49 protein-coding genes are annotated in these 48498 nt (G+C 33.5%); 10 read left to right on the top strand and 39 right to left on the bottom strand.

Translation table 11 applies throughout. The annotated features are described in order from the left end of the window. Positions 1 to 466: 466 nt before the first annotated feature. From OEW74_RS12360 to OEW74_RS12210, 31 genes are all read right to left on the bottom strand, one after another. Positions 467 to 1633, bottom strand: coding sequence for a proline dehydrogenase family protein (locus OEW74_RS12360; RefSeq protein WP_265428784.1), 1167 nt, complete (start codon positions 1631 to 1633; stop codon positions 467 to 469). A gap of 63 nt (positions 1634 to 1696) precedes the next feature. Next, positions 1697 to 2626: a UbiA family prenyltransferase gene (locus OEW74_RS12355; protein ID WP_265428783.1), complete on the bottom strand. Its 930-nt coding sequence runs from the start codon at positions 2624 to 2626 to the stop codon at positions 1697 to 1699. A 10-nt stretch (positions 2627 to 2636) separates the two neighbouring features. After that, positions 2637 to 3569 (bottom strand): mevalonate kinase, encoded by a 933-nt coding sequence (locus tag OEW74_RS12350; RefSeq protein WP_265428782.1) that lies wholly within the window; start codon positions 3567 to 3569, stop codon positions 2637 to 2639. A 74-nt stretch (positions 3570 to 3643) separates the two neighbouring features. Beyond that, the gene (locus OEW74_RS12345; RefSeq protein ID WP_265428781.1) at positions 3644 to 5122 is read right to left on the bottom strand and encodes an MFS transporter; all 1479 of its coding nucleotides are present in this window, start codon (positions 5120 to 5122) and stop codon (positions 3644 to 3646) included. A 303-nt stretch (positions 5123 to 5425) separates the two neighbouring features. Next, positions 5426 to 6604: an acetyl-CoA C-acyltransferase gene (locus OEW74_RS12340; RefSeq protein ID WP_265428780.1), complete on the bottom strand. Its 1179-nt coding sequence runs from the start codon at positions 6602 to 6604 to the stop codon at positions 5426 to 5428. A gap of 24 nt (positions 6605 to 6628) precedes the next feature. Next, a complete protein-coding gene (locus OEW74_RS12335) occupies positions 6629 to 7015 on the bottom strand; it encodes a hypothetical protein (protein WP_175622993.1) in 387 nt (128 codons plus the stop codon). Between the two features lie 269 nt (positions 7016 to 7284). Continuing rightward, on the bottom strand, positions 7285 to 8379 hold the full coding sequence (locus OEW74_RS12330) for a hypothetical protein (RefSeq protein ID WP_265428779.1): 1095 nt from the start codon (positions 8377 to 8379) through the stop codon (positions 7285 to 7287). 10 nt (positions 8380 to 8389) lie between these two features. Continuing rightward, complete coding sequence (locus OEW74_RS12325; protein WP_265428778.1) at positions 8390 to 9106, bottom strand: hypothetical protein; 717 nt, start codon at positions 9104 to 9106, stop codon at positions 8390 to 8392. Further along, positions 9072 to 9626: an RNA polymerase sigma factor gene (locus OEW74_RS12320; protein WP_265428777.1), complete on the bottom strand. Its 555-nt coding sequence runs from the start codon at positions 9624 to 9626 to the stop codon at positions 9072 to 9074. The genes OEW74_RS12325 and OEW74_RS12320 overlap by 35 nt, the downstream gene beginning before the upstream one ends. Positions 9627 to 9735: 109 nt before the next feature. Then, a complete protein-coding gene (locus OEW74_RS12315; protein ID WP_265428776.1) occupies positions 9736 to 11118 on the bottom strand; it encodes a nucleoside permease in 1383 nt (460 codons plus the stop codon). A 21-nt stretch (positions 11119 to 11139) separates the two neighbouring features. Next, entirely contained in the window at positions 11140 to 11739 is a 600-nt protein-coding gene (locus OEW74_RS12310; protein WP_265428775.1) for a bifunctional nuclease family protein, read from the bottom strand. Between the two features lie 182 nt (positions 11740 to 11921). Continuing rightward, complete coding sequence (locus OEW74_RS12305) at positions 11922 to 12869, bottom strand: electron transfer flavoprotein subunit alpha/FixB family protein (protein ID WP_265428774.1); 948 nt, start codon at positions 12867 to 12869, stop codon at positions 11922 to 11924. Between the two features lie 73 nt (positions 12870 to 12942). After that, positions 12943 to 13689, bottom strand: a complete 747-nt coding sequence (locus tag OEW74_RS12300) for an electron transfer flavoprotein subunit beta/FixA family protein (RefSeq protein WP_265428773.1) — start codon at positions 13687 to 13689, stop codon at positions 12943 to 12945. A 280-nt stretch (positions 13690 to 13969) separates the two neighbouring features. Then, positions 13970 to 14677, bottom strand: coding sequence for an SDR family oxidoreductase (locus tag OEW74_RS12295; protein WP_265428772.1), 708 nt, complete (start codon positions 14675 to 14677; stop codon positions 13970 to 13972). Positions 14678 to 14758: 81 nt separating this feature from the next. Continuing rightward, on the bottom strand, positions 14759 to 15775 hold the full coding sequence (locus tag OEW74_RS12290) for a T9SS type A sorting domain-containing protein (protein ID WP_265428771.1): 1017 nt from the start codon (positions 15773 to 15775) through the stop codon (positions 14759 to 14761). Between the two features lie 130 nt (positions 15776 to 15905). Beyond that, positions 15906 to 17288 (bottom strand): dipeptidase, encoded by a 1383-nt coding sequence (locus OEW74_RS12285; protein ID WP_265428770.1) that lies wholly within the window; start codon positions 17286 to 17288, stop codon positions 15906 to 15908. Between the two features lie 145 nt (positions 17289 to 17433). Continuing rightward, entirely contained in the window at positions 17434 to 17703 is a 270-nt protein-coding gene (locus OEW74_RS12280; protein ID WP_265428769.1) for a hypothetical protein, read from the bottom strand. A 134-nt stretch (positions 17704 to 17837) separates the two neighbouring features. Next, positions 17838 to 18986 carry a class I SAM-dependent methyltransferase gene (locus tag OEW74_RS12275; protein ID WP_265428768.1) on the bottom strand — a complete coding sequence of 383 codons (1149 nt, stop codon included), beginning with the start codon at positions 18984 to 18986 and terminating at the stop codon, positions 17838 to 17840. 124 nt (positions 18987 to 19110) lie between these two features. Further along, on the bottom strand, positions 19111 to 19494 hold the full coding sequence (locus OEW74_RS12270) for a GxxExxY protein (RefSeq protein ID WP_265428767.1): 384 nt from the start codon (positions 19492 to 19494) through the stop codon (positions 19111 to 19113). A 75-nt stretch (positions 19495 to 19569) separates the two neighbouring features. After that, entirely contained in the window at positions 19570 to 20733 is a 1164-nt protein-coding gene (locus OEW74_RS12265; protein WP_265428766.1) for a methylmalonyl-CoA mutase family protein, read from the bottom strand. A 106-nt stretch (positions 20734 to 20839) separates the two neighbouring features. Then, positions 20840 to 21196 (bottom strand): FtsB family cell division protein, encoded by a 357-nt coding sequence (locus OEW74_RS12260; RefSeq protein ID WP_265428765.1) that lies wholly within the window; start codon positions 21194 to 21196, stop codon positions 20840 to 20842. 4 nt (positions 21197 to 21200) lie between these two features. Then, positions 21201 to 21815, bottom strand: coding sequence for a uridine kinase (udk, locus tag OEW74_RS12255; RefSeq protein ID WP_265428764.1), 615 nt, complete (start codon positions 21813 to 21815; stop codon positions 21201 to 21203). A gap of 156 nt (positions 21816 to 21971) precedes the next feature. Further along, the gene (locus OEW74_RS12250; RefSeq protein ID WP_265428763.1) at positions 21972 to 22277 is read right to left on the bottom strand and encodes an ATP-dependent Clp protease adaptor ClpS; all 306 of its coding nucleotides are present in this window, start codon (positions 22275 to 22277) and stop codon (positions 21972 to 21974) included. A gap of 3 nt (positions 22278 to 22280) precedes the next feature. Further along, on the bottom strand, positions 22281 to 23636 hold the full coding sequence (locus OEW74_RS12245) for a hemolysin family protein (RefSeq protein WP_265428762.1): 1356 nt from the start codon (positions 23634 to 23636) through the stop codon (positions 22281 to 22283). 96 nt (positions 23637 to 23732) lie between these two features. Continuing rightward, a complete protein-coding gene (gene atpG / locus OEW74_RS12240) occupies positions 23733 to 24602 on the bottom strand; it encodes an ATP synthase F1 subunit gamma (protein WP_265428761.1) in 870 nt (289 codons plus the stop codon). A gap of 85 nt (positions 24603 to 24687) precedes the next feature. Then, positions 24688 to 26265, bottom strand: a complete 1578-nt coding sequence (gene atpA, locus OEW74_RS12235) for a F0F1 ATP synthase subunit alpha (protein ID WP_265428760.1) — start codon at positions 26263 to 26265, stop codon at positions 24688 to 24690. A 16-nt stretch (positions 26266 to 26281) separates the two neighbouring features. Further along, on the bottom strand, positions 26282 to 26821 hold the full coding sequence (gene atpH, locus OEW74_RS12230; protein WP_265428759.1) for an ATP synthase F1 subunit delta: 540 nt from the start codon (positions 26819 to 26821) through the stop codon (positions 26282 to 26284). A gap of 2 nt (positions 26822 to 26823) precedes the next feature. After that, a complete protein-coding gene (locus OEW74_RS12225; RefSeq protein ID WP_265428758.1) occupies positions 26824 to 27318 on the bottom strand; it encodes a F0F1 ATP synthase subunit B in 495 nt (164 codons plus the stop codon). An 84-nt stretch (positions 27319 to 27402) separates the two neighbouring features. Then, entirely contained in the window at positions 27403 to 27612 is a 210-nt protein-coding gene (gene atpE, locus OEW74_RS12220; protein ID WP_034675836.1) for an ATP synthase F0 subunit C, read from the bottom strand. Between the two features lie 42 nt (positions 27613 to 27654). Next, complete coding sequence (atpB, locus tag OEW74_RS12215) at positions 27655 to 28731, bottom strand: F0F1 ATP synthase subunit A (protein ID WP_265428757.1); 1077 nt, start codon at positions 28729 to 28731, stop codon at positions 27655 to 27657. 86 nt (positions 28732 to 28817) lie between these two features. Further along, positions 28818 to 29186, bottom strand: coding sequence for a hypothetical protein (locus OEW74_RS12210; protein WP_265428756.1), 369 nt, complete (start codon positions 29184 to 29186; stop codon positions 28818 to 28820). A gap of 243 nt (positions 29187 to 29429) precedes the next feature. On the opposite strand from OEW74_RS12210, the gene OEW74_RS12205 reads away from it, so the two are divergent. Continuing rightward, positions 29430 to 31256 carry a hypothetical protein gene (locus OEW74_RS12205; protein WP_265428755.1) on the top strand — a complete coding sequence of 609 codons (1827 nt, stop codon included), beginning with the start codon at positions 29430 to 29432 and terminating at the stop codon, positions 31254 to 31256. Between the two features lie 145 nt (positions 31257 to 31401). Then, a complete protein-coding gene (ffh, locus tag OEW74_RS12200; RefSeq protein ID WP_265428754.1) occupies positions 31402 to 32763 on the top strand; it encodes a signal recognition particle protein in 1362 nt (453 codons plus the stop codon). 123 nt (positions 32764 to 32886) lie between these two features. Here ffh and OEW74_RS12195 read toward each other — a convergent pair whose 3' ends face one another. The 8 genes from OEW74_RS12195 to OEW74_RS12160 form a co-directional block, all read right to left on the bottom strand. After that, a complete protein-coding gene (locus OEW74_RS12195) occupies positions 32887 to 33522 on the bottom strand; it encodes an OmpW family outer membrane protein (protein WP_265428753.1) in 636 nt (211 codons plus the stop codon). A 135-nt stretch (positions 33523 to 33657) separates the two neighbouring features. Further along, positions 33658 to 35607 (bottom strand): KUP/HAK/KT family potassium transporter, encoded by a 1950-nt coding sequence (locus OEW74_RS12190; protein WP_265428752.1) that lies wholly within the window; start codon positions 35605 to 35607, stop codon positions 33658 to 33660. A 146-nt stretch (positions 35608 to 35753) separates the two neighbouring features. Continuing rightward, the gene (locus OEW74_RS12185; RefSeq protein ID WP_265428751.1) at positions 35754 to 36434 is read right to left on the bottom strand and encodes a response regulator transcription factor; all 681 of its coding nucleotides are present in this window, start codon (positions 36432 to 36434) and stop codon (positions 35754 to 35756) included. Next, positions 36427 to 37464 carry an ATP-binding protein gene (locus tag OEW74_RS12180; protein ID WP_265428750.1) on the bottom strand — a complete coding sequence of 346 codons (1038 nt, stop codon included), beginning with the start codon at positions 37462 to 37464 and terminating at the stop codon, positions 36427 to 36429. The genes OEW74_RS12185 and OEW74_RS12180 overlap by 8 nt, the downstream gene beginning before the upstream one ends. 161 nt (positions 37465 to 37625) lie before the next feature. After that, positions 37626 to 38282, bottom strand: a complete 657-nt coding sequence (locus tag OEW74_RS12175) for an outer membrane protein (protein WP_265428749.1) — start codon at positions 38280 to 38282, stop codon at positions 37626 to 37628. Between the two features lie 205 nt (positions 38283 to 38487). Beyond that, positions 38488 to 38997 (bottom strand): hypothetical protein, encoded by a 510-nt coding sequence (locus tag OEW74_RS12170; protein WP_265428748.1) that lies wholly within the window; start codon positions 38995 to 38997, stop codon positions 38488 to 38490. 127 nt (positions 38998 to 39124) lie between these two features. Continuing rightward, a complete protein-coding gene (locus OEW74_RS12165) occupies positions 39125 to 39790 on the bottom strand; it encodes a porin family protein (RefSeq protein WP_265428747.1) in 666 nt (221 codons plus the stop codon). A 100-nt stretch (positions 39791 to 39890) separates the two neighbouring features. Then, positions 39891 to 40847, bottom strand: coding sequence for a PhoH family protein (locus tag OEW74_RS12160; RefSeq protein WP_265428746.1), 957 nt, complete (start codon positions 40845 to 40847; stop codon positions 39891 to 39893). 126 nt (positions 40848 to 40973) lie between these two features. Here OEW74_RS12160 and OEW74_RS12155 point away from each other — a divergent pair, with 126 nt between their 5' ends. From OEW74_RS12155 to rplI, 8 genes are all read left to right on the top strand, one after another. Then, entirely contained in the window at positions 40974 to 41801 is an 828-nt protein-coding gene (locus tag OEW74_RS12155; RefSeq protein WP_265428745.1) for an SAM hydrolase/SAM-dependent halogenase family protein, read from the top strand. A 63-nt stretch (positions 41802 to 41864) separates the two neighbouring features. Beyond that, a complete protein-coding gene (locus OEW74_RS12150; protein WP_265428744.1) occupies positions 41865 to 43175 on the top strand; it encodes a dihydrolipoamide acetyltransferase family protein in 1311 nt (436 codons plus the stop codon). 124 nt (positions 43176 to 43299) lie between these two features. Next, positions 43300 to 43929: a hypothetical protein gene (locus OEW74_RS12145; protein WP_265428743.1), complete on the top strand. Its 630-nt coding sequence runs from the start codon at positions 43300 to 43302 to the stop codon at positions 43927 to 43929. 41 nt (positions 43930 to 43970) lie between these two features. After that, positions 43971 to 45320, top strand: coding sequence for a chloride channel protein (locus OEW74_RS12140; RefSeq protein ID WP_265428742.1), 1350 nt, complete (start codon positions 43971 to 43973; stop codon positions 45318 to 45320). A 91-nt stretch (positions 45321 to 45411) separates the two neighbouring features. Beyond that, entirely contained in the window at positions 45412 to 46740 is a 1329-nt protein-coding gene (locus tag OEW74_RS12135) for a T9SS-dependent choice-of-anchor J family protein (RefSeq protein WP_265428741.1), read from the top strand. A gap of 141 nt (positions 46741 to 46881) precedes the next feature. Further along, the gene (gene rpsF / locus OEW74_RS12130) at positions 46882 to 47223 is read left to right on the top strand and encodes a 30S ribosomal protein S6 (protein WP_265428740.1); all 342 of its coding nucleotides are present in this window, start codon (positions 46882 to 46884) and stop codon (positions 47221 to 47223) included. Between the two features lie 35 nt (positions 47224 to 47258). Then, positions 47259 to 47561 (top strand): 30S ribosomal protein S18, encoded by a 303-nt coding sequence (gene rpsR, locus OEW74_RS12125; protein ID WP_074229140.1) that lies wholly within the window; start codon positions 47259 to 47261, stop codon positions 47559 to 47561. Between the two features lie 164 nt (positions 47562 to 47725). Further along, positions 47726 to 48244, top strand: coding sequence for a 50S ribosomal protein L9 (rplI, locus tag OEW74_RS12120; RefSeq protein ID WP_102980226.1), 519 nt, complete (start codon positions 47726 to 47728; stop codon positions 48242 to 48244). The last annotated feature ends 254 nt before the right edge of the window (positions 48245 to 48498 follow it).

Below are 48498 nucleotides of genomic sequence, written 5' to 3'. Positions count from 1 at the left end.
AACTGCCACTATTTTCGCAGTTCTTAAATCTCAAAAACATTTTTCGTCTGCAGTTTTAAAGCAATTTTTTCATCTCATTTTTTAAAAAATTCATAATTTCTCACGCAAAAAATTTGGTAATTTGTTCAGCTTTTTGGATAATTTTCTTGAAAAAAATTGAGAAAAAATCAAGATAATTTTGCCTCAATTTTTTATTTTTTTACGCCCAAAAACAACTTTTATTTTGATAATTTTCAACCCTAAAAATACATTTTTGCTCCGCAGATTTGATGCAATTTTCTTATCTGAAACTTTGAAAAATTCTTATAACTTCTTTCATTAAATTCATAATCTTGATAGAATTTATTTAACTTTTAAGGGTTATTTCATACACATGAAAATTATTTAAATGTGTTATTATTGAAATTTTAAAAACGAAAAAACTCGATCAAAATGACCGAGCTTTTATATTATTCTAAAGAGAAAATTACTTTCTTCTTCTGTCTAATTCTTTTTTAATTAAACCTAATTCTCTTCCGGTTTGCCCGGCAACAGAAGTGTTTTCTCTGGCTCTCCTGGTAAGATAAGGAACTACGTCTTTTACAGGTCCGTAAGGAAGATATTTTGTTGCATTATAGCCTTTATCAGACAAATAGAATGTAATGTTATCACTCATCCCGTAAAGTTGCCCAAAATAGATGTGAGGATTGTTATTTTCCAGTCCTTTCGCCTTCATTTTATCCATCACCAATTCAGATGAAATCTCGTTGTGAGTTCCAAAGAACGCAGAAACTTTATCTAAATGATTCATCACAAAATCGATTCCGGCATTGTAATTTTTATCGGATGCATCTTTGGTTGGCTGAATAGGATCTGCATACCCTTTTTCTGCAGCTCTCGCTCTTTCTTTTTCCATGTAAGCGCCACGAACGATCTTATAACCAATAAAATAATTCTTTTCTCTAGCTCTCTGAAGATGCGCTTCCATATACTCAAGACGACCCGTTCTGTACATTTGAATGGTGTTCCAGACAATCGGTTTTTCCTGATTATATTTTTCCATCATCTCTTCACAAAGCTGGTCTGCAGCATCCTGCATCCAGGTTTCTTCAGCATCAACCATCACTTTTTTATCATGCTCATGACAAAGTTTGCATACCTCATCAAATCTTTTTACCACTCTCGTCCATTCTTCTTTTTGGCTTGAAGTCAGTTCTGCATTTTTCCCGACAGCTTTGTACAAATCAATTCTTCCGAATGCGGTAGGTTTAAAAACAATAAAAGGAATTGCAGGATTTCCTACAGAAAATTTAATGATATCTTTAATTTCCTGGCAAACTGCATTAAAGGTTTCTTCGTCTTCTTTCCCTTCAATCGAATAGTCGAAAATACTCCCAACTCCTCTTTTGAAAAGCTGTTTTACCACTTTCATACTCTCTTCACGAGTCTCTCCACCTACAAATTGCTCAAACAAAGTGTTCTTCACAATTCCGGTAACGAATGGAAAATTATTATGAACGGTAAAATTCAGGACAGAAGTTCCAAGACTTGTTAAAGCAGGCTGTTCAATCATTTTAAACATCCAATAGGCTTTTCTTAATTGTGCATCCGTTTTATCGGCAAATGCAACTTTGGTATCGTTGAAAATGGGCATTCCTTTTTGTTAATTTAATTGTGCAAATGTAAGAATAACCTGAGCTTTTTTAAAGCTTTTTTTCTACAATTTACCTTCAATTCCGTTAAGAAGCATTGCAAGAATTCCAATGAAAACCCAGAGACGTAAAATATTGAGCGTAAGAAACTTAGTTCGTCTTGAGGAGTTTAAAAGCAGATAAACACAGATAACCATGACAAACAGACCTCCGGTAAAATAGTAAGACATAAAACCCGAAATTCCTGTTTTGAGAATAAGTTTCATCGAAACTGCCATCGTTACAATCAGCAAAGAGACAAGAATGATCTTGGTATTTTTACTTTTAAAATAATTTGGAATTGTAGTATAACCAAAAGCTTTATCAACACTTTTCGTCAATGTATCTTTCACAATATCAATACATAAAAGAATCAAAAACAGAAAAATAGCCATTAAAAAAACTTTCTTTGAAAAAGTCTGGTAATAAACCATCATCCCAAAAAAAGGGTATAATGTTAAACTTACAAAAGTGAGATTATTTAAAATTAAAATCCGGCTCAGTTTATGGCTATAAAACCACATAAAGAACTGATAAACAACAAAGAAAATTAAAACCCGATAAGAAATAAAACTTGCTACACCGAGTGAAATTACTGTTAAAGCTAAATACACATACAGAAAATATTTCTGTTGAATAAAGCTCTGAATTCTTGTACGGAATGGTTTTACAATATGATCTTTTTCAAAATCGTAGAACTGATTGATAATTCCACCTGCAAGAATACTTAAAACAGTACAGAAAATAATGCCATGAACTTTGAAATCAAATACAAACTTCCTGAAACTTTCCTCCTGATTAAACAGAAAAAAAGTAGAAACATATAGTGCGAAAGTTAGCAAAACAGCCACAAAAAAACGTGCGCCTAAAAGAAAGCCCACGAATTGTGATAATCTGTAAAATAAAGATTTTCGGATATAATTTTTCTGTTGGAAACTCTCTTTTTCAGAACTCATTCCCAACTTTTTAGAATCTATAAATCACTTCTTTCTGGAAACCGTCAAGCATTTTTTCTGCTTTTTCGTAGTCTTTTGTGAAACCTAAAATATAGCCACCACCACCACTTCCGCAAAGTTTAAGGTAATAAGCATTAGAATCTAAACCTTTTTTCCAGATATTGAAAATACTTTCAGGGATCATCGGACGGAAATGTTCGTATGCCCAATAAGAAAGCTTTTTAAGGTTTCTAAAAAACGGATTCATATCTTTTTTAAGGAAAGAGTCAATACAAGCGTTGTTGTAACGAATAAACTCTTCTTTCAAAGTTTTACGGAAACCTTCGGTCTTCATTTTTTCAAAGAAAATCTGAATCATCGGTCCTGTTTCGCCTGTAATTCCTGAATCAATCAGGAAAATTGCTCCTTTTCCTTCTTCTCCTTTTGGAATCGCTACTTTGTCTAAATTTTCCTTGTTTTCGATAAGAATAGGAAGATTCATGTAACAAATCAAAGGATCCATTCCTGAACTTTTACCGTGGAAATAACTTTCCATTTCGCCAAAAACGGATTTTATATTTTTAAGATTTTCTTTTGAAATACTTTCAGGATCATGTTTTGTGAAGCTGTATTTCTCGAAAATGGCAGCAACCAAAGCTCCTGAACTTCCGACTCCATATCCTTGAGGAATATTAGAATCGAAGAAAAGTCCGTTTAAAATATCTTCTTTCAGACGGTTTACATCTAATTTGAACTGTTCGGGAAGACTTAAGTTCTCCAGAAAATCAGCATATTTCTGTAAATGAAAATTTGATTTTTTCTCAAATTCTGAATTTGAATCTGAGTCTGAAAACTTTAAAGTGCCTTTATAGAAACTGTAAGGAACTACAAGACCTTGTGAATCTTCTATCATTCCGTACTCTCCGAAGAGGATAATTTTAGCGTAAAATAAAGGGTTCGTCATTTTGTGTTAAAAATCTTTATGCAAAGTTACTATTATTCTGCTGAATATTAACAAATTTTAAGCCATTGTACAACTTATATCTTTGTTTTTAAGAATCTGATAAGAATTGCTCCTGCTGCAAAAAATGCCGACATCGAAATAAATGCATATTGCATATTATGAAACCTTTGAATAAACACGCTGAAAATAAGCATTCCGGTAATAATTGCAATTTTTTCAAGTACATCATAGAAACTGAAATACGTTGTGTTTTCCATAGAATTTTCAGGTAAAAGTTTTGAATAAGTTGATCTAGACATTGCCTGAAGACCACCCATTACCAAACCTATTAAACCAGCCAATCCATAAAACTGAAGCTGAACATTTGGATTTTCTTTGTTTAAAGAATATGCAGATAAACAGCAAGCAATCCAGATAATCACAGCAATGGTAATTACATTTTTATTTCCAATTTTCTTAGATAATCTTGAAAATAAGAACGCTCCGAAAATCGCAATAATCTGAATAACTAAGATTGTAATGATTAACTTGTATTTATCAGCTTCTTTAGGGAAAATCACTGTACTTCCGAAAGGAACTGCCATTAAAAAGATTGTTTGCATTCCTACACTGTAAAAGAAGAAACTCGACAGGAAAAACTTCAAAGCTTTGTCTGAAAAAAGCTTGTTTCCCACACTGAATAATTCTCTAAAACTCTCTTTAGCAATGTCTTTATAGAAACTGATATTATCTTTTAAAACTTCAAAAAAGCCTCCTTGTTCCTGATGTTTTTTAAAGATGTTTTTATAGTTTAAAAGTACTAAATCTTTAGGAAGTTTTTCTTTCACGTCACCAAACTGCGGTAAGTGTTTGAATGTATATTGTGAGAAACCAAACCACCAAGCTCCTGTTAATAAAAAGCTGATTCTGATATAAATCTTGGCCTGATCCGGTCCTTTTGCCACCACCTGAATTAGAACCAAACAGATAATTAATAAAACTACAGAACCAATATATCCGTAAATATATCCTTTTGCAGACAATGCATCCTGTTTATCAGGAGTAGCAATATCCGGTAAAAACGAGTTATAAAATACTAAACTTCCCCAAAAACCAACACTCGCCGTAATACTGAAAAGTAATCCTAAAAACACATTTTCCATGCCTGTAAACATGGCTAATCCCATACAAGAAGTTGCTCCTAAGTAACAGAAAAACTGAAGAAAGGATTTTTTATTACCAATAGTATCTGCCAAAGAAGATAAGAATGGAGACAATAACACCACTAAAAAAAATGAGATCGCATAAGAAAAACTCAAAACCGCTTCCGGCTCATAAGCATCCCCGAAGATCTTGATCATGTTTCTTACAGGAATTTCCTGAATTTCTCCTGCTTCCGGAACAAATTCCTTTTTATTGTAAGCAGTGGTAAGAATCGTATAATAAATCGGGAATATCGCAGAGGTAATTACCAAAGAATACACAGAATTTGCCCAGTCGTAGACCGCCCAAGCTTTCATGATCTTTGGGTTATTTTTTATATTTTGAGTAGGTTGAATTTCAGTTTCAGACATTTTCAAACAAATTAGTTGCACAAAAATAGAAAAACCGCTGAACATTCGGCAGTTTTTATTTTTTTTCATCTAAATTTTATTGATTTCTTAAAATTAAACACGATGAAATACATGATGTTCATTGACAAAAGGTGTCGCTCCTACGGAGCTCCCGATTATTTCTCAATCTTTTTCTACAAAGGTTTTGCTCCTACGGAGCAAGTTCTAGTTTCAAATATTTTAAAGTAGAAAATTTAAAATTCAGACACAAAAAAACCAAAAACACGAATGCTTTTGGTTTCAATATAACAATAAAACTAAATTTTACATGTTTTCGATAACGATTGCAGAAGCACCACCACCACCATTACAGATAGCTGCAGCACCATATTTACCGTTATTTTGCTTTAAAACGTTGATCAAAGTAACGATGATTCTTGAACCAGAACTTCCAAGCGGGTGTCCTAAAGCTACTGCTCCACCGTTTACGTTTACTTTAGCAGCATCTAATCCTAAGATTTTATTATTTGCCAAACCAACTACAGAGAAAGCCTCGTTAAATTCGAAGAAATCGATGTCTGAAATTTCTAAACCTGCTTTTTTAAGAGCAATCGGTAAAGCTTTTGCAGGAGCTGTTGTAAAGTTTTCAGGCTCGTGAGCGGCATCAGCATAAGAAACGATTTTTGCCAAAGGCTTCAATCCTAATTCTTCCATTTTCTCTTTAGAAACAAGAATTAAAGCAGAAGCACCGTCATTTAAAGTAGATGCATTAGCTGCAGTAACAGTTCCTTCTTCTTTTTTGAAAACGGTAGGAAGCGTAGGTAGTCTGTCGAAATTTACCGCTTTATATTCTTCATCTTCAGCGAAAATGATAGGGTCTCCTTTTCTCTGTGGAATTGAAACAGGAACAACTTCTTCAGCGAATTTCCCTTCGCTCCAAGCTTTTGCAGATCTTTTGTAAGATTCTATTGCAAATTGATCCTGATCTTCTCTTGTAATGCTATAATCTGTTGCACATTTTTCTGCACAAACTCCCATGTGAACTTTGTTGTAAACGTCTGTAAGACCGTCTAAAACCATTCCGTCCTGCATTTTTACATCGCCTAATTTTGTAGCGTTTCTTGCATTATAGTAATGAGGAACCATCGACATGTTTTCCATACCTCCTGCAACAATTACGTCTGCATCACCCGCTTTAATCGCTTGTGCAGCCATTGAAACAGCCTTCATTCCTGATGCACAAACTTTATTGATCGTTGTAGATGGAGTTTCGTTTGATAACCCTGCTCCTAAAGCAACCTGTCTTGCCGGAGCCTGACCTTCGCCTGCCTGAAGAACATTTCCCATATAGATTTCCTGAACGTTTTTAGGATCAAGATTAATTTTATCTAATGCTCCTTTTACCGCTGCAGCGCCCAATTTCGTAGCAGGAACTGTAGATAAACTTCCCATAAAACTTCCCATTGGTGTTCTCACTGCGGAAACGATGAATACTTCTTTCATATTTTTTCTCTTTTATACTATAGTTTAATTTTCTCTTTTAGATTTCACGAAAAGCATAATTAATGCTCCCAAAAACTCTGCAAACCACCCATATTGTAGTTTTACTGTTCCGGCTAAAGCTTTCGTCCAAGATTTGAATGGTAAAAAGCTGAAGTAGCTTGAAGCCTGATATTTTATTGCAAATAAGCTAAATACAAATAAAATAAGCAGAAATACAGCAAAAGTATTAACGAGTTTTGCGCGGTTGTTTACAATCCCGAAAAGTGCACATGCACAGAATATCCAGCAGAAAATCGCTAAATAATGATCGAGCTGCCAGTAATTCCAGTTTCCTATAATAGGAACATGAACGAGGGGTAAAAAGCTCCCCACCACAACCAAAAGCAATCCTAAAAGCTGTAAATTTTTCATTACTTTATTTTACAATTTTAAATGAATCTCAGAATGCCAAAATACAAAAAAAAACATACTTTTTATAAGTATGTTTTAAAATCATTTATTTAAGAATGATAATACTATTTAGATAAAATTATCATTTAAAATTTATTAATTATTTAACATTAATTTAATTTTAATATATATTTAAAAATTAATAATTACTATTTGCAAACCAATTTGTAGACAATATTAACTGTTTGCAAACCATTATCATTAAAAGTATTGTGAAATCTTTCTGAAAATTAAAATGTTAATGCCCAAAGATCTATACCGATCTGTACTCCTCTTTTGTTACTAATTAATGCATCATTATTGAAAATAGGTGTAAAATCTTTCATCACATAAATATTAAACCCAAAATATTCTATCGAAATTTTGCCTCCAAATATAAAAGGATTTAATCCTTTTGATACTCCTTCACGGTTATAAACACGGTTTCCAAAATCATTTTTGTATTGAAGATGGATTCTGTCATTTATTTTAGCCCCGCCATAAAGCCCTAATCCGATGCGTAATTGTTTTTTCGTATTATCAATATAATTTACTCCTTTATACTCTTTGTATTTTGGATTTAATACGAAAATTGCTTCTAGCGGAACGTAAATATAGTCGGTTCTTAACCAGGCACTTTTAAAGTTATTGCCCCTAAAATCTGTCAAATAAAGGTTTTTATCATCCTGAACAAAAATTTTGTGGTTGGAAGGAATGATGCTTTCAAGTCTCCAACCTAATCCTACACGATAAAAAACAGGGCTTGTTGTTTTACCTAACTGATTTTCGTAACGCAGAGTAAAATTTGCAGCCATAGAGTTTTTAAGTTCATTTCCTTTAGAGAAATTAAAAAACTTATTATCTGTGTAATTAGTTAAGGAAATTCCTGCAACATACCCGAAACTTTGCAGATAATTTTTAGGATCTTCAGGCTCATCAAACTCAGGTTGCTCGAATGTAAGATCCAATAAAGCGCCTCTTGCTGTTCTGAATAGATTATTATTTTTAGTAAGATTGCTTTTGAAAAGTGCTCTTCTTACCGTTTTCCCTGTTATTTCTTCGTATTCATCTTTTTGTCTATCGATCTCGTCATTTATAATCGCTTCGTATCGAATGGCAACTGTATTTTTCTGTTCGTTCATCTCTTTTTCAGAGATTTCACCGGCTTTCATTTTTTTTTCAAGCAAATCAAATTCAGCATTCATTTTGTTGCGTTCTTCAACAACCACGCTGTCGATTTTGTTGGTATAAGTTTCCATCTGTTTTCTCAAAGTTGCTTTATCTTGGGAAAAACCGATTACGAACAGAAACATAAAAGCTCCTGTTAATAGTATTTTTTGTTTCATATCTGATGAATTATTTTTGTTCGTTTGTATTGTTATTGCTAACGTTAAAAATGGTAATCAATTCCGGACTAACGTTGATTCTATTAATCGTAATAATCCCAAGTCTTTTCCCATTTTCCTGAGTATTTTCTTTCTTTTCGATGCTGTATTTTCGTTGAAAAATAAGATCGTTTGCAGTAACATATTTTACTTTATTAGCTTTCAAAACAGGTTGTGTGGTTGCTAATTGAGGAGATTCAGGGGTTTGCTGTTCTGGTTTGTTATTAATCTCAATTTCAGGCTTTAGACTGACTTCGGGTTCTGTATTGACAATTTTCGGAGCCTCTTTTAAAACTTCAGATTGGTTTTGAACTAATACTTCCGCTTGTTTTTTCTGACTTTTTTCTGATTTAATACTTATTTCAGAAGTATTATTTAGATTCTCAATTTTATTTTCAGCAACAGATTCAGTATTTTCTTTTGGCTTACTGTTATTTTCTACAGGCTTTTTAACTGCAATTGTTTCTTTAGGTTTAAGAAACTGATCAGAATTATAATAAAACAAGGTTCCAAATGATAACAAAAGAACAATTACTGCAGCATATTTCCACCATTGAAACGAGGGTTTTTGCGCCGTTTCAGAGTTATTATCTAATCCAAGTTCAATTTGCTCCCAAAGATTCGCAGAAGGATTTATTTCGAGGTATTCGTAGTCAGTTTTTAACTGTTTCCGTATTTTTTTGTCCATTTTCTTTTGATTTTAAATAATCAGCAATCCATTTTTTGGCTTTGCTGAGCTGGCTTTTACTTGTACCCTCTGAAATATTCAGAATTTCTGCGATTTCCTGATGTTTTTTATCTTCAAAAACGTAGAGATTAAAAATCAATCGGTAACCTGTCGGCATTTGAGAAAAAATTTCTTCGATATTGATTTTATTTAAACTTTCCTCCAGTTCTTCTTCAGGAAATTCATCAGCAACTTCAATATCTGTGTACAAAATATTCTTATTTCTTCTGACAAAAGATATTGAGTCATTTACTACAATTTTTCTCAGCCAAAACGGAAAGCTTTTCCAGTCTTTGCAATCGTTGATTTTATTGAAACATTTCAGAAAAGCATTCAGCAATATATCTTCTGCATCATGAATATTATTAGTATAAGAATTTGCAACCGCCAACATTTTAGCTGAAAACAAATCGTAAAGTGCTTTCTGGGCTCTCCGATCATGTTTTTTGGCAAGTTTAAAATTCTCTTCTAAATGCTTCATGTAGTAGTTTCTATCTATAAGACGGTACAGTTTGAAAATGGTTGTCTAAAAGTAAAAAAAATTGCACTTTTTTTTCAAAAGTGCAATCTATATTTAGTTTATCAGCAAATTAATGACTCATATTTTCGACAGCTTTAGGGTCGTGTTTATGTTTAAATAATACCCAAAAAAGAATAGAAAGAACCAAGGCATAAGCTGCAAAAGAAAGCCAGATATGATGCCAATCTTTCATCATTACTACCGTTGATAGAGTTCCGTCTGCGTTCACCACAGAATTAAAACTATTCTTAAGAATATTTAAAAATGACTGATTATCTGGTGTTGTTTCAAGGTAAGTAGATAGCTCAGCTGCTGTTGTAAATCTATGCGTGAAAAATTTATCAATCGCCCAACCTGCAATATAACTTCCGAAAACCGCCCCAAAACCATTGGTCATCATCATAAATAAACCTTGTGCAGAAGAACGAATCTTTTTATCTGTAGTAGTCTCAACAAAAAGAGAACCTGAAATATTAAAGAAATCGAATGCCATTCCATATACAATACACGACATAATAATCAAAACCAAACCATACCCTTCAGGAACACCATAAGCAAAGAATCCGAATCTTAAAACCCAAGCAAACATCGAGAAAAGCATTACATATTTAATCCCAAATCTTTTTAAGAAAAAAGGAATTGCTAAAATAAATAAGGTCTCTGAAACCTGAGAAATCGACATAATAATCGTTGATCTCTGTACGACGAAAGAATCTGCATACTTTGGAAAGTGTGAAAACTCACTTAAAAATACATCTCCATAAGCGTTTGTCAACTGTAAAGCTGCTCCCAAAAGCATTGAGAATAAGAAGAACAATGCAGTTTTATAGTTTTTGAAAAGCTTAAAAGCATTTAACCCAAGTTGTTCAGATAAAGGCGCATCTTTGTCAATTAGTCTCTGAGGCGGACATTTTGGTAATGTTAAAGCATAAATTCCAAGAATAATTGCTGCAACTCCTCCGATATAAAATTGACCTTCTGTCGCTTTGTTTCCTGTAAGATTGGTAATCCACATTGCAACAATAAATCCTACCGTTCCCCAAACTCTGATGGGTGGAAAATCTTTTACAACATCTAAATTACTGTTCTTTAAAACTGTATAAGAAATAGAGTTTGCCAAAGCAATTGTAGGCATATAAAAGCACATTGCGACCAACATTACTGTAAAGAATGAGTTGGGATCTTCGCTATGTGGTAAAATAAAAAGGGTAATTCCGTAAAGAATCTGTAAGGCAGAAAATATTTTTTCGGCATTTATCCATCGGTCAGCAATAATTCCGGTGATGGTCGGCATAAAAATCGAAGCAATTCCCATGGTTCCAAAAACAGCACCGAACTGCGTTCCGTCCCACTGTTTTGTTCCGAACCAAAAATTTGCCATCGTAATAAGCCAAGCTCCCCAAACAAAAAACTGGAGAAAGCTGAGGATGGTCAATCGTAATTTTAAATTCATTTTTTAATTGTAAATATCTCTTTAATCTATTTTCTTTTTTCGCCTTTTGATTTCTTCCTGAATCTCAAGAGCGGTATCAAAATCTTCTTCTTTTACGGCTTCATCCAGCAATTTCTGCAATTCCTCCATTGAGACAGACTTCAAGCTGTCTTCTGCTTGTACTGTTTCAGAAAAAGGTTCTTCTTCTTTAGCTACTTCTTCCAATTCCAATAAAATTCCGGCTTCGTTTAAAACCTGCTGTGTTGTGTAAATTGGCGCATCAAATCTTACTGCCATTGCAACAGCATCTGAAGTTCTTGCATCAAGAATCAGCTCTTCCTCGGTTTCAGAATTTTTAAAATTAATATTTGAAAAGAAAACGCCGTCTACAATCTGATAAATGATTACAGAAACCAATTTATAATTCGTAGAAATAATAAATTTCGTAAATAAATCGTGTGTAAGCGGGCGTGGCGGATGAATGTCTTTTTCTAGGCCTAAAGAAATGGATTGCGCTTCAAAATTACCGATAACCACGGGCAATTTAATGTTTGTTTCTTCATGTTCCAATAGCAATGCGTAAGCGCCCGATTGGGTCTGGCTGTACGATATTCCGCGTATGATTAGCTGTTTATAATCCATGACTACAAATATAAATTAATTTTTTATTGTAGGTTTTACTTTTTTAGACAAAAATAAAAGCCCGGAAGCCGAGCTTTTATTGTATTTATTGAAATTGTGAATAGTCAAATGTCAATTCACTTCGTTGTCAATTTTAAAAAATTCACTATTGACCTGCGAAGCAGAATTCACTATTGACCTTTCTATCCTTTAAGTGCTTTAATTTTCTCAGTTAATGCAGGGATAATATGGAAAGCATCTCCTACAACACCGTAATCAGCCGATTTGAAGAACGGAGCTTCAGCATCACTGTTGATTACCACGATTGTTTTAGAAGAGTTTACTCCAGCCAAATGCTGAATCGCTCCAGAAATACCAATTGCAATATAAAGATTAGGTGCAATTGCTTTACCTGTTTGGCCTACGTGTTCTGTGTGAGGTCTCCATCCGATGTCTGAAACCGGTTTTGAACAAGCCGTTGCAGCACCTAAAACATTTGCTAAATCTTCTACCATTCCCCAGTTTTCAGGACCTTTCAATCCTCTACCTGCAGAAACTACTATTTCAGCTTCTTTTAAATCTAATTTCCCTGAACTCTGCTCGTGAGAGATAACTTTAGTATCTTCATTAGCAACAGAAAGATTTTTCACTTCTTCTGAACCAGAAACTGCATTTTCTTTAACACCGAAAGCATTTTGAGAAACAGTAAGGATTACTCCTGTTCCTTCAGCTTTTGCATGCATGAAGCCTTTCCCAGAGAAAGCTTTTCTTTTCACCTGAAAAGGAGACTGACTTTCCGGAGCTTCCAAAACATTGGTAATTAAAGAATAATTCTTCATTACAGCCAACATTGGCGCTACAGAAGAAGCATCGGTTGTGTGAGGAAAAACAAGGATATTTCCGTCTGCAACTTCACTTACAGCTTGCGCATAAGCTTTTGCTGAGAAATTTTTAAGACCTTCGTCTTTGATGTTGATTACGTTTGTTGCTCCATATTTATACAATAAATCTGAAGAATCTGTTGGGTTTACAGAAATCGCTGTAACGGTAGTTCCCGCCTGATCAGCCACTGCTTTAGCGTAAGAAACTGCCTCGAAAGCTGCTTTTTTGTAAACTCCGTTTATATTTTCTGCGTATACGAATACTGACATAATTTTGAATTTAAGATTTAAAGTTCAAAATTCAAGGTTATTTTTTGAATTTTGAATATTGAATTTTGAATAATTAAATAACTTTAGCTTCCTCGTGAAGAAGTCTTACCAACTCATCTAAATTATCTGGAGAAACGATTTTTACAGCTGCTCTTGGTGGAACAGAGTCATAAGAAACTCCCTGAACTTTCACTTCAGAAGAAGTAGGCTCTATCACCTGCAAAGGTTTTGTTCTTGCAGACATAATTCCTCTCATGTTTGGAATAATTAAGTCTTTTTCGTCAACTAATCCTTTCTGACCAGCGATTACAGCAGGTAATTTCACAGAAATAGTTTCTTTACCACCTTCAATTTCTCTTACTGCAGTCGCTTCAGCTCCGTTCACATCTAAACCAACAGAAGCGTTTACGAAAGGCTGATTCAATAACTGAGCAACCATTCCAGGAACAGAACCTCCATTGTAATCAATCGATTCTTTACCACAAAGAATTAAATCATATCCTCCATTCTGAGCTACAGAAGCAATTTCTTTCGCTGTAGAATAGCTGTCTTTCGGGTCAAGATTTACTCTTACTCCGTCATTTGCACCAATTGCCAAAGCTTTTCTGATTACCGGCTCAGTTCCAGCATCTCCTACGTTTAAAACCGTAACAGTTGCTCCCTGAGATTCTTGTAATTTGATTGCTTTTGTTAATGCGAATTCGTCTAATGGATTGATTACCCACTGAATTCCGTTTTTGTCGAATGCAGATTTATCTGCTGTAAAATTGATTTTTGAAGTAGTATCCGGAACACTACTGATGCAAACTAATATTTTCATATGTAGATTTTATTGTTTTTTAATTGCCATATGTTATCGCTTGTTTTCATTACTAAAAGCGTTTCCAAATCATGGCGATTTCATATGTTGTTTTAATTATTTTCATTTACCAAATGTCACCTTACGGCTCCATGTGTGTTATAAATTTTTATTTTCAGCTTATTAAAATCCTGAGATTTTCGGAAGCTATTTTTGTTTGTTAAGTTTTGTAAATATAAATAAAAAATATATTATGCATGCATAATACTTATTTAATTATTATTCAGCGCATTATAAGTTTCTAAGACTTTGGTTTTGTTGCTCTAAACTCAATCTTGCTTGGTAAAACTCTTGGGTTCATCTTCAAAATATCCAATACCAAATTCCCCATATCATCCGGCTGAATTTTCCAAGCATCTTTTTCTGAAGGGATATTTCCGTTAAAATTTGTCGCAACCGAGCCCGGCATTATTACAGTAGATTTTATATTATACTTTCTTAAATCAATCATTGCAGCCTGAGTAAAGCCTACTACGCCGAATTTTGAAGCATTGTAACCTGTTCCGTTTTCGAAGAAATTAGCTCCTGCCAAACTTGAAATGGTAATATAATATCCTTCGGTTTTCTTCAATTCTTCAACTGAAGCTTTCAGAGTATGGAAAACTCCTGTTAAATTGGTATCAATCATCTCATTCCATTCTTCAGAACTTAGCTCGTCAACAGGTTTGAAAATTCCCAATCCTGCATTGGCGATCACAAAATCTAATCGTCCGAATTTTTCTATGATGTTTTTAACTGCATTAAATTCGCTATCTAAATTTTTAACATCTGAAATTAAGCCTAGAACATTTTGAGAATATTGTTTTAATTCGTTTTCTACTTTCTCGACATCTCCCCTTTTTCTCCCTGAAAATGCAACCGAAACATTATTTTGAAGCAATATTTTTGCAATTCCGTATCCTACTCCTTTTGTTCCTCCTGTAATATAAGCTACTTTATTTTCTATCATTTTTTTTAATTTTTTAAAACTCTAAAATAACAAAAACGCCCCAATTGGAGCGTTTTTACTATACTGAGATTGATCAGTAATTTATTTTTTGATGAATTTCTCTGTAGTTTTCCCATTCTTAGTCTCTAAATTAATTAAGTAACTTCCGGGATTAAGATTTTTCACATTTATTCTATTACCTTCTAAAACAGAATTCATTTTTTTTCCAGACATATCGAAGATTTCAACTTTATTTATTTTTAATTCTGTCAAAACATTTAAATATTCAGTTGTCGGATTAGGACCTATAGCAATAATTGAAGATACATCTTTCTTTATATCAGATGTTCCTAAAGTTGCATTATTAGAAGCTTCAATCAAATAGTTATCAATACCAAAAGTTGTTGCTCCAGAGTTTGCAGGATCTGTTGTTGATGTTCTTGTAGGGCTACTGTGTACATCAGACTCTGCAGGATCTAAACCAGAAGCAGTAGTAGCACCTGTAACAGCTAAAGTCTGTGAAACTCCATTGATAACGTAAGTTATAGCGCCACTTGTCTTATTATAGCTAAAACCTAATGTCATCCATGTATTAGCTGGATAAGTATTTGTTGTTAAACCTGTTATATTATAAAACCCGTTTTGAGTTGCATCTGCTGTAATATTTAAGTATGCTCTTCCATTTATAGTTTTTGTCTGTGAATTATAACCAATTCCAACTATTCCAGAGGTGGCACTAAAAATTGTAATACCAGATAAATGTTTATTAGTAGAGGTTCCGGTATAAAGATCAAAACTTCCTTTGATTATATTATTCCCAGATGTTCTGTTTGTCCATGCTGTTGCAAGTCCTGTTTTGTAAACATATCTTGACGAAGTAGATGCTCCATCTAATCCGCCTGTTACAGCAAGATAATTAGCATGGGTAACATCTCCAGCTACAATCTGATAGTCTGCAATTGCCCCATTATAAAGATTCAATCCACCTTGCCCTGGAGCAGACATTGAAGAAGATACATTCCCAAGAGTGTAAGAATTAAAATTATCCGACTCTAAAACTTGCGAAAACACATTTGTAGAAATTATCACTGTAGATAAAACTAGTAAAACTTTTTTCATAAAACTTAATTTTTAATAATTCCGTAAATATAAAAAAAGTTCACATATCTATGATAATTTTTTTATTAAAATTAAATAATCCTCAAGAAAAACTTCTCAAGGATTATTATTTAATAAATTAATTCACGTTTTAAGACTTCGAATAATTCTCAAAAAACATTGGGATACTCTCAATTCCTTTATAGAAATTAAACAATCCGTAATGCTCGTTTGGAGAATGTATCGCATCGGAATCTAAACCAAATCCCATCAAGACAGATTTAGCTCCTAAAACCTGCTCAAACATTGATGTAATAGGAATACTTCCCCCTCCTCTGTATGGAAGAACCTCTTTTCCGAAAGCTGTTTGCATTGCATTTTTAGCCGCCAAATATTCTTTAGTATCTGTTGGTAAAACGTAAGGCATGCCCCCGTGATGTGGGGTAACTTTTACTCTTACATTGGCGGGAGCTATTTTTTCGAAATATTTTGTAAACTTTTCTGTAATTTCTTCAGGAGTTTGATAAGGCACCAAACGCATTGAGATTTTAGCTGAAGCTTTAGACGGAATTACCGTTTTTGCACCTTCACCTGTGTAACCGCCCCAAATTCCGTTGCAATCTAATGTTGGACGGATAGAAGTTCTCTCTAAAGTCGTATACTCTTTTTCACCTTCTACATCATTTAAACCAATTGATTTTTTAAATTCTGCAGGGTTATCTTTCAACTTATTCATTTCAGCTCTTTCTTCATCAGAAACAGTTTCTACATTATCATAAAAACCATCAATCGTGATTTGTCCGTCCTCATCAATTAATTTGGCAATCATTCTTGAAAGCACGTGAATAGGATTTGGAACTGCACCACCATAAAGCCCGGAATGTAAATCTCTGTTTGGTCCTTCAATTTCAACTTCTACATAGCTTAAACCTCTTAAACCAGTTGTAACTGTCGGTTGCTCGTTGCTGTAAATATGCGTATCTGAAATCAATATGCAATCACAAGAAAGCTTTTCTTTATTCTCATTTACCCAGTCACCTAAGCTTACAGAACCTACTTCTTCCTCGCCTTCCAAAATAAATTTCACATTACAAGGCAGAGAATTGGTTTTCATCATCGCTTCAAATGCTTTCACCTGCATAAAAAACTGCCCTTTATCATCTGCAGAACCTCTTGCGAAAATCGCTCCTTCAGGGTGAAGATCAGTTTTCTCAATATAAGGCTCAAAAGGTGGCTTTTTCCATAATTCTAAAGGATCGGCAGGCTGTACATCGTAATGACCATACACCAAAACCGTCGGAAGATTTGCATCAATTAATTTTTCACCGAAAACAATAGGATAACCTTTAGTTTTACATATTTCAACATTGTCTGCTCCTGCATTTTTAAGGTGTTCTGCGCAAACTTCAGCACATTTTAAAACGTCGTTGCTGTAAGCCGGATCGGCAGAAATAGAAGGAATTCTAAGTAACTCAAACAATTCATCTACGAAACGTTGTTTGTTTTCGTTGATGTAATTTAATGTTTCTTGCATTGTAAATTAAATTTTGTTAAAATTAAAAAAAATTGTACTGCCACAGCAAACAAATTGACGTTAATTTCTTTTGAAAAAATTTAATCTTCTTTCAACAAAAAAATCCTGCAAAAAAGCAGGATTTATATATTTTATTTTCAAAAAATTAGTGCTCTGCTTTTGCAGGCTCTTCTTTCTTTGCAGCTGTAGAATCAGTTTTTGGAGCTTCAGTTCCGTGAGCTTCTTTAGTTGGTTCTGCATGAGCGGGCGCAACTTCGTGAGCAGTTCCATGACCTTCTGAAACACCTTGAGGATCATCAGAATACCTTTCTGTACCTTCTTCCATTTTGATCATATTCTTATTTCCTCCAGCCTGGATTTTTTTACAGCTTACCGCTACCGTTGCAAGAGCTAAACATATAACTAATTTTTTCATATGCAGATATTTATTTTTAAATCTAATGAAATCACTTTATTGATCAATGTTTGTTGCTCAAACAATCTTTGCGACTTCTTCTATAATTTTTAATTGCCCAAAAGTAAGAAATATTGCATTTTTCGGCAACATTTTTAGACTGATTTTAATATTATTTTACCTTTTTTGGATTGTGTAAAAATAAGATATTGATTTCCGCCATCTTTCAACTGATATTTTTTCTTGATTTCTTCAGGTTTTAACGGATAATTTTTAGAAATCAAATTAAACTGTTCTTTCTTTTTAATTTGTTTTGAATCAACGACTTCCATTTCTAAAATCCTTCCGGGGAAATCATCAATTTTAATATCTGAAGTATACAAATGGGTGTTTGGATGAAGTTTTTTAAGCTTAAAATGTTCTGAAATCAAATTAAAAATTCCTGCTTTGAGAATGGTATTATTCGGAATATAAATAAATTTCTCAGGTTCTGAATATTCTGCTTCTGAATGTTTTTCAGCATTTATTTCAAAACTAAAATCTTTTTCATCGCTTTCAAGATTGATACATTTACAAATTATTTCTCCTGAATAATTTTTAGAAAGAAAAACCACAATCTCTTTTACATCATTTTTAACGGCGATTATTTCAATTTTAGAAATGTTTTTTAAAACCGAAATCAGATATTTTAAATCAATTAAAGGCGACAGTTTTATAATTACTTCTTCCGAAATAGACAGCAATTGATCCTGAATTTCTAAAATATTGGGCGAAAGATCTTCAAGCAGAAAAACTTTATTTTTATTTTGATCTCTCCGAGCCGGATCAAGATAAATTACATCAAAATTTTCTTTGTTTTCAATAAGGAAATCTTCCAGTTTTAAGTTGATGAAGCTTGCTTTCTTATCTAAAACACTCCAATTATGCTTTACAATATCTAAAAGCTCTTTATTTTGTTCAACTAAAGTAATTTCTTCAAAATTTTTAGATAAATAATAAGCATCAATTCCAAAACCGCTCGTTAAATCGATAAATTTCTTTCCTTTTAAAATTTCTGATTTATAATGAGCTGTTTTTTCTGAAGAAGACTGTTCGAGATTGAGTTGTGGCGGGAAAATAATTCCGTCTTGTAAAAGAAATGGAAATTTTTTCTTCGCAACTTGTTTTCCTTTAATCTGCTGAACGATTTCCTGCATCGAAATTTCAGGAAATGGAGATTTTTTTAATAATAAAGAATGCAGATCTGTGGTGAGATTTGCATTGATGTAGTTTTGAATGTCTGGATTTATGATTTTTATTTCCACAAATTTTGTTTTTTACCCCCACAGATTTCACGGATTTTCACAGATGTTTATTTTATAAAAGGCATTTACTGAATAAAAATCATGTAATTATTTATGAAAATTCATATAATCGATGGAAAAAATTCTAGTCTAAACTTCCATTTATTTTTCTGAAAATACTTTTATCAATATAATCAGTATTGAAATTAACTAAAATTCCTAATTTCAAGCCTGTTAGCCTTAAATAAGTTAATAACTGTTTATGATGAACATTGGTTATTTCACTTATAGATTTAATTTCAATGATAACTTTATCTTCAACAATAATATCTGCAATAAAGCTGGAGTCAATAAATATATCTTTAAATTTAATCGATACAGGAACTTGATTTACAACCTTCAAACCATAGCTTTCGAGTTCATACATTAAAACTTTCTCATAAACTTTCTCCAAAAGTCCAGGACCAAGTTCGTTATACACCGAAAATATAGCTTTTCTGATATAAAAACTTATCTCATTTTCTTTCATCGCATTTGTGTTTTATAGTTTAAGCCTACAGAATATCCACAATCATCTGTGAAAATCTGTGTAATCTGTGGGAAATTACTCAAACATTTCAGCCCAACGAACGGCTTTTAATTCATTTTGGTTATATAATTCCTCAATAGATTTTTTTAGTTCTAATTTGGGGTATAAATTAACGCCAATCAGTTTTATTTTACCTTCTTCCACCCACTTTTGTTCTTCAACAGCGTGATCGTAAATGTTTTTCTGGATAATTCCTTCTTTTAAAAGTTCCAGATAACCTCCTTTTTCTTCAATTTCAACAAAGAAAGTCCAGGATTTATCAGCAATCTGGTTGGTAATATCTTCAATATAATAACTTCCGTTGGATGCGTCTTCAAAGACATTAATGATACTTTCGTAAGCCAAAACAATCTGTTGTTTAAACGAAATTTCTTCTGAATTTTCAGTGCTTTTCTCAACAAGATAATTGTTGCTATAAACCGCATCTGCTCCACCAATCATGGCAGAAGCCAATTCTAAAGTCGAGCGAATCAGATTATTTTCATTATCTGAAATTGATTTATTTCTAAGCGAAGTTTCAGCAAAAATGTATGGAATATCATTTAAATCATACTCTTTTGACAATTGATTAAAAACCAATTTAAAAGCACGGATTTTAGCCATTTCAAAGAAATAGTTTCCTCCGACAGCAATCCTGAAAATCAGCTTATTGATGATTTCTGCTCCGTAAATTTCAATTAATTCTTTCGTTTTAGCCAAGGCAATTCCTAATTGCTGATAAATTGCAGCTCCGGCATTTTGATGAAGCGAAATATCTACACAAATATTTCTTTTAAAATCTTTTGCCAGAAGCTCTTTTACCAGCTGATCATTAATTTCTGCGTTTTGCTCATCAAAAACATCAATCAGAGAGAAATATTGATCTTCATCTTGCGGACTGATATGTTCTGCTAAATCTTTATTGTTAACAAAAACAGTTTTCCCAACAAGATTTTCTACATTTTCGTTCAATAAAAATGCAAAAACATCATCTTCAAGACTTTCGTGATATGTTGCTACCAAATGAGTACTTTCTTCTACTTTCGGAAGGTTTACCATTGGTTTTTCTACAGAATTATAAAAAGGTTTTACATCAATTCCTTCTAAATTTTCTTTTTTCAGGATCGTGTAGATATCTTCCGTTTTAAGCTGTTTTTTAACAAGATTTTCCCAGCTTGAGAAAGTTTCAGTATTTGACATAAATGATGAGTAATTGGTAATGGGTAATGAGCAATTTGATTCGCAGATTAATTTAAAAAAAAATTGATAGCGAAGCTAATTGACAATTCACAGTTCACTTTAAAATTTATTTTTTAGCAATATTTGCGCTGTCTACAACGAGGATAAAAATCTCTTCGTTGGGCTTTTTCATAAAATAATTTTCTCTGGCGTATTTTTCTTTCTCAGATTTATTATTCATCAGTTTTTTGTAGAATTTATCGTTCTTTTCATATTCCGATTTGTAATAATCGAGCTGTTCTTCGTACTTATTAATCTCGCCATTAAGCTCATGGATAACCAAAAAAGAAGTTTTATCAAAGAAAATCATCCACACCAGAAACAAAAAAATCGTCAGAACATATTTGTTTAAAACATAATTCTGAAAAAATTTAAAGGTTTCCGATTTTGGTTTGATGTCTTTAATAAGTTCTTTTTCTGCCATTTTCTTAGTGTTTTCTTAATGAATTTTTGATAACTGTCGTTAAAAAATCAATTGCGACAGAATTCTGTCTCATGTTTGGAATAATTAAATCGGCCTCGTTTTTTGAAGGCTCAATAAATTCCTGATGCATTGGCTTCAAAGTAGTCTGATAACGGTGTAAAACCTCGTTCAGATCTCTTCCTCTTTCTTGGGTATCTCTTTTGATCCTCCTGATCAATCTTTCGTCTGAATCTGCGTGAACGAATACTTTTAAATCAAATTCTTTAAGCAATTCTTTATTGGTTAAAACCAGAATTCCTTCAACGACCAAAACATTTTTAGGTTCAACGGTTACATGATCTCCCGTTCTCCCGTGCGTTACAAAACTATAAAGAGGCTGCTCGATTGTTTCGTTGTTTTTCAAAGCTTTTACATGCTGAATCAATAAATCAAAATCGATGGATTTTGGGTGATCGTAATTCAAAGCTTCTCTTTCTGTAAGCGTAAGATTATGATTATCATTATAATAATTATCTTGAGAAAGAATGTTCATTCCCTCAATATCAAGCTGTTGAATAATCTTATCAACAACGGTAGTTTTGCCCGATCCTGTACCTCCGGCAATTCCTATTACAAGCATTCTATTTATTTCTTTAGAGTTTTTACAAAGATAGTATTTATGATGGAAGTTTGAAGTCTGAAGCTGGATGTTTTTTTAGATTGAAAAAAGATTGTAATTTTTGATAATCAAAATTAATTAAACAAAAAACTCCGACATAAATGTCGAAGCCTGTTTTTATACGATTTCGCTTGTTAAGCTTCTTGCAATTAATTTTTCATGCATAGGTTTCAAAATATCCATTGGACCTGTTTTTACGGTGCATTTGCCTTTAAAATGAACCAACATGGTGCATTGCTCTGCCTGTATCGGGTCGTGTTTACAAATCTGAATCAATGCTTCAATTACATCGTCAAAAGTATGAATATCGTCATTATGCAGAATCAGTTTATATACTTCATCAATATCATCCAAAACCAGAACTTCTTCTTCGTACTGTCTTTTCGGATCTTCATAATCTTTTATGCTGTTATAAAAAATCATTGTTTAAACGTCTAATTTATCTAAAATATCGTCTACTATATTGGGTTCAGCATATATTAGCTCAACCATTTCGACGCTCTTATTATTCATTTTCAAGATCTTGAAATGATAATTTTCCAAATCAAATTCCTGGTTTTCTTCCGGAATATCTTCCAAAGCATGCAAAATAAATCCGGCTAATGTATTGTACTCACTTTCTTCAGAAAGAGGTAGTTTTTTAGGTAAAGACTCGTTTATTTCATCTAAAGGCTGTGTTGCTTTTACCCAATACGTATTTTCAGCAATTTTATCAACCAGTTTTTCTTCATCATCTTCCTCATCCTGAATTTCGCCTACCAATTCTTCCAGAATATCTTCTAAGGTAATAATTCCTTCGGTTCCCCCAAATTCATCAATTACAATAGCCAAATGTCGTTTTTTCTGTTGAAAAAGTTTTAATAAATCTGAAATTTTCTTACTTCCAACCACAAAGAAAGCTTCTCCCATAAGATTTTTTAAATCTTCATGATTAAGGTTCCCTTTTCTTTTAACGAATTCTCTGATGATTTCTTTTGTATAAAAAACTCCAATAATATTGTCGATAGAGTTTTCATAAACAGGAATTCTTGAATATCCGCTTTCGATAATTTTATCAATAATTACATTCAGATCATCTGCAAAATCAATAGAAAGAATATTTTGTCTCGGAACCATGATTTGTTTTGCCGAATGATCGGTAAAATCAAATGCGTTTTTAATGATCTCGTAGTTTTCTTCTTCAATTTCACCGCTATCGGCAGATTGTTTTACCAAAAGCTGAAGTTCTTCCGTAGAGTGAATTTCCTGCTCAGAAGCCGGATGAATTTTTATTAATCTTAAAAATCCGTTAGACATCAGGTTCATCAACCAGATAAATGGTTTGAAAACAGTATAAAAAACTCTCAACGGAACTGCAGTTGCCATCGTCGTTGATTCTGCTTTTCTAATGGCAATCGATTTCGGTATTAATTCACCAAAAACAATATGCATTACTGTGATAATCAGAAAGCTTAAAACCAAAGAAACCGTTGTAACAGTAGATTCGGCAAGATTTATATTTAAGGAATGAAATAGATTGTCAATAACGTGGTGCATTGCACTTTCGCCCACCCAACCTAAAGCAAGAGACGCTAAGGTAATACCAAGCTGTGTAGCAGAAAGATATTCATCAAGATGTTTGATAATATGCTCCGCTTGTTTTGCCATAGAATCGCCATCGGCAGCTTTAAGCTGAATTTGAGAGTAACGAACTTTAACAATTGAAAATTCTGCGGCTACGAAAAAGCCATTAAGTAATACAAGAAACAAGGCTAGCAAAAGCCTGACTATGTCCGAGTCCATTTAGAAATTATAATTATTTATGCAAAGATATACAAAATAATAATAACAAAAAAAGCACCGAAGGTATCGGTGCTTTCATATTTTTTGAATATTTTATTACGAATTTTTCAAAGCTTCTGCTCCTGAAACGATTTCTAAGATCTCGTTTGTAATGGCAGCTTGTCTTGCTTTGTTGTAGAAAATAACCAAGTCGTTTTTCAGAGCCTGTGCGTTGTCGGTTGCTTTGTGCATTGCCGTCATTCTCGCACCGTGTTCTGAAGCTACAGAATCTAAAACTGCTTTGAAAACCTGAGTTTTAATAGATTTAGGAATTAAGTTATCCAAAATCTCATTTCTGTTAGGTTCAAAGATATAATCAGTTTCAGCCTGACCTTCTTCTTTTTCAGTTTCAGCCATTGAAATTGGAAGAAGTTGTTCTGTAATTACTTCCTGAGTTGCCGCGTTGATAAATTTATTGTAAATTAAATAAACTTCATCAAATTTACCTTCAAGAAAGCTAGTCATTACACTTTCTGTAATGTTTGCTACTTTATCAAAATTAAGATTATCAAAAATTGCGCTTTCGTTAGAAAACACTGCACGGTTTTTTCTTACAGCATCATAAACTTTTTTACCAATGGTAAGAACTTCAACTTCGTACTGAGCATTGTTCTGAAACTGGTGGTTTAGTTCTTTTACAACAGATGAGTTGAAAGCACCTGCCAAACCTCTGTTTGAAGTTACAGCAATAAATAGTACTTTTTTTACTTCTCTTTTCTGAGCGTAAACAGAAACCTGATCAGGATCTGAACTAGAATTTACATTCTGGATGATCTCCTGAAGTTTTTCAGAATAAGGTCTCAACATTACGATGGCATCTTGTGCTTTTTTTAGTTTCGCAGCGGAAACCATTTTCATAGCACGTGTAATTTGCATCGTAGATGAAATTGAACTGATTCTTCCTCGTATTTCTTTTAAGTTTGCCATATTGGGTTAGTTGTTGGTTGTCGGTTGTTGGTTGCTAGTTTTAGAAAATTCTGTCAACTATCAACCAAAAACCATCAACTAATTTTTAGTTATATTTTGAAGCTAAATCTGTAGCAACTTGCTTAAGAACACCTGTAATATCGTTATCGATTTTTCCAGATTTAAGAGCAGCCATAGTTTCAGGGTGCTTAGATCTTAGGAACTCGATATATTCGTGTTGGAATTCTTTTACTTTCTTGATAGGAACGTTTCTCATTAAATTCTCTGTACCTGCATAGATCATAGCAACTTGGCTATCTACAGGAAGTGGAGAGTTTACTGGCTGCTTCAACAACTCTACGTTTCTTTCTCCTTTAGAGATAACTGCTAAAGTAGAAGCATCAAGATCAGAACCGAATTTAGCAAACGCTTCTAATTCTTTATACTGAGCCTGGTCTAATTTAAGAGTACCAGAAACTTTTTTCATTGATTTAATCTGAGCATTACCTCCAACACGAGATACAGAAATACCTACGTTGATTGCCGGACGAACCCCTGAGTTGAATAAGTCAGATTCCAAGAAAATCTGTCCGTCAGTAATAGAGATTACGTTGGTTGGGATATACGCAGAAACGTCACCCGCCTGAGTTTCAATAATCGGAAGTGCAGTTAATGAACCACCACCTTTTACTAAAGGCTTTAAAGACTCAGGTAGATCATTCATTTGGCTTGCAATAGTATCATCAGCGATTACTTTTGCAGCTCTTTCCAATAATCTTGAGTGAAGATAGAAAACGTCTCCAGGATAAGCCTCACGTCCCGGTGGTCTTCTCAATAGTAGAGAAAGCTCACGGTAAGCTACCGCTTGTTTAGATAAATCATCATAAATGATCAAAGCCGGTCTACCAGTGTCTCTGAAGAATTCACCGATAGAAGCACCTGCCATTGCAGAATAAACCTGCATAGGAACCGGATCTGAAGCATTAGCTGCAACAATTACTGTATAAGCTAAAGCACCTTTATCTGATAAAGTTTTTACAATCTGAGCTACTGTAGAAGCTTTCTGCCCGATTGCAACATATATACAATATACAGGATTTCCTGCATCAAAAAATTCTTTTTGGTTGATGATCGTATCAATCGCAACAGTAGTTTTACCTGTCTGTCTGTCACCAATGATAAGCTCTCTCTGACCTCTTCCTACAGGGATCATAGAGTCGATTGCAACAATACCTGTTTGTAAAGGCTCAGTTACAGGCTGTCTGTAGATAACACCCGGAGCTTTTCTTTCTAATGGCATTTCGTATAAATCTCCAGTAATAGGACCTTTACCATCGATTGGGTTACCCAAAGTATCAACTACTCTACCTAACATACCTTCTCCTACTTTAATAGAAGAGATTCTGTTTGTTCTTTTTACGGTGTCACCTTCTCTTACCAATTTACTTTCTCCTAAAAGAGCAACCCCTACGTTGTCTTCTTCTAAGTTTAGTACGATACCTTCTACATCACTTGAAAATTTCACCAACTCACCGTATTGTACGTGTTCTAACCCGTACACACGAGCGATACCATCACCGATGGTTAAAACTGTACCTACTTCCTCAACGTTTGATTGAGTATCGAAGTTGGCCAATTGCTGTTTTAAGATCGCAGATACTTCTGCCGGATTTATTTCTGCCATTATATGGTTGTTTTTCTTAATTTAACTGAAAGTCTTTTTTAATCTTATTCAATTTTGATTTTACAGATGCATCTACCTGCTGATCTCCCACTCTTAAAATGTAACCTCCTAAAATTTCAGGTTTTACATTTACATTAAGATCAAAAGTTGCTGTTTGGTTAACAAGGTTGGTAGATCTTAAAATCTGCTCAATATTTTCGTTAGAAAGCTGTGTAGCAGTCGTCAAGGTAATTCTTTGGATACCATTGATATCTTCAACTTTATTGATGAATTGCTGTGCTACATTTTTAAGCTGACTTTCTCTTCCGTTTTTGATGATTAATCTAATCAAATTCTGAGAAACTGGTGAAAAGCTTTTGAAAATTTCGTTTGCTACCTCAGTTTTTTTATTTGAATCTATGTAAGGTGTCATGAAAAATTTGTTCAAATCTTTAGATTCAGACATTAGCTTCACCACATCTTTCATTTCAGCAAAAACAGCGTCGGTTTGTCCGGATTCGTTTGTGAAATCCAGTAAACCCTGTGCGTATCTTTTAGCTACTTTAGATGTAAGCATTCTTAGTTAAGATTTGATTTGTTTAAATAATTCTGAACCAACTCATTTTGAGCTTCGCTGTTTTCAAGCTTTTGCTTCAAGATAGATTCTGCGATATTTACAGACAAAATTCCAATTTGAGATTTGATATCTGCCATAGCAGCATTTTTCTCAGCATTGATGGTTTGTTTTGCTGCTTCGATTAATTTATCTCCTTCAGACTTAGCAGCATCTTTAGCTTCAGCTACGATTCTGTCTTTAATTTCTCTGGCTTCTTTTAAGATAGCATCTCTTTCGATTTTAGCCTCACGCATAATTCTTTCATTATCCGCTTTTAGAGTTTCCATTTCTTTTTTAGCCAATTTAGCCTGATTAAGAGCATCCTGAATGTTGTCTTCTCTGGTTTTTACTGCAGAAAGAATTGGTTTCCAAGCAAAAGCTTTAAGAAGAACTACCAATAATAAAAATACTACTGCTGTCCAGAATATGTTACCAATTGAAGGAGTTAATAATTCCATTTTATATCAATTATTTTTTTAATTTGTTTTAACTTTTTTAAAAGAATTCTACAAACCAACCGTTTGTAGAATTCTGTTTGTTTACTATCCGTTTCCTAGTAACGCTACTACGATACCGAATAGACCAGCACCCTCGATAAGAGCTGCTGCGATAATCATTGCAGTTTGGATTTTTCCTGATTGCTCTGGTTGTCTTGCAATACCTTCCATTGCGCTACCACCAATTTTACCAATACCTAATCCTACACCTAGAACTGCTAAACCAGCTCCGATTGCTGCGATACTACCTGTCATAATATTATAATTTAAAAAGTTGTTTTATATTTTAATTTCCAATTAATGATCGTGGTGAGGCTCTTCTACAGCCGACCCGATGAATAATGCTGTCAACATCGTAAAGATATAAGCCTGTAAAGCCGCTACCAATACTTCCAATACATAAATGAATAATGATAAACCTAATGATACCGGAGTAATCATATATGTTTTCATGATGAAGATCAAAGAGATCAAACTCATGATGATGATGTGTCCTGCAGTCATGTTCGCAAAAAGACGAATCATCAATGCAAAAGGTTTAGTAATAATTCCTAATAATTCTACCGGTACTAATATAATGTATACCAAGATTTTTCCAGCGAAAGGCATGTTACTTCCCAATGGATCAAACATGTGCATCCAATATGTTTTTCTACCGCTTAAGTTTACAATTAATAAAGTAAATACTGCAAGAACCATTGTAAATGCAATGTTACCCGTCGTATTTGCGGCTCCAGGAAGTAATCCTAAAATATTAAGAACCCAGATAAATAAGAATAGAGTAACTAAATAAGGTACATATTTTCTATATCTTACAGAACCGATGTTTTGTAAAGCAATATCGTCTCTTACAAAAACCACGATCGGCTCGATGAATTTTGCGATCCCTGAAGGAACCTGAGATTTTTTATAACTTGATGCCGCAGCAAAACCAATCAATAAAATAATAATAGCAGCCAAAATCATCTGAGCAACTACTTTAGTAATAGAGAAATCTAAAGGCTCATTGTTTGTTGGATGCCCATCGTGCATATCCAAAGTTCCGTTAGCATCTGTTGAATAAATTTTGTTGTGGTGTACTTTGTAGAAATTACCATCTACTTCAGCAACTTTTTCTTCTTCATGTCCGAATTTTTCAGAACTAAACACTTTCAAACCATTATCCCAAAGAATTACAGGTAAAGAAATTCCTACAGAATTGTGACCTTCACCCCAAAGATGCCAATTGTGTGCATCCTGAATATGGTGCATAATAAATGGAACCGGATTGTACTTTTCATCCTTTGCAGCTTCCGCAGTACCTTCGTGTGTTTCTGCAAAAGAGAAGCAGAAGACAAAAAGATAAAGGGCGATTAACAGTTTTTTAAAACTCATGACTAGACTTTTATTTCTAAAATTTTTGCAAAAATATAAATTTTTATTCGATTTTTAGCAATTCTTCAATTTTATATTACATGATATTAGTCTTGTTTTTTAACTAATTTTAAAACAAAAACTACTTCTATTAAAAGGTAAACCCAGTACAGAATGAAGTAAGGCACAATATTTAGCCTAAAATCTTTCTGAAACACAGCAATATAGCCCATTGCGAAAAATTTAAAAACCACAAAACCAAGAAAAATAAACCCTATTACGTTCTTTTTTTCTAAGGCAAAAACTACTAAAATCGTTAATAAACAGATTAGCGTAATAAAAAACATCAGAATGTGAATTTTATACGAGAGTATCACTACATTATTTTCTGCCAGTTGCCACTGTGCGATAAATAATAATGCCGACAAAACTAAAAACAATCCTAATCCTTTTAAAACAACTAAAAACTTTTCCATTGGTTGCAAAACTACCAAAATTTATCAATATCATTTTAATAATATAGAAATGACATTTCACAGGTCATTGAGAACCAAAATTTATTTTAATATAGCCTAAAATAATAAATCAAAAAAGCTCTTCATTAGCTACGTCTTTCAATCACTTTTCTTTATTATTATAAAAAACTTATCAATAAATTAAAATTTAAAATTGACCGAGATTTGCTTTATCTTTGAGAAAGAAACCCCTATTCTATCGTGATGAAAATATTTTTACAGTTAGCTTTATTTTTAGTAAGCGCTACAATGTGTTCTCAACAAAACATTCCCAGCAAACAAATCAATGAAAACCTCGACATCGGAGCATTTTCAGAATCTTCTGAAGATAAAAATTTATTGAAGGGAAATGTATTTTCTGTAAAAAGCTACACTTCCGACAGCAACCAAAAAAAATCAAAAGACGACAAGGTATTTGAAGGAAAAACTTTGCACTTAACAAATCATATTATTTATAGGAAAGATGGCAGAAGAAGTTTTCGAAAAGAAGTTTCAGTAAGCGGCGTTTCAACTTCAAAATATTATTATAATGAATCTTCTGGGAATTTAGTTTTAAAAGAAAGCCAATACGATAGAGAATACGGAAAATCACAATATTCAAGTTGGTATTTTTATGATCAAAATCAAATCATTTCTGAAGAAATCAATTTAGAAAAAAATGAAGACAAAATATCTTTAAGCAATTACACAAAATATAAAGTAGAAGATTCTGCAAGCCAGAAAAAAATAATCGCTTCTCAGATTGGTTCAGATAGTCTTTCAGATCCTGATAAAATCTATATTTTCAATCAGAAAAATTTAGTCAAAATCAGTCCGCTTTATCAGTCTAAAGTTCAAAAGTTATCTTTATTGAATGACATTTATAAAGTTTATGAAATTGAAGATTACGTTGTAGAAGGCAGAAAAGTTTATTTTAAATATGATAAAAAAGGAAACCTTATCTCAGAAATTTGGTACAATCAAAAAGGATTAGAAAACAAAACAGAATTTACATATAATAATGATTATACAGAAACGATAGAGTCCCATTACCATCTTTTGGGAACAGAAATCGCATCAAAAAATTACAAAAAATTTGACCAACATGGTAATATTACTTTTGACCAGACCAAATATTACGATGGCTCAGTTGGCAGTATCGAAGAATTCGAATATCAATACGATAAAGAAGGAAACTGGATCGTTAAAAAAAGATTTTACAGCGAAGCAAATAATGGAATTATTGGAAAGAAAAAATTGACGACTGTTGAAACTCGAGAAATTGAATACTACACAAAAGACAGTCAACAAAAGAGTGATGAACTTCCTAAAATGCCGGAAATCATTAATGAAATAAGACAAAACCTTTCAAAAATCGCTAAAGAAAACGATTCTTATTTGAATGAGAAAAAACGTGCTATTGAAACCAATTCTTATGATGAAGAAATTACAGTAAAAGAATCTGAAGAGATTAAAAACTTTACTCCAAAATATTGGGAACTAAAAGAAATTGCCTACGGAAATTTAGATGAAGATGAAAATGAAGAAGCTGTTGCAGTTTACGAAATGCCAAACATAGATCGTGAAGATGCTGAGCAAATACTCGCTATTTATAAAAAACAAAATGAAAAATGGAAAATCATCCACCAAACTTCTTCTCCAATACTTTCTTCACAAAGCGGTGGAATGATGGGAAATCCTTTCAGCGGAATTTCTATTGCTAAGAAAAGCATTGTCATCGATCATTTTGGAGGAAGCAGAGATAAATGGGAATATACGCATCGTTATCGTTTTCAGAACGGTGATTGGTGTCTTATTGGCGCATCGGCAAATTTTGGGGCGCCGTGCGATTATTGGGTAAAATTTGATTACAACATCAGTACAGGTGACGCTACCTATCAGAAAACTGTTGAAAACTGCGAAAACGGAGAAAAAAAAGTAATTCAATCTCAAAAAATAAATAAAAAAATTGCACCTCCAAAAATGGATAACGTGACTCCCGGCGATTCTGCTTTTAAATTCCCCAATGTTAAAAATGAAATTTATTATTAATTTCTTCAGCATTATTTTTAAAATTTGAACCTTACGAAGGCTTATTTTTTAATACTCTCCCCTTCACTATTTTTTAAATATCAATCATATCAAGGTTTTTAGATATAAAATTGTTATTTTTGCAAACCATTAATATAGAAACAGTATGTTTAATAGTTTACAGGATAAATTAGACAAAGCCCTTCATAATATTTCCGGACGTGGAAAAATCACCGAGATTAACGTTGCGGAGACCGTAAAAGAAATTCGTAGAGCATTGGTAGATGCCGATGTTAACTATAAAGTTGCTAAAGATCTTACCAAAAGAGTTCAGGATAAAGCTTTAGGACAAAACGTTTTGACTTCGCTTACTCCGGGACAATTGATGACGAAAATTGTTCACGATGAGTTGGTAGACTTGATGGGGGGTTCTCAGGAAGGAATCAACCTTTCAGGGAAACCGTCTGTAATTTTGATTGCCGGTCTTCAAGGTTCGGGTAAAACTACTTTTTCCGGAAAACTTGCTAATTATTTAAAAACTAAAAGAAATAAAAAGCCTTTATTGGTCGCATGTGACGTTTATCGTCCTGCTGCAATCGATCAGCTGAAGGTTTTGGGTGGACAAACAGGAGTTCCTGTTTATACTGAAGAAGGAAATATGGATCCTTCAGTAATCTCTCAAAACGCAATTAATTTTGCTAAATCTAACGGTCATGATGTTGTAATCGTCGATACTGCAGGTCGTCTTGCGATTGATGAGCAGATGATGAAGGAAATCAAAACCGTTCATTCTACGATTCAGCCTAACGAAACTCTTTTCGTAGTAGATTCAATGACAGGTCAGGATGCGGTGAATACTGCAAAAGCCTTCAACGATACTTTAAATTTTGACGGAGTTGTTTTAACTAAATTAGACGGTGATACTCGTGGTGGAGCTGCTTTAACGATTCGTTCGGTAGTTGAAAAGCCAATCAAATTTATTTCTACAGGTGAGAAAATGGAAGCTTTAGATCTTTTCTACCCGGAAAGGATGGCCGACAGAATCTTAGGAATGGGAGACGTTGTTTCCTTAGTAGAAAGAGCTCAGGAGCAATTTGATGAAGAGGAAGCAAAAAAACTTCACAAAAAAATCGCTAAAAACGAATTTGGTTTTGATGATTTCTTAAAGCAAATCAATCAGATCAAAAAAATGGGTAATATGAAAGACTTGATGGGAATGATCCCGGGAGTTGGAAAAGCCATTAAAGACGTTGAAATCAGTGATGATGCATTCAAACATATTGAAGCGATTATTCATTCTATGACTCCGGATGAGAGAAGAAGACCTTCTATCATCAATACTCAGAGAAAAAACAGAATTGCGAAAGGTGCAGGAAGAAAAATTGAAGATGTAAATGCTTTAATGAAACAGTTTGACCAAATGGGGAAAATGATGAAGATGATGCAGGGTCCTCAAGGAAAACAAATGATGCAGATGATGAGCAAAATGCCAAATATGCCGGGAATGGGCGGAATGTTTGGAAAATAATCGACAGATTTTTTAAAATATACAAACTCTCAGAATTTCTGGGAGTTTTTTTGTGCCTGTTTTTATAAAAAAATCCGACTCAAATTTTTGAATCGGATTATATTAAATCAAATTGATAAATGATTATTTATCAGATTTTTGAGGTTTAGATTTAATAAAATAAGAGAAACCGATGTTTGCTCCAAAAGTTTTAACGTTGGTTTTAACGTCTGTACCAAAATAAGTTTCCTTGTTTGAAAACTGATCGTAAGAAACTCCCAAGTTAATACCTAAAGACTGAGTTGCCATATAAGTAATACCTCCTTTTACTTTCCATGCTAAACCATCAGTAGTCATTTCGTCTGAGGTTGTTACTCCCATAATGTCTACAGAAGCTTTGTTTTTTACTGATGCATATCCTACTCCTGCTCCCAAGAAAGGAACAAATTTAGAATCGTTTGCAAAATAATACGTTGCAGTAGGCATTACAGCAAAATTTGTAGTAGTAGATTTTTCACCGTCATATTTTGTAGTCATTGTTGTGAAACCAAGATCGATTCCTACAGCTAATTTATCGATAACAAAATAACCTACAGATGGCGTTACAGAAAACGTACTTACTTTAGGTCCGTCTTCAGACTCTCCTTCAGCTTTGAAAGTGGTATTTACATTATTAAAACCCATCCCTGTGTTTCCGCTGATTACCCAGTCACCTTTAGACATTTGTGCGTTTGATAATCCACAAAGTGCAATTGCACCAACTAGTAATAATTTTTTCATAGTTTATTGATATTTGAATCGGCAAAAATATAAAAAAAGCCCTGAAATTCGCTCAGGGTTTTTACTGTTTTTGATTGATTATTATTTAGAAAAAATAAAATCTATCTAAAGTTTATAATACTATTTTTCGAAGTTTTAGCAACGACGATTTCTCTCTAAATTAACCACCTTTACGGGTTGATAAATTAATGGGATATGCTCTACCAAAACATCATTCTGATCTAAACCGAAAGCATCTTGATCTTTTTGCGCAAATCTTTTCAGGAAGAAATAAGAATTAAGAATAATACCCTCTTTTAAAGCAAATTCATTTTCCACTGAAAGATATTTTTCCATCAAAATAAACTTAAAATCGATGGTAGGATTGTATTTTGTACTTCCGTTGTTTTTCAGGTGAAGATTGAGTTCTTTATTGGCAATAAGATCATCAATAATTTTCTCGAAAAAAAGCTCTGTTCTGGGCTGAATTCTAAACCCTATGTTCAGTACTATTTTGATTACTTTATCGTCTACCAATTCCGAAACTTCATAATCTAAGGTATAAGGATGATTGGTTCTATTGATATGGAAAAACCAATAAACATCAGCTCTTTTAGGTTTTTTATCAAAGATAGATTTAATAATTTTTGTTTCAATCTGATCTCTTCTGTCGGCTTTTGTAAGGTAAATAAGATGGGTAGTGTATTTCGGGATATCGGTATCGCTGCTCAGCTCCACAATTTTATTGGCAAATTTCCCCAAATCTGTAAACTTTGTATATCTGTTATTAATTTTTCTACCAAAATAACTGATGTACATTACTGCAAAGAACAATCCGCCTACGAAAACCGTGATATAACCTCCATCATGGAATTTCACCAAATTGGCAATAAAGAATGAAATCTCAATAATGGTAAAAATTAAAAGTAAAGAAAAAACAAATATTTTGTTCCATTTTAGTTTATAAAGCAAGAAGAATGAAAGCAAAAATGTAGTCATCATCATGGCTATAGTAATCGCCAAGCCATAAGCTGCTTCCATTCTGGAAGAAGTTTGGAAATATAATACAACAAGAACACAACCTGCCCACAAAATATTATTCACACTTGGAATATAAATTTGACCTTTGGTTTCCGTGGGCTGCTTTATCGCAACTCTTTGCCAGAAATTTAAGTGGATTGCCTCATTAATTAAAGTAAAAGAACCACTAATTAAAGCTTGTGAAGCTACAATTGCCGCTAAAGTTGCAATGATAATTCCCGGTAATAAAAACCACGAAGGCATTATTTCAAAAAACGGATTTCTACCTTCCAACATAGGATTCCCTTGATGAAGAAGCCACGCAGCCTGCCCCAAATAATTGACAATTAAACAAACTTTAACAAAGCCCCAGGTAATTCTGATATTTTCTCTTCCGCAATGCCCCAAATCTGAGTACAAAGCCTCGGCTCCTGTTGTACATAAAAATACTGCTCCCAAAAGCCAGAAACCGTGCGGATAAAGATAAAGAAGTTCATAAGCATAATAAGGATTCAATGCTCTTACAACTGCAGGATAATGAATAATTTGCCCTATTCCAAGTGCGAATAAAAGGCAGAACCAAACCGTCATTACAGGTCCAAAAGCTCTTCCTACTTTCTGCGTACCAAAACGCTGTAAGAAGAAAACAAGAGAAATAACAGCAATAACAATAGGAACTACAGGAACGTGTTTCACTCCGTCGATCATTTCTAAACCTTCGATTGCCGAAGTTACCGAAACGGCGGGTGTAATAATTCCGTCTGCCAAAAGTGCTGCAGCACCAAGCATTGTGGGAATAGCTATTTTTTTACCATACCTTCTCACCAAAGAGTATAAAGAAAAAATACCGCCTTCTCCCTGGTTATCGGCTTTTAAAGTTAGCCAGACATATTTTACCGTGGTTTGTAGAACAAGCGTCCAGAATACGCAGGAAACACCTCCCAAAACCAACACTTCACTTATCTGTCTTTCTCCAATAATGGCTTTAAATGTATAAAGCGGACTTGTGCCGATGTCCCCATAAATAATTCCTAAAGCAACCACAAGCGTTGCAACAGTAACTTTGCTTTGAATATTATTTTTCAAAATTTTATGTTTTAACTTAAAAACACAAAATTATTGTAAAAGGTATTGGTAAAATATAAACTTTTGGTCAGGATGTATAAAGATTTTATAAAGATAGGGATTGAAGCTTATTTTTCTGTATCAAAAAATATGTTCAGGATAAAAAGTTATTCTCCAAACCTGTATCCTACTCCACTTTCAGTAATAATATATTTAGGTAGATTGGGGTTATCTTCTATTTTCTTGCGTAAAGTTCCTACAAAAACCCGTAAATATTGAGTTTCGGTCTGCGAACCTACTCCCCAGATTTCTTTTAAAATAAACTGATGCGTCAAAACTCTTCCTTCGTTTCTGGCAAAAAGCGAAAGCAGATTAAACTCAGTGGATGTAAGTTTTAAAATCTCATTGTTTTTTTTAGCGGTTCTCGAAAGAATATCAATTTCTAAGTCACCCGATTTAATTTGAACTGCATCATTCTCCGAATTGTTTCTTCTTATTGCGCCTCGAATTCTTGCCATTAACTCTGCCGTACGAAAAGGTTTTGTAAGATAATCTGTAGCACCATTATCGAGTGCTGAAACAATATCTTCTTCATCATCTATCGCCGAAAGTATAATAATAGCTTTATTGTACCATTCTCGAAGTTCTTTTAGCACCAAATGACCACTTATATCAGGTAAACCTAAGTCTAAGATAATAAGTTCCGGCAAATAATTTGCTGCCAAAACCTGCCCTTCTTTTCCTGTAGTTGCTAAACGAACCTTATAATCGCTGTTTTCTAAGGTAATCTGGAGAAGCTTTCTGATCTGAGCCTCATCATCTACTACCAAAATTTCGTGCTTACTCATTTTTAAGATGATTTATATAAGATGTTTCCGCAGGTATTTGTATGGTAAAAATACTTCCGTGCGGGATATTATTTTCTAAAGTTACTGTTCCTCCTTGTGCTTCTGCAAATCCTTTTACAATAGATAATCCTAATCCTGTTCCTCTGGTTTTACTGTCTGGAAGCCTTTTAAATTTATCAAAAATTAAAACATGCTCACTTTCAGGAATACCATTTCCGTTATCTAAAATCACAATTTTACAGCTTTTTGATTCGTAATTAACATCTATTTTAATGATAGAATTTTTTGGGGTATACTGTACAGCATTATGAATGATATTCAATAAAATTTGCTCTGTAAAACCAATATCAAGCTTAAAAAGAGGTAGGTTTTCATTGCTTGTAAAATAGATTTCATGTCCTTCGGTAATTTTTATTTTCTGTAGTATAGAATTTATTAATTCGTTGATATCGCACCAGTCTGCTTTAGGCTTTAGAATTCCGCTTTCAATTCGGTTTAGATTCAGAATATTTTTCACCTGCCTGTTAAGACGTACCGTTGCAATATCGATATCGTTCAGAAGATCCATCTGCTGCGAAAAATTTAATTTATGGTTATGACAGGCTTCTTTTAAAATATCTACTGTTCCCAAGATTGTTGCAATTGGAGTTCGCAATTCGTGAGAAAGAGAGTTTAAAAGTGTATTGTACAATTTAATGGTCTGCTCTTTTTCTTCTTTGTCTCTGGCTTTTCGCTCGGCTTGTCTTATTTTAAAGGTTAAAACGGCGTTTAATAAAGCAATTACAAAATAAGAAAGAAACATCAAAAGATCCTCAGTATCGCTTATGTCTAAAGTAAATTGTGGCGAAATGAAAAAAAAATTCCAGATTACCGCACTTAAAAAAGCCGATAAAAGCACCGGAAGAATATCAAAAAGCATGGCAATTATTGAAACTGTAAACAACAAAATAAGTGCGGTCGCTTTGTAATTGATGTTATCTCTTACTGTAAAACACAATACAGAAACCAAAAGAATGGAGACTGTACTCAAAATATATTGCCGATATTGTATGGGAGCGGAGGTTTTCAATTTTTATTAATAAAACTAACTATCAAAAATAATCAATTAAGTATAAGATTGATCTATAATTTAGGGAATAAAAAAATCCTGAGAAAAAAATCTCAGGATTTATATTAATTAATGTTTACTAATTATTTAGCAAAAACATATTTAACACCGATTGTAACTGAAGATAAGTTTAAACCGAAGTTGTAGTTGTTTGTAGCATCACCTTCTTTTGGTTTGAAGTTGTTGTAACCGAATTCACCGATTGTAGCTTCAATAGTCCAGTTTTTGTTTAAGAAATAATCTAAACCTGGTTTTACAGTAACTCCAACAGAAGTGTATTTAGCCTCAGTAGAAGTAGTAGTTGTTTCAGTTGTACCACCAAATGTAGCTACAGTTGTATTTTCAACTTCTGCTTTTCCAAATTGCATTGGTACTGCTAATTGACCGAAGAAATACAGTTTATCTCCTAAAGTCCAGTATTTTCTTACGAAAGGCTCTACTACGAATGCAGGAGTTTTGAATTTATCTGTGCTAACAACACTTGCTCCACCAATATTAGATGTAGTAATTTCAGTATCTGTTGAAGTTTGGTATCCTAAACCTAAACCTACTGCTAAGTTTGGTGCTACAAAGAAACCAGCTCTTGGAAGAACATTAAAGTTTTCTTCTTTTAAATTACCGTTGTTAGTTTCTTGTTGAGAATAACCAACAGATCCAGATAAATAAACAGTTCCTTTAGCAATCTGAGCGTTTGATAATCCGAAAAGTGCAACAGCACTTGCAATTAATAATTTTTTCATTTGAATAATTTTATACTTTCTTGATGCAAATGTATAAGGGTAATTTTCAATATTAAAATTTCTTAATGTGATTAATATCAACCATTAATATTAGGTTTTATCAAGTAGAAATCGCATATAAGAGATATAAATGTTATTTTTTTCAAAAATTAACATAAAAAAACTCTGATTTTTCAATCAGAGTTCAATATCATTGCTTAAGAATTTATTTTAAAAAGAAATTAACTCCTAAATTGATTGCACCAAAATTAGAATCAATTCTTCTGTCTCTATCTCTGTCCCAATCTCCTCTTTCACTTCCAATATTTTGGTATCCTAAATATAGTTCTGCTTTAGGTAACTGAAATCCTACTTTAGGATATACATACAAACCACTATCAATACCGTCTTTAGTAGAAATTGCACCTCCCAAATCAAGACCTACAAAAAGAGGAAGACCATTAAATTTATATTTTCCTGATGCCGCCAAAGGAATAAATCCGAAATCTTCCCAACGATCTTTACCAAAGAAATGTGAATATCCTGTTGCAATCCCCACATCTAAACCTTTTGTAACATTCCACATATATGCAGCATCTACGCCTAATGTAACTGAAGCAAAATCTGCTGCATCACCAACAGGTGCACCAATATGAGCCCCAAGTTTAAAACCCTGTTGAGCTTGTAAAGCCCCTCCAAACAATGCAAATGCACCTAGTAATAGTAATTTTTTCATTTTAAAATTTTAAATGTTTATTAACTCAATGATGCTTTACAGCAAACATAATGCCGCAGGATTTTATTTAAATAAAAAAGCAAGACAAATAATTGCCTTGCTTTATAATAGAATTGTAAATATTTTCTTAGTTCCCTCCAAATTTGAAACCTACACCGATTTGTGCGAAACTGTTGGTAACTTTCCCTCCACTTCCATCATTAGATAGATTAGATACTCCTAAACTGTATCTTGCATCAAAGAAAAGTCCGTTTTCCAACATATATTCAACACCTACAAACGGAGCAATGTTGAGTGTTTTGAGGTCTTTTTTAATATCCATTTCACCTGAACCTTCTTCTTCTACGTCTAAGCTAATAAAATCAGAACCAATTACCGTTTTTTGCTTCGCTGTAAGAATAACTCCAAAGTTAGCACCCGCAGCAACTGAAAAGCTTTCTGTAATAAAATACTTCGCAGAAACTGGTACTAAAAGAGTCCCCAAATTAACCTTAGTTTGTTCACCCACAAAAACAACTCCTGCATTTATTCCGTCAATTTTTTCTTTCCCTCCAAGTGGTGAGTATAAAACTTCCGCCTGAAAACCAAAATTATCATTGATTTTGTATTCTGCCATACCTCCTATATAGAAAGTATATTTAGGATCCATATTTCTTTTACCTAAATCGTCTTGCTTTTCATCAATTTTAAGCGTTGACATTGCGAAACCTGCTTTAGGTCCAAATCGAAATTCTTGTGCTTTAACAGCAACTCCCATTACAGCAACAGAAGCAATAAGTAATAATTTTTTCATAGTTTGAATTTTTTAACAAATTTTAAGATCCCAAATATATCACTTTTAATGGAATCACAAAATATTTTTTAAAATTTCTGAAAAAACATAAAAAACTACTCTATTCCCTTGTTCTCTTATCTTCTTCGTTGTAAGCCAAGATAATTTTTTTCACCACAGGATGACGTACCACATCTTCTTCCGTTAGATATACAAAACCAATTTCTTTTACATCCTTCAAAATTCGCATCGCTTCTTTCAAACCGGAATGCTGTTTAGGGGGTAAATCGATTTGCGTTGGGTCTCCTGTGATAATAAATTTAGCATTCATCCCCATTCTCGTTAAAAACATTTTCATTTGAGCATGGGTTGTATTTTGAGCTTCATCCAAAATCACAAAAGCATCATCCAAAGTTCGTCCTCTCATAAAAGCCAAAGGTGCCACCTCGATTACTTTTTTCTCCATAAAACCTTCCAGTTTTTCATGAGGAATCATGTCGCGAAGTGCATCATACAAAGGCTGTAAGTAAGGATCAAGCTTTTCCTTCAAATCTCCCGGCAAGAAACCAAGACTTTCTCCGGCTTCTACTGCAGGTCTTGTCAAAATAATTCTTTTAACTTCTTTATCCCTTAAAGCTCTCGCTGCTAAAGCAACACTGGTGTAGGTTTTTCCCGTCCCGGCCGGACCAATTGTAAAAACCATGTCTTTTTTCTCAGTTTCTTTGACGAGTTTTTTAAGGTTAGTTGTTTTAGCTTTAATAATTTTTCCGTTAACGCCTTTTACGATAATGTCTTGGTCAAAAACCAAATGTTTCTCATTCTCATCCTTAAGATTGAGAAAGTTTTCGATATCTTTCAGTCCGATAGAATTATTTTTGGAAATAAACGACACAATGTCGTCAAGCTTTTGTTTAAATATATCTAAAGCTTCCTGATTTCCCATCGCAAAGATAAAATGATCACGACCCGTAATTTTAAGTGTCGGGAAGCTTGATTTTATTAAATTGAAATATTGGTTATTAACTCCATAGAAGTTTTTTGAATCAATACCTTCTAAATCATACGTTAATTCAAACATGCAAATATTTTTAGATTAGAATTTAAATTTAAACGTTTTTTTTCAATTTTAAATTAAATTCTTATCCACAATAGCCGTTTCTTTCTTTTTATTTTAGATAAATTTGCAATTCTATCCCTTTTATTCATGTCAATTATTACCCTTACATCAGATTTCGGACGTTTAGATTACAGAGTTTCGGCTATGAAAGGTAAAATCCTGTCTTTAAATCCTGAGGTAAATACGATTGATATTACCCATGATATTCAGTCATATAACTTGATTCAAACATCATATATTGTAAGAAACGCCTATAAATATTTCCCAACCGGAACCATTCACATTCTTTCTGTTGACAGTTTTTTTCATAAATCAAGAAAAAATATTTTATACAAAGCAGACGGACATTATTTTTTAGCCGCAGATAACGGACTTCTAAGTTTGGTCTTTTTTGACATAAAACCTGAAGCCATTTACGAAATTACGCTCAACAACAGGTTTGACGATATAGTAAACTTTACTTCTACCGATGTTTTTGTACCTGTCGCCGTACATTTGGCCAATGGCGGACTGCCCGAAGTAATTGGCAGAAAGATAGAATCTGCAAAACAGCTTTTATTCCCAAAACCGGTTTATAATGAGCCTGAAAAAATGATCATTGGCGAAGTAATGTACATTGATAATTTCGGAAATATAATATCAAATATTAATAAAGATTTTTTTGAAACTTTAGCGAAAGGTTTTGAAAGTTTCACCATCAAATTCAGGAACTTAAGTCTTTCAAAAATATATTCAAGCCATACAGAATTGGTGGTAGACTGGGAAAGAGAAACCGAGTATCACGGGCAATCTGCAGCTATCTTTAATGACAGCGACCAGCTTGAATTAACCATCTACAAAGGCAGCAAAAAAAACGGTGCAAAAACACTTTTCGGACTGAATGTGGGAGAAAATATTTACATACAATTTTTCTAAAATTATCTATTTCATAAAAAAACCGATTTTTTTTATATATTTGTCAAAATCTAAAATTTAAAAATGGCAGAATACAAATTATTGCTTCCTTCTATGGGTGAAGGCGTGATGGAAGCTACAGTTATCACTTGGTTATTCAATGAAGGCGACCAAGTAAAGGAGGATGATTCAGTAGTGGAAATTGCAACAGATAAGGTAGATTCAGACGTTCCGACACCAGTTTCGGGGAAAATTGTAAAAATCCTTAAACAGAAAGACGAAGTTGCAAAAGTAGGTGAAGCCATCGCTATTTTAGAAATCGAAGGAGAAGGCGGAAACACAGCTTCTGAAGAAGTAAAAACTGAAACTTCAGCTCCGGATGCAGCAACAATTAAAGCAATTGAAGAGCCTTTAAACGCAACAGCAACTTCTCACGTAGAATTTTCAGGAGATCTTTATTTATCACCTCTTGTAAAATCTATCGCACAACAGGAAAACATTTCTGAATCTGAACTGAAAACCATCAAAGGAAGCGGTTTGGAAGGAAGAATTACAAAAGAAGATATTTTAGCACATGTTGCTAATAGAGGAAACGCAGTTCAGCAACAAGCTGCAACAACTCAGGTGGCTTCTACTCCTGCGGTAAAAGCGGTATCAACTCCGGCAACAACTATTTCTACTTCTGCAGGTGATGAAATCATTCCGATGGACAGAATGAGAAAAATCATCGCTGAAAACATGGTGAAAGCAAAACAAATTGCTCCACACGTAACCTCTTTCATCGAAACAGATGTAACCAACGTTGTAAAATGGAGAGCTAAAAACAAAGATATGTTCGAAAAACGTGAAGGTGAAAAGCTTACTTTCATGCCGATTTTCGTAAAAGCAATTGTAAAAGCGATTCAGGATTTCCCAATGATCAATGTTTCTATCAATGGTGACAATATAATCAAGAAGAAAAATATCAACATCGGTATGGCAACAGCTTTACCAGACGGAAACCTTATTGTTCCTGTAATTAAAAATGCTGATCAGTTATCGCTTTCAGGTTTAGCAAAAGCAATTAACGACTTAGCTTACAGAGCAAGAAACAAAAAATTAAGACCAGAAGATACTCAAGGTGCTACTTACACGATTTCTAACGTAGGAAGCTTTGGAAACTTAATGGGAACACCTATTATTCCTCAACCTCAAGTTGCTATTATGGCAATTGGAGCTATCGTTAAAAAACCTGCAGTTCTTGAAACTAAAGATGGTGATGTAATCGCAATCCGTCAGTTGATGTTCATGTCTCACTCTTACGATCACAGAGTGGTAGACGGTTCTCTTGGTGGAATGATGTTGAAACATGTTCACGATTATCTTGAAAACTGGGATCTTAACACAGAAATATAAGTAATGAATAATTGGTAATGAGCAATTATTGCCGATTTCAAAATATAAAACCTTCGAATTTTTTCGGAGGTTTTTTTGATTTATAAAGTAAATAATTTTATCTTTAAAACAAACAATTTCACAAATGGATCTTGATTTAAGAAAATTAAATTCTACCAAACTCTTTGATTTTTCAAAAGAAGAAGAACAATTAATTACTGATGTATACGACGAGATTTTTAAAATATATAATATTTCAGTAATCAATATTGAAGATTCAAATTATAATCAATTCAATCTGGAAGGAAAAAATCCATATTCATTATTTACACCGAAAATTTGTTACTTTATAACAGATAAAAATAAAGAGAATTCATTTTATCTCTTCATTGTCACTAAAATTGAAAAAACAATAAGAGGTGGCTACTTACCTCCTCAACTCGAAACATTACAAATTTGGGGTCTGAAAAGACTGGATGAAGATTTTGGGTTTATTTCCATCAATAAAAAGAAATGGACAGACAAAATTGCAGGAATTTTCAATAGCTTCAATATCAATTTTAAAGACCGTAATTTCAAAGATTTTTATATTTTAGGAAGTAATCAGTTTAAAACTACAGCTTTTTTAAATTCAGAGAGAAGAGAAATAATAAGATCTTTTCCTGATGAAGATTTTAAACTTGAAGTTAAAAGAAATATTTTAAGTTTCGGGCTAACAAAAGAACTTTCCATCAATAATGCTTTAATGGTCTCTAAGTTTTTAAAAGAAATATAAATTTCGCAGTTTTAACCTAAATTTACATATCAAAATTACCAATGTTGAAAATTTTCAATCGCCTTCGAAGAAGTCTCAAAAAATCTTTCGACAACATCCGAAATGAACAACTGAAACATAATTTGCTTCAGGCAATACCTTTTTGGATAGGTTCGGTGATTACAGGTTTTTTTGCTGTTATGTATGCTAAAATATTTGCGTGGAGTGAAAATCTGCTCCATTTCATTTTAGATTGGCACGATTGGATGATTTTTATTATCGCACCCATTGGATTTGTATTATCTTGGTGGTTGGTAAAAGAATTTGCACCCAACGCCAAAGGAAGTGGAATTCCACAGGTAATGGCTGCTGTAGAATTGGCAAATCCTAAAGAACATAGAAAAATAAGAAGTCTTTTAAGTATTAAAATTATTGTATTTAAAATTATTTCATCAGTAGTTTTAGTTATCGGCGGCGGAGCAGTTGGACGAGAAGGCCCAACAATTCAGATTGCAGGTTCAATTTTTCGAAAAGTCAATGAATATCTTCCTGAATGGTGGCCGAAAATTTCGAAGAAAAACATGATTATGACCGGAGCTGCAGCCGGACTTGCAGCTGCTTTTAATACCCCTCTTGGCGGAATTGTATTTGCCGTTGAAGAACTTTCAAAAACCCATATCAATTACTTTAAAACAGCGCTTTTCACCGCTGTTATTATTGCAGGTTTAACTGCACAAACTTTGGCAGGTTCTTATTTATATTTAGGCTATCCCAAGACGAATGATGTTTCATTAATGGTGATGTTCCCAATTATTTTAGTTGGCGGAATTGCAGGAATTCTTGCGAGTCAGCTTTCAGTAACCATGCTTAAAATTAATAACTGGAAAAAAAGAAAACTTAAAACTGATAAATCGAATGTATTATTTCTTGTAGGATGTGCTTTAGTCATTGCTTTCATTTCATTTTTTATAAGCCGTGAGGTTTTAGGCTCCGGAAAGGAAATTATGGAACGGGTTCTTTTCACTCCAGATAAACATGAAGATTGGTATATTCCGATATTAAGAATGCTTGGTCCTGCCTTATCTTTCACTTCCGGTGGTGCAGGTGGAATTTTTGCTCCGGCTTTAACAGCAGGTGCGAGTATTGGTTCTGTAATTTCGGGTATTATTCATTTAACTCCCAACGAAACCAACGTTGTCATTCTCGCAGGAATGGTTGCCTTTCTTACCGGAATAACAAGAGCTCCATTTACATCAGCAATTATTGTTTTGGAAATGACAGACCGACATTCTTTAATATTTCATTTGATGTTGGCAGGAATGGTTTCTTCATTATTTTCAATTTTAGTAAGCAGACATTCTTTATATGATGTATTGAAAATGAATTTTTTAACAGAAATTAGGAAAGATTAAAATTTAATTAAAAACATACACCACATATCACTTATAATTGAAATGTAATTATTTTTTTGTTTAACTTGGGAAAGAATTCAAAAAAATAATTATGAAAAAACATTTACTCAATGTACTACTTTTAGGACTTCCTGTATTTGGTTTCAGCCAGATATTTCAGGAGAATTTCGACGGAAACGGTCAGGGAATCACAGCTTGGACTGTAATAGATGTTGACGGATTAACACCTGCTTCTGCCGTATCATTTATTACCAACGGATGGAATCGTATAGACAGACAAGGAACTAACGGAAGTTTTGGAGGACCTGCTGGAAATTATGCAGCTATGAGTACCTCTTGGTATACTCCCGCAGGAACATCAAATGATTGGCTCATTTCTCCCACAATTCCTGTTTCTGGGGCTTCACCCACTTTATATTGGGACGCCAAAGCACAGGACGGAGATTATCCTGATGGTTACAAAGTAATGCTTGCTCCAAATGGAGGAAATACAGTTAATGATTTTACTATTGAGCTTTATAATACCTCAGGCGAAAACAAATACTGGACGAGTAGAGCGGTAAGCTTAACTCCATATATTGGTCAAAATGTAAGATTTGCCTTCGTTAATAATAGTAATGACAAGTTTATGTTGATGGTAGATAACATTAAAGTAGATTTTACTTACGTTGCCCCACCACCTTCTTATTGTGGACCACTTGTATTTGCAGATTTTTTCGGGGACGATGGCGACGAACCAATTACTTTAGTAAATTTTGCAGGAATCAATAATACAAGTAGTGCAACTGCATACGTTGGAAATAGTCATGAATATTTCCTTACCCAAACAGCCAACGTAGCCAGAGGACAATCTTATGATATTACTTTAAAAGGTAATACTGGTGGAAATTACACAAACAATTTTGCAGTATTCATTGACTGGAATCAAAATGGAAGCCTAAGTGATCCTGGGGAAGTATATACTGTAACACAAACGATTACAAATTCTACAGGAACTGATGCTGCTCAGGCGGTACATTCTATTGCAGTTCCTGCAACTGCCCTTCTTGGTAATACCAGAATGAGAATTAAAAAACTAGAAGGAACAACCGATCTTACGCTTCCTTGCGAAGACGGTAGTTATGGACAAGCAGAAGATTACACCGTAAATGTTGCAGCTTCTTTATCTGTAAATGAGTTGGTTAAAAAAGATTCTAATCTAAAAATATACCCTAATCCTGTTTCTGATATTTTAAATATTGATTCAGCATCAAAAATAAAATCAGTAAAAATATATGACTTAAGTGGGAAAAATGTATTAACAGAAGTAATCGACACAAACAAATCTGCAATTAATGTTTCAAGTCTAAGTTCTGGAACTTATGTAATAACTGCAGAAACAGAAACCGGTTTACAGTCTGCAAAAATAATCAAGAAATAATCAATTTATTTAATAGTGAATTTAAAGACCTGTTTTTTGCAGGTTTTTTTAATTCTAATAAAAAACCTGCTTCATATTGTATATTACAAATAGATTTCATAATTTTGCACCTCGAAATAATTAACAAATTCATTTAACATTATGAACAATTACGAAACTGTTTTCATTTTAACTCCCGTTCTATCTGAAGCTCAGGTGGAGGAAGCAGTGAACAAGTATGTAGATCTTTTGAAAGAAAAGAACTGTGAGATTGTCACTAAAGAAAATTGGGGATTAAAAAAATTAGCTTATCCAATTCAATTAAAAAAGAATGGATTCTACACTTTAATCGAGTTTAAAGGTGAAGGTGCTGTAGTTGCTGATTTAGAATTGGCATTCAAACGTGACGAAAGAGTAATTCGTTACCTTACTACAAAACTAGACAAGCACGCTGTAGAGTACGCTGTAACTAGAAGAACTAAACTTAAAGCTTCAAGAGCTTAATTATTTATTAACCCAAAATTTAAAAAAGACAAGACATGGCAATAGATGATATGGCTAAACAAGCCTCAGCTGGAGGAGAATCTGAAGTAAAATTCCTTACACCACTTGATATCAACACTAAAACTGATAAAAAGTACTGTAGATTCAAAAAATTCGGAATTAAGCACGTTGATTACAAAGATGCTGATTTCTTATTACAATTCGTAAACGAGCAAGGTAAAATTTTACCAAGAAGATACACGGGAACTTCTTTGAAATACCAAAGAAAAGTTTCTTCTGCTATCAAAAGAGCTAGACACTTAGCTTTGATGCCTTACGTAGCTGACTTATTGAAATAAGCTAAAAAAATAAATAAAAGAAGAGAGCAATCTCTTCTTTTGTTGCTGAATAAATATTAATTCTAACGATTTAGATAAGAGATAAAAGATAAGAGATAAAAGATTTTAAAGTCTTGCTTCTTGATTCTTTGTTCTTGGCTCTAAAACTAAAACGGACAACAACAATGAACATTATTCTTAAAAAAGACGTAGAAAACTTAGGTCTTGAATTCGACACAGTAAGCGTAAAACCAGGTTATGCAAGAAACTTCTTGTTACCTCAAGGTTATGCACTTTTAGCTACTCCTAAAAACATTGCAGCTCTTGAAGCTACTTTGGAAGCTAGAAAAGAAGAAGAAGCTAAATTAATCGCTGCTGCAAACGCTGTAGTAGATCAATTAAAGAAAACTTCTATTACTATTCCTGCAAAAGTAGGTTCTGGTGATAAATTATTCGGATCTATCAACAATGCAGATCTTTCTGCTGCTCTTGCTAAAGCTGGAGTTTCTGTTGACAAGAAGTATATCAAAATCCCAGGAAACACTATTAAGAGAACTGGTAAAGTAACTGCTAACGTAAGATTACACAGAAATGTAGAATACAACTTTGAATTCGACATCGTATCAGACGCTCCGGTAGAAGCTCCAAAACCAGCTGCTCCTAAAGCTAAAGTTGAAGAAACTCCTTCTACTGAAGAAGCATAAGACTTAAAGAGATTTTCTCAAAAATATAAACCACTTCGTTTGAGGTGGTTTTTTTATGTCATTGTGTTTTTTTAGAAGCTATTTCCCGCTAACCACTCATACTCCTCACGCCACCCTCTCTCCAACACCAAAAACCCTCAAACTTCCCCACTCCTTGTTGCGGGGTAACCGTTTTTATCGGGGCTAGGAAATTTGTCTTTCATTCCACTTTTGTAATTACGAGAAGTGTTGCGACGAAGTAACCTTTAACCTCA

Origin of the sequence: Chryseobacterium sp. YIM B08800, assembly GCF_026163565.1 — a bacterium.
Taxonomy (GTDB): Bacteria; Bacteroidota; Bacteroidia; order Flavobacteriales; family Weeksellaceae; genus Chryseobacterium.
Note: the sequence above shows the minus strand (reverse complement) of the source record. Positions and strands in the feature narration are given on the sequence as shown.

Coding starts and splice junctions, on each gene's coding strand:
- OEW74_RS12300 (WP_265428773.1), bottom strand. CDS start 13,689: ATGAAAATATTAGTTTGCATCAGTAGTGTTCCGGATACTACTTCAAAA.
- OEW74_RS12270 (WP_265428767.1), bottom strand. CDS start 19,494: ATGAAAGAAAATGAGATAAGTTTTTATATCAGAAAAGCTATATTTTCG.
- OEW74_RS12350 (WP_265428782.1), bottom strand. CDS start 3,569: ATGACGAACCCTTTATTTTACGCTAAAATTATCCTCTTCGGAGAGTAC.
- OEW74_RS12315 (WP_265428776.1), bottom strand. CDS start 11,118: ATGAATTTAAAATTACGATTGACCATCCTCAGCTTTCTCCAGTTTTTT.
- OEW74_RS12360 (WP_265428784.1), bottom strand. CDS start 1,633: ATGCCCATTTTCAACGATACCAAAGTTGCATTTGCCGATAAAACGGAT.
- OEW74_RS12250 (WP_265428763.1), bottom strand. CDS start 22,277: ATGATTTTTTATAACAGCATAAAAGATTATGAAGATCCGAAAAGACAG.
- OEW74_RS12305 (WP_265428774.1), bottom strand. CDS start 12,869: ATGTCAGTATTCGTATACGCAGAAAATATAAACGGAGTTTACAAAAAA.
- atpB (WP_265428757.1), bottom strand. CDS start 28,731: ATGAGTTTTAAAAAACTGTTAATCGCCCTTTATCTTTTTGTCTTCTGC.
- OEW74_RS12210 (WP_265428756.1), bottom strand. CDS start 29,186: ATGGAAAAGTTTTTAGTTGTTTTAAAAGGATTAGGATTGTTTTTAGTT.
- OEW74_RS12150 (WP_265428744.1), top strand. CDS start 41,865: ATGGCAGAATACAAATTATTGCTTCCTTCTATGGGTGAAGGCGTGATG.
- OEW74_RS12335 (WP_175622993.1), bottom strand. CDS start 7,015: ATGAAAAATTTACAGCTTTTAGGATTGCTTTTGGTTGTGGTGGGGAGC.
- OEW74_RS12295 (WP_265428772.1), bottom strand. CDS start 14,677: ATGATAGAAAATAAAGTAGCTTATATTACAGGAGGAACAAAAGGAGTA.
- OEW74_RS12225 (WP_265428758.1), bottom strand. CDS start 27,318: ATGGAATTATTAACTCCTTCAATTGGTAACATATTCTGGACAGCAGTA.
- OEW74_RS12160 (WP_265428746.1), bottom strand. CDS start 40,847: ATGTTTGAATTAACGTATGATTTAGAAGGTATTGATTCAAAAAACTTC.
- OEW74_RS12205 (WP_265428755.1), top strand. CDS start 29,430: ATGAAAATATTTTTACAGTTAGCTTTATTTTTAGTAAGCGCTACAATG.
- atpG (WP_265428761.1), bottom strand. CDS start 24,602: ATGGCAAACTTAAAAGAAATACGAGGAAGAATCAGTTCAATTTCATCT.
- OEW74_RS12340 (WP_265428780.1), bottom strand. CDS start 6,604: ATGAAAGAAGTATTCATCGTTTCCGCAGTGAGAACACCAATGGGAAGT.
- OEW74_RS12155 (WP_265428745.1), top strand. CDS start 40,974: ATGTCAATTATTACCCTTACATCAGATTTCGGACGTTTAGATTACAGA.
- OEW74_RS12195 (WP_265428753.1), bottom strand. CDS start 33,522: ATGAAAAAATTATTACTAGTTGGTGCAATTGCACTTTGTGGATTATCA.
- OEW74_RS12245 (WP_265428762.1), bottom strand. CDS start 23,636: ATGGACTCGGACATAGTCAGGCTTTTGCTAGCCTTGTTTCTTGTATTA.
- OEW74_RS12265 (WP_265428766.1), bottom strand. CDS start 20,733: ATGTCAAATACTGAAACTTTCTCAAGCTGGGAAAATCTTGTTAAAAAA.
- OEW74_RS12185 (WP_265428751.1), bottom strand. CDS start 36,434: ATGAGTAAGCACGAAATTTTGGTAGTAGATGATGAGGCTCAGATCAGA.
- OEW74_RS12175 (WP_265428749.1), bottom strand. CDS start 38,282: ATGAAAAAATTATTAATTGCAAGTGCTGTTGCACTTTTCGGATTATCA.
- OEW74_RS12145 (WP_265428743.1), top strand. CDS start 43,300: ATGGATCTTGATTTAAGAAAATTAAATTCTACCAAACTCTTTGATTTT.
- OEW74_RS12280 (WP_265428769.1), bottom strand. CDS start 17,703: ATGAAAAAATTAGTTATATGTTTAGCTCTTGCAACGGTAGCGGTAAGC.
- rpsR (WP_074229140.1), top strand. CDS start 47,259: ATGGCAATAGATGATATGGCTAAACAAGCCTCAGCTGGAGGAGAATCT.
- ffh (WP_265428754.1), top strand. CDS start 31,402: ATGTTTAATAGTTTACAGGATAAATTAGACAAAGCCCTTCATAATATT.
- OEW74_RS12135 (WP_265428741.1), top strand. CDS start 45,412: ATGAAAAAACATTTACTCAATGTACTACTTTTAGGACTTCCTGTATTT.
- OEW74_RS12140 (WP_265428742.1), top strand. CDS start 43,971: ATGTTGAAAATTTTCAATCGCCTTCGAAGAAGTCTCAAAAAATCTTTC.
- atpH (WP_265428759.1), bottom strand. CDS start 26,821: ATGCTTACATCTAAAGTAGCTAAAAGATACGCACAGGGTTTACTGGAT.
- atpE (WP_034675836.1), bottom strand. CDS start 27,612: ATGACAGGTAGTATCGCAGCAATCGGAGCTGGTTTAGCAGTTCTAGGT.
- OEW74_RS12320 (WP_265428777.1), bottom strand. CDS start 9,626: ATGAAGCATTTAGAAGAGAATTTTAAACTTGCCAAAAAACATGATCGG.
- OEW74_RS12260 (WP_265428765.1), bottom strand. CDS start 21,196: ATGGCAGAAAAAGAACTTATTAAAGACATCAAACCAAAATCGGAAACC.
- OEW74_RS12290 (WP_265428771.1), bottom strand. CDS start 15,775: ATGAAAAAAGTTTTACTAGTTTTATCTACAGTGATAATTTCTACAAAT.
- OEW74_RS12310 (WP_265428775.1), bottom strand. CDS start 11,739: ATGGATTATAAACAGCTAATCATACGCGGAATATCGTACAGCCAGACC.
- atpA (WP_265428760.1), bottom strand. CDS start 26,265: ATGGCAGAAATAAATCCGGCAGAAGTATCTGCGATCTTAAAACAGCAA.
- OEW74_RS12330 (WP_265428779.1), bottom strand. CDS start 8,379: ATGAAACAAAAAATACTATTAACAGGAGCTTTTATGTTTCTGTTCGTA.
- OEW74_RS12165 (WP_265428747.1), bottom strand. CDS start 39,790: ATGAAAAAATTATTACTTATTGCTTCTGTTGCTGTAATGGGAGTTGCT.
- rplI (WP_102980226.1), top strand. CDS start 47,726: ATGAACATTATTCTTAAAAAAGACGTAGAAAACTTAGGTCTTGAATTC.
- rpsF (WP_265428740.1), top strand. CDS start 46,882: ATGAACAATTACGAAACTGTTTTCATTTTAACTCCCGTTCTATCTGAA.
- OEW74_RS12170 (WP_265428748.1), bottom strand. CDS start 38,997: ATGAAAAAATTACTATTACTAGGTGCATTTGCATTGTTTGGAGGGGCT.
- udk (WP_265428764.1), bottom strand. CDS start 21,815: ATGCTTGTAATAGGAATTGCCGGAGGTACAGGATCGGGCAAAACTACC.
- OEW74_RS12285 (WP_265428770.1), bottom strand. CDS start 17,288: ATGCAAGAAACATTAAATTACATCAACGAAAACAAACAACGTTTCGTA.
- OEW74_RS12345 (WP_265428781.1), bottom strand. CDS start 5,122: ATGTCTGAAACTGAAATTCAACCTACTCAAAATATAAAAAATAACCCA.
- OEW74_RS12325 (WP_265428778.1), bottom strand. CDS start 9,106: ATGGACAAAAAAATACGGAAACAGTTAAAAACTGACTACGAATACCTC.
- OEW74_RS12355 (WP_265428783.1), bottom strand. CDS start 2,626: ATGAGTTCTGAAAAAGAGAGTTTCCAACAGAAAAATTATATCCGAAAA.